42 protein-coding genes, 3 tRNA genes and 1 other RNA gene (2 of these 46 only partly in view) are annotated in these 57671 nt (G+C 34.6%); 25 read left to right on the top strand and 21 right to left on the bottom strand.

Features of this window, described 5'->3' with window-relative positions; genetic code table 11:
- From KORDIASMS9_RS20475 to KORDIASMS9_RS20490, 4 genes are all read left to right on the top strand, one after another.
- On the top strand, window positions 1-270 hold the end of the coding sequence (locus KORDIASMS9_RS20475; protein WP_114904645.1) for an amidohydrolase family protein. 1302 nt of this gene lie to the left of the window's left edge; only the last 270 of its 1572 coding nucleotides appear in the window; its start codon lies beyond the left edge, outside the window; it ends in the stop codon at window positions 268-270.
- Window position 271: 1 nt separating this feature from the next.
- Entirely contained in the window at window positions 272-772 is a 501-nt protein-coding gene (locus tag KORDIASMS9_RS20480) for a GNAT family N-acetyltransferase (RefSeq protein WP_114904646.1), read from the top strand.
- 36 nt (window positions 773-808) lie between these two features.
- The gene (locus tag KORDIASMS9_RS20485; protein ID WP_114904647.1) at window positions 809-1549 is read left to right on the top strand and encodes a cysteine dioxygenase family protein; all 741 of its coding nucleotides are present in this window, start codon (window positions 809-811) and stop codon (window positions 1547-1549) included.
- Window positions 1550-1724: 175 nt separating this feature from the next.
- Window positions 1725-2552, top strand: coding sequence for an alpha/beta hydrolase (locus KORDIASMS9_RS20490; protein ID WP_114904648.1), 828 nt, complete (start codon window positions 1725-1727; stop codon window positions 2550-2552).
- A gap of 92 nt (window positions 2553-2644) precedes the next feature.
- On the opposite strand, the gene KORDIASMS9_RS20495 is transcribed toward KORDIASMS9_RS20490, so the two are convergent.
- Genes KORDIASMS9_RS20495 through KORDIASMS9_RS20505 form a run of 3 tightly spaced genes read right to left on the bottom strand, consistent with a single transcriptional unit; the run spans window position 2645 to window position 4220 of the window.
- Window positions 2645-3607 carry a sodium-dependent bicarbonate transport family permease gene (locus KORDIASMS9_RS20495; RefSeq protein ID WP_114904649.1) on the bottom strand — a complete coding sequence of 321 codons (963 nt, stop codon included), beginning with the start codon at window positions 3605-3607 and terminating at the stop codon, window positions 2645-2647.
- A gap of 31 nt (window positions 3608-3638) precedes the next feature.
- Window positions 3639-3929, bottom strand: coding sequence for a hypothetical protein (locus KORDIASMS9_RS20500; RefSeq protein WP_114904650.1), 291 nt, complete (start codon window positions 3927-3929; stop codon window positions 3639-3641).
- Window positions 3930-3947: 18 nt separating this feature from the next.
- Window positions 3948-4220 (bottom strand): hypothetical protein, encoded by a 273-nt coding sequence (locus KORDIASMS9_RS20505; protein ID WP_114904651.1) that lies wholly within the window; start codon window positions 4218-4220, stop codon window positions 3948-3950.
- A gap of 84 nt (window positions 4221-4304) precedes the next feature.
- On the opposite strand from KORDIASMS9_RS20505, the gene KORDIASMS9_RS20510 reads away from it, so the two are divergent.
- Window positions 4305-5225: a LysR family transcriptional regulator gene (locus tag KORDIASMS9_RS20510; protein ID WP_114904652.1), complete on the top strand. Its 921-nt coding sequence runs from the start codon at window positions 4305-4307 to the stop codon at window positions 5223-5225.
- A gap of 112 nt (window positions 5226-5337) precedes the next feature.
- On the opposite strand, the gene KORDIASMS9_RS20515 is transcribed toward KORDIASMS9_RS20510, so the two are convergent.
- Window positions 5338-5904, bottom strand: a complete 567-nt coding sequence (locus KORDIASMS9_RS20515; protein WP_114904653.1) for a hypothetical protein — start codon at window positions 5902-5904, stop codon at window positions 5338-5340.
- Window positions 5904-6182: a hypothetical protein gene (locus KORDIASMS9_RS20520; protein ID WP_114904654.1), complete on the bottom strand. Its 279-nt coding sequence runs from the start codon at window positions 6180-6182 to the stop codon at window positions 5904-5906. The genes KORDIASMS9_RS20515 and KORDIASMS9_RS20520 overlap by 1 nt, the downstream gene beginning before the upstream one ends.
- Before the next feature lie 555 nt (window positions 6183-6737).
- Between KORDIASMS9_RS20520 and KORDIASMS9_RS20525 the strand changes: the two genes are divergently transcribed.
- On the top strand, window positions 6738-6938 hold the full coding sequence (locus tag KORDIASMS9_RS20525; protein ID WP_114904655.1) for a hypothetical protein: 201 nt from the start codon (window positions 6738-6740) through the stop codon (window positions 6936-6938).
- A 387-nt stretch (window positions 6939-7325) separates the two neighbouring features.
- Here the strand turns inward: KORDIASMS9_RS20525 and KORDIASMS9_RS20530 are convergent, their stop codons facing one another.
- The 5 genes from KORDIASMS9_RS20530 to KORDIASMS9_RS20550 form a co-directional block, all read right to left on the bottom strand.
- Entirely contained in the window at window positions 7326-14582 is a 7257-nt protein-coding gene (locus KORDIASMS9_RS20530) for a matrixin family metalloprotease (protein ID WP_114904656.1), read from the bottom strand.
- Window positions 14583-14820: 238 nt separating this feature from the next.
- A complete protein-coding gene (locus tag KORDIASMS9_RS20535; protein ID WP_162820084.1) occupies window positions 14821-16374 on the bottom strand; it encodes a 7TM diverse intracellular signaling domain-containing protein in 1554 nt (517 codons plus the stop codon).
- Window positions 16375-16881: 507 nt separating this feature from the next.
- Complete coding sequence (locus KORDIASMS9_RS20540) at window positions 16882-19875, bottom strand: DEAD/DEAH box helicase family protein (RefSeq protein WP_114904658.1); 2994 nt, start codon at window positions 19873-19875, stop codon at window positions 16882-16884.
- Window positions 19876-19945: 70 nt separating this feature from the next.
- A complete protein-coding gene (locus KORDIASMS9_RS20545; protein ID WP_114904659.1) occupies window positions 19946-20251 on the bottom strand; it encodes a hypothetical protein in 306 nt (101 codons plus the stop codon).
- Window positions 20252-20258: 7 nt separating this feature from the next.
- The gene (locus KORDIASMS9_RS20550) at window positions 20259-20504 is read right to left on the bottom strand and encodes a hypothetical protein (protein ID WP_114904660.1); all 246 of its coding nucleotides are present in this window, start codon (window positions 20502-20504) and stop codon (window positions 20259-20261) included.
- A 303-nt stretch (window positions 20505-20807) separates the two neighbouring features.
- Between KORDIASMS9_RS20550 and KORDIASMS9_RS20555 the strand changes: the two genes are divergently transcribed.
- Window positions 20808-21284: a DUF6155 family protein gene (locus KORDIASMS9_RS20555; RefSeq protein WP_114904661.1), complete on the top strand. Its 477-nt coding sequence runs from the start codon at window positions 20808-20810 to the stop codon at window positions 21282-21284.
- Window positions 21285-21433: 149 nt separating this feature from the next.
- On the opposite strand, the gene KORDIASMS9_RS20560 is transcribed toward KORDIASMS9_RS20555, so the two are convergent.
- The 4 genes from KORDIASMS9_RS20560 to KORDIASMS9_RS20575 all read right to left on the bottom strand — a co-directional run bounded on the left by KORDIASMS9_RS20560 (window position 21434) and on the right by KORDIASMS9_RS20575 (window position 24230).
- Window positions 21434-21507: transfer RNA gene (locus KORDIASMS9_RS20560), tRNA-Arg, on the bottom strand.
- Between the two features lie 182 nt (window positions 21508-21689).
- Window positions 21690-21764: transfer RNA gene (locus KORDIASMS9_RS20565), tRNA-Pro, on the bottom strand.
- A 140-nt stretch (window positions 21765-21904) separates the two neighbouring features.
- Window positions 21905-21986: transfer RNA gene (locus tag KORDIASMS9_RS20570), tRNA-Ser, on the bottom strand.
- Window positions 21987-22136: 150 nt separating this feature from the next.
- Window positions 22137-24230 carry an HD family phosphohydrolase gene (locus tag KORDIASMS9_RS20575; RefSeq protein ID WP_114904662.1) on the bottom strand — a complete coding sequence of 698 codons (2094 nt, stop codon included), beginning with the start codon at window positions 24228-24230 and terminating at the stop codon, window positions 22137-22139.
- A 221-nt stretch (window positions 24231-24451) separates the two neighbouring features.
- Here KORDIASMS9_RS20575 and KORDIASMS9_RS20580 point away from each other — a divergent pair, with 221 nt between their 5' ends.
- Entirely contained in the window at window positions 24452-25630 is a 1179-nt protein-coding gene (locus KORDIASMS9_RS20580) for an acetyl-CoA C-acyltransferase (protein ID WP_114904663.1), read from the top strand.
- Window positions 25631-25664: 34 nt separating this feature from the next.
- The gene (locus KORDIASMS9_RS20585) at window positions 25665-26411 is read left to right on the top strand and encodes a C40 family peptidase (RefSeq protein ID WP_114904664.1); all 747 of its coding nucleotides are present in this window, start codon (window positions 25665-25667) and stop codon (window positions 26409-26411) included.
- Between the two features lie 90 nt (window positions 26412-26501).
- Here the strand turns inward: KORDIASMS9_RS20585 and KORDIASMS9_RS20590 are convergent, their stop codons facing one another.
- Together KORDIASMS9_RS20590 and gyrA are read right to left on the bottom strand one after the other, a co-directional pair.
- Complete coding sequence (locus KORDIASMS9_RS20590; RefSeq protein WP_114904665.1) at window positions 26502-27785, bottom strand: tetratricopeptide repeat protein; 1284 nt, start codon at window positions 27783-27785, stop codon at window positions 26502-26504.
- A gap of 40 nt (window positions 27786-27825) precedes the next feature.
- Complete coding sequence (gene gyrA / locus KORDIASMS9_RS20595) at window positions 27826-30366, bottom strand: DNA gyrase subunit A (RefSeq protein WP_114904666.1); 2541 nt, start codon at window positions 30364-30366, stop codon at window positions 27826-27828.
- 258 nt (window positions 30367-30624) lie between these two features.
- Here gyrA and KORDIASMS9_RS20600 point away from each other — a divergent pair, with 258 nt between their 5' ends.
- The 3 genes from KORDIASMS9_RS20600 to KORDIASMS9_RS20610 all read left to right on the top strand — a co-directional run bounded on the left by KORDIASMS9_RS20600 (window position 30625) and on the right by KORDIASMS9_RS20610 (window position 34305).
- Complete coding sequence (locus tag KORDIASMS9_RS20600; protein WP_114904667.1) at window positions 30625-33180, top strand: ATP-dependent Clp protease ATP-binding subunit; 2556 nt, start codon at window positions 30625-30627, stop codon at window positions 33178-33180.
- Between the two features lie 186 nt (window positions 33181-33366).
- Window positions 33367-33792: an STAS/SEC14 domain-containing protein gene (locus tag KORDIASMS9_RS20605; protein WP_114904668.1), complete on the top strand. Its 426-nt coding sequence runs from the start codon at window positions 33367-33369 to the stop codon at window positions 33790-33792.
- Window positions 33793-33912: 120 nt separating this feature from the next.
- Complete coding sequence (locus tag KORDIASMS9_RS20610) at window positions 33913-34305, top strand: STAS/SEC14 domain-containing protein (RefSeq protein WP_114904669.1); 393 nt, start codon at window positions 33913-33915, stop codon at window positions 34303-34305.
- Between the two features lie 161 nt (window positions 34306-34466).
- On the opposite strand, the gene KORDIASMS9_RS20615 is transcribed toward KORDIASMS9_RS20610, so the two are convergent.
- The 3 genes from KORDIASMS9_RS20615 to hutH all read right to left on the bottom strand — a co-directional run bounded on the left by KORDIASMS9_RS20615 (window position 34467) and on the right by hutH (window position 37597).
- Window positions 34467-35675: a hypothetical protein gene (locus KORDIASMS9_RS20615; RefSeq protein WP_114904670.1), complete on the bottom strand. Its 1209-nt coding sequence runs from the start codon at window positions 35673-35675 to the stop codon at window positions 34467-34469.
- Between the two features lie 74 nt (window positions 35676-35749).
- Complete coding sequence (locus KORDIASMS9_RS23495; RefSeq protein WP_162820085.1) at window positions 35750-35902, bottom strand: hypothetical protein; 153 nt, start codon at window positions 35900-35902, stop codon at window positions 35750-35752.
- 189 nt (window positions 35903-36091) lie between these two features.
- Entirely contained in the window at window positions 36092-37597 is a 1506-nt protein-coding gene (gene hutH, locus KORDIASMS9_RS20620; protein ID WP_114904671.1) for a histidine ammonia-lyase, read from the bottom strand.
- A gap of 121 nt (window positions 37598-37718) precedes the next feature.
- Between hutH and KORDIASMS9_RS20625 the strand changes: the two genes are divergently transcribed.
- On the top strand, window positions 37719-38774 hold the full coding sequence (locus KORDIASMS9_RS20625) for a TlpA disulfide reductase family protein (protein WP_114904672.1): 1056 nt from the start codon (window positions 37719-37721) through the stop codon (window positions 38772-38774).
- Window positions 38775-38794: 20 nt separating this feature from the next.
- Entirely contained in the window at window positions 38795-40144 is a 1350-nt protein-coding gene (locus KORDIASMS9_RS20630; protein WP_114904673.1) for a TlpA disulfide reductase family protein, read from the top strand.
- A 60-nt stretch (window positions 40145-40204) separates the two neighbouring features.
- Here KORDIASMS9_RS20630 and KORDIASMS9_RS20635 read toward each other — a convergent pair whose 3' ends face one another.
- On the bottom strand, window positions 40205-41746 hold the full coding sequence (locus KORDIASMS9_RS20635) for an NAD(P)H-hydrate dehydratase (protein ID WP_114904674.1): 1542 nt from the start codon (window positions 41744-41746) through the stop codon (window positions 40205-40207).
- 356 nt (window positions 41747-42102) lie between these two features.
- Between KORDIASMS9_RS20635 and thrA the strand changes: the two genes are divergently transcribed.
- The 9 genes from thrA (at window position 42103) to KORDIASMS9_RS20680 (ending at window position 54086) form a co-directional block, all read left to right on the top strand.
- Complete coding sequence (gene thrA, locus KORDIASMS9_RS20640) at window positions 42103-44550, top strand: bifunctional aspartate kinase/homoserine dehydrogenase I (protein ID WP_114904675.1); 2448 nt, start codon at window positions 42103-42105, stop codon at window positions 44548-44550.
- 160 nt (window positions 44551-44710) lie between these two features.
- The gene (locus KORDIASMS9_RS20645; RefSeq protein ID WP_114904676.1) at window positions 44711-45631 is read left to right on the top strand and encodes a homoserine kinase; all 921 of its coding nucleotides are present in this window, start codon (window positions 44711-44713) and stop codon (window positions 45629-45631) included.
- Between the two features lie 244 nt (window positions 45632-45875).
- Complete coding sequence (gene thrC, locus KORDIASMS9_RS20650; RefSeq protein ID WP_114904677.1) at window positions 45876-47156, top strand: threonine synthase; 1281 nt, start codon at window positions 45876-45878, stop codon at window positions 47154-47156.
- Window positions 47157-47830: 674 nt separating this feature from the next.
- Complete coding sequence (gcvT, locus tag KORDIASMS9_RS20655) at window positions 47831-48913, top strand: glycine cleavage system aminomethyltransferase GcvT (RefSeq protein WP_114904678.1); 1083 nt, start codon at window positions 47831-47833, stop codon at window positions 48911-48913.
- A 12-nt stretch (window positions 48914-48925) separates the two neighbouring features.
- Window positions 48926-49747, top strand: coding sequence for a sugar nucleotide-binding protein (locus tag KORDIASMS9_RS20660; RefSeq protein WP_114904679.1), 822 nt, complete (start codon window positions 48926-48928; stop codon window positions 49745-49747).
- A gap of 142 nt (window positions 49748-49889) precedes the next feature.
- Window positions 49890-51911, top strand: coding sequence for a S41 family peptidase (locus tag KORDIASMS9_RS20665; protein ID WP_114904680.1), 2022 nt, complete (start codon window positions 49890-49892; stop codon window positions 51909-51911).
- 4 nt (window positions 51912-51915) lie between these two features.
- Window positions 51916-52959 (top strand): hypothetical protein, encoded by a 1044-nt coding sequence (locus KORDIASMS9_RS20670; RefSeq protein ID WP_162820086.1) that lies wholly within the window; start codon window positions 51916-51918, stop codon window positions 52957-52959.
- A gap of 40 nt (window positions 52960-52999) precedes the next feature.
- On the top strand, window positions 53000-53710 hold the full coding sequence (locus KORDIASMS9_RS20675; RefSeq protein ID WP_114904682.1) for a YebC/PmpR family DNA-binding transcriptional regulator: 711 nt from the start codon (window positions 53000-53002) through the stop codon (window positions 53708-53710).
- A 187-nt stretch (window positions 53711-53897) separates the two neighbouring features.
- Window positions 53898-54086: a hypothetical protein gene (locus tag KORDIASMS9_RS20680; RefSeq protein WP_114904683.1), complete on the top strand. Its 189-nt coding sequence runs from the start codon at window positions 53898-53900 to the stop codon at window positions 54084-54086.
- A gap of 933 nt (window positions 54087-55019) precedes the next feature.
- Here the strand turns inward: KORDIASMS9_RS20680 and rnpB are convergent.
- Window positions 55020-55378, bottom strand: an RNA gene (gene rnpB, locus KORDIASMS9_RS20685) — RNase P RNA component class A.
- Between the two features lie 169 nt (window positions 55379-55547).
- Between rnpB and KORDIASMS9_RS20690 the strand changes: the two genes are divergently transcribed.
- Both KORDIASMS9_RS20690 and KORDIASMS9_RS20695 read left to right on the top strand, forming a co-directional pair.
- On the top strand, window positions 55548-57299 hold the full coding sequence (locus KORDIASMS9_RS20690) for a DNA polymerase III subunit gamma/tau (protein WP_114904684.1): 1752 nt from the start codon (window positions 55548-55550) through the stop codon (window positions 57297-57299).
- Window positions 57300-57309: 10 nt separating this feature from the next.
- A protein-coding gene (locus KORDIASMS9_RS20695; protein WP_114904685.1) for a tRNA-(ms[2]io[6]A)-hydroxylase crosses the window boundary here: on the top strand, window positions 57310-57671 show its 5' portion. 220 nt of this gene lie beyond the right edge of the window; the window shows 362 of its 582 coding nt (coding positions 1-362); the start codon lies at window positions 57310-57312; its stop codon lies beyond the right edge, outside the window.

Genomic DNA, 57671 nt, shown 5'->3' on the forward strand with positions numbered 1-57671 from the left:
CAACTATTAAGCTGGGAAGAAGCCATTCACAAAGTAACCTATTTGCCTGCGGAGTTTTTTCAGTTGAAACACAGAGGTTTGATTGCTAAAAATTATTATGCAGATATTGTGTTGTTTGATCCGAACACCGTCAAAGCAAATGCCACATATTTGTCGCCTAGAGAATTATCGTCAGGAATTGAGCATTTATGGGTAAACGGTTCACATCTCATTCAACACAAAAAAATACAAAATACAACACCAGGAAAAGTATTGACATTGAAAGATTGATATGCAACAGCGAACAGAAATAAGAGATGCTAACGAAACTGATTATCAGATCGTTGCTGACATATATAACGAATACATCACGTTGGGAACTTCCAATATGGAAGAAACCCATAAAACCGCAACAGACATTGCGGGTTGGATAGCAAAATTCAACAATCGGGAGAAATTATACGTTTTTATACAAGACGAGATTGTGATTGGTTGGGGAATTATAAAACGTTACAGTGATCGAGAAGGTTACCGATTTGCATGTGAAACTGCCGTATATTTCACGCAAACGGAATTAGGAAAAGGCTACGGAACACAAATGAAAAAGTTTGTCATAGCACAATGCAAACAATTAGAATACAAACATTTGGTTGCCAAAGTTTTTGCCACAAATACGGCGAGTATTGCATATAATGAAAAATTAGGCTATACTATTGTCGGCCGTCAACACGAAATTGGTTTCCGAAATGGACACTGGGTTGATATGATTATCATGCAGTATATAATTGAATAATTGAGAAAAAAATAAACTTAAAAAACCACAAAGGACATGATGTTACAAGAAGAAGTTTTAGCTCCTGCATTGGAAAACTTAAAAACATGGATTCAAGATGCTATTGATAGTGGAGAAAAAGTCACGGCGGCGCACATTGAGAAATTTGTTCAGCGTGCACAAATCACACAAAAAGATTTGGAAGCCTATGCTGATTTTGATCATCCAATTGAAGATGGGTATGGACGCAAGATGATTTATGACGGTGGACAGTTTGAAATTATGGCAATGTCTTGGAATCCTGGCGACTACTCTTCTATTCACAATCATGGATATACACAATGGGGCGTGGTTCAAGTGTTTGGAAATACACATCATTTTATCTATCAAAATAGAAACAATCAGTTGCGATTTGCAAAGAAAGAAATCTTGACTTCTGGTTCCATTGTAAAGGTTGTCAACGCGATGATTCACCAAATGGGAAATCCTTCTACAGATTGTTATATGACCTTGCATGTGTACGGTTGTTGTGAGAAAGATGGCGATATTACTGCGGACGCGAAGAATTATGAATTGGAGCACGATCGTGTAAATCATACGACTGGTGGTGCATTTTTTAACTTGCCTGAAGAGCAGATTTATGATTTTGAACCAGGTCCAATTCCAACAGATGATGTATTTATCAACTACGCAAAGTTGATGCTAGATTATTATCACCGTCAAGAACAAACACCTGAAATCATAGAATTAAAGACACAGTTGATGCAAAAATTACAAGAGCGTATTTGCCTTTCGTAATTGTAATCAAAAAATATACACAACAAAGCCTTGCTAGCAATAGTGAGGCTTTTTCTTTATAATCTCGCTTTCGCTGGAATTTACTTTTTGTTAGAGTATCATTATGATTTCAAAACGTATCCTATCAGATTTGTCCTTTAAACTTAGTATCTTCATCACATAAATACTTACACACATGAATCAAAAGTACCTTTTACTATGTATTTGTACATTTTTAGCGTGTATGCTACTTTCTGCCCAACAAAATAGCACACAGAAAAAACCAATTACTATTGGCGAATCGGTAACGTTTCCATCTACAATTCTTGATCAAGAACGTATTCTAAATATTTATCTTCCTGAAAGTTACACCAAAGAAGCTTCTGGAAATTATCCTGTTATTTATTTGTTAGATGGTTCTATGGATGAAGATTTTATTCATATTGCGGGTTTGGTACAATTTGGTTCTTTTTCGTGGATTCAAATGGTGCCAGAGTCGATTGTAGTTGGCATTTCTAATATAGATCGGAAACACGATTTTACTTTTCCCACAAAAAATAAAAAAGATAAAGAGGAATTTCCCACCACGGGCGGATCAAAAGATTTTATTGATTTTTTGGAGAAAGAACTGCAACCGTATATTAACAAAAACTACCGAACTACAAATACAAAAACCATCATTGGACAATCACTTGGTGGTTTGTTAGCAACCGAGATTTTATTTAAAAAACCGCAACTGTTTGACAATTATATTATTGTGAGTCCTAGTTTATGGTGGGATGATGAATCGCTCTTAAAATTCGCTCCTGCAACATTTCAAAAAAAGAAATCCATTTACATCGCTGTTGGCAAAGAAGGTCCAACCATGGAACGTACTGCCAAAGAATTGTATTATAAACTGAATATTGAAGGCGAGAAAAATTACACGTTGAATTTTAAATTTTTAGAAGCACAAGAACATGGTGATGCTTTGCATTTAGCTGCTTATGGAGCATTTGAAGCTATTTTTAAGCAACAAAAATAGTTTTCATTATACATAAAAAAGCCTCACTAGTTTCCTAGCAAGGCTTCACCCTAGTCACTTATGAAAAACTTTGGTGGTGTGTGGCTTTCGACTTATGAATGTTGTATGAACCACATATATATAGGCATTCCCAACGTAATGTTGAATGGGAATGTGATGGCTAATGCCATGGGTAAATATAAACTTGGATTTGCTTTTGGTGCTGCAATTCGCATGGCTGCTGGCACGGCAATATAAGATGCACTGGCTGCCAAAATGGACAGTAATAAACGATCTCCGTCGCTGCTTAACACATGCGACGACGTGTATGCTACTGTAATTCCGTTGGCTAGCGGAATAAAGATGGCAAATATCAAAGCGAACCATCCTTTTTTGATCAGTGCGCCAATTTTCTTTCCACTAGTAATTCCCATGTCTAGTAAGAAAACTGCCAAAAATCCTTTAAATATATCCGTTGTAAAGGGTTTGATTCCTTCTGCTTGTGCATCACTGGCTAAAAAACCAATGACCAAACTTCCTAATATAAGCAGTACACTTCCGTTTGTAACTGCATGTTTTACGAGTCCTAACATTTCTTTGTAAGACTTCTTACCGTTGGAATGAATTCGCATCAATAATACACCAACAATGATGGAAGGTGCTTCCATTAATGCCATCACAGCGACCATGTGTCCGCCGAATGGAATATTTTCTAACTCCAAAAAGCTAATTGCCGTTACAAAAGTTACGGCACTTACCGAACCATACGCTGCCGCGATAGCTCCGGCATTGTCTACCGTAAATTTTAAACGCAATATATAGTACGAATACAGTGGAACAATGGTGGCGAGTGCTATTCCCATGATAAGCGACCAACCAATATCTGCTGTATAACTACTATGCGCTAACTCTTGCCCGCCTTTGAAACCAATGGCTAGTAAGAGATATAAAGACAAAAATTTTGAAGAACTTTTCGGAATTTCAAGATCACTTCGTACTTGTGCTGCAAAAATTCCTAAAACAAAAAACAATAATGCTGGATTCGATAAATTATCGAATAGTAAATGTAAATCCATTGCGGTTTTTTTAAAGGTATGCTATTACCTTTTAGTCAATGATTTCTATTTCTAGAGTTCCATGAATTCGGACTTGCTTTCCAGCTCTTTTTGCTTCTAAATAAATTTCTCTGAAATCTTCTTTTTCACGCATAAGCTGCCCTACTCTACTATCATCAAATGTTGTATCCGTGTTTACATCGCCTTCACACAATGCTAAACGGTGAATTTTGTGAAAGTTGATTTTCTCATCAATTAATGAATTGATTACTTCTTTCGCTTCCATAGCAGTAAATTTCCCATCTACCAACTTAACTTTGTGCGTTACTTCTGTTGTTGTCATAATATTTAATCTTAATATTTAGTTATTAACTTTATTCAGTGCTAAAAATAATAGCATGCCCAAAATAATTCCTACTTTTACAAGAGTCCAAAAATGTCCTAAACCCAAACTATAACTGATATACGTGATTATTATATATCCTAATAAAAAAGTCATCAATGCAAAACGCTTCATCCATATAAGCAGCCAATTTTTGTTTATTTTTATAGCAAAAATTGAGTCATTATTCATTACTTTAACTGAACGAATAGACGTTTCAATCTGATTGTTAAGTGTAATTGTTTTTGACATTACTAAATTTTATTAGTGCAAAGATTGTGCTTTATATTCATATATTTTTATTTATATTTATTATATAAAACATAAGCGATATTTATGAACTACACCTTACACCAACTTAAAGTCTTTGTTGAAATTGTAAAAAAACAAAGCATTACCAAAGCTTCCGAAGCTTTATTCTTAACTCAACCTGCTGTCTCTATTCAGCTTAAAAAATTTCAAGATCAATTTCCACTGCCATTAACCGAAGTTGTGGGTAGAAAATTATATGTAACTAATTTTGGAAAAGAGATTGCTGTCACTGCTAAAAAGATTTTAGATGAAGTGTCTACTATTGATCATAAAACCAAGGAATATCAGGGGAAATTGGCGGGAAAATTAACGCTTTCCTGTGTTTCGACGGGAAAATATGTGATGCCGTATTATCTTTCTGGGTTTGTGAATCAGCACACAGGCATTGATTTTTCTATTGATGTGACGAACAAGCAGAATGTTGTAAAAGATTTAGAACAAAACAAAGTTGATTTTGCATTGGTTTCTGTTTTGCCAACCCATTTATCATTAGAAACGCTTCCTTTGTTAAAAAACAGTTTGTATTTGGTTGGCGGAAGAGAACGCGAATCGAAACGTAACGGTAAAATAGAAAACATTTTTATAGAAGAACCTTTGCTATACCGTGAAAAGGGTTCGGCTACTCGTAATGCCATGGAAGCTTTTATTGACGGGAAAAATGTGTCCATACAGAAGAAAATTGAGTTGACCTCAAACGAAGCGTTAAAACAAGCTGTGATTGCAGGTTTGGGATATTCTATCATGCCACTTTTGGGAATTAAAAATGCGGTTGATGATGGCGCTATTAAAATTATAAAACACAAAGGACTTCCGATTCATACCCAATGGAATATTGTGTGGTTGAAAAACAAATCACTTTCGCCTGTTGCCAATGCTTTTATTGCCTATTTGGAAGCTGAGAAAGACACGATTAAATCTAAATATTTTGATTGGGCTGAGGAATGAATGTTTATAAAAAATTGTCTGAAAAGCACTTGTAATAACTATATAAGAGTGTCCCATTTCCGTATGTGTAAAAATAAAGTCTTGCCAAGTTTAGCAAGACTTTATCATGAAATTACATAAGTTTTTCTAAAATAATCATTCCGTAAATCAGTGTATCTTCTTCACGAATTTGACGCCATTTCATTACTTCTACATTGAGATTTGTATTTGATGAATCTTTTATAGTGACTTTTATTTTCATGGGAAATCCCGTAAAAGCTACTGATACATCAAAGTTATAATACAAATCAGCCACACGTTTTGGGTAATAATCATAATCTGTTTTTCCAATATATTTATATCGGTTATATTCAAAATTATGTCCCAATAAATTCACATACGCAGGATTGAAATATTGTGCTATAAATTGATTGCTGCGTTTTAATTTTTGAAAAACTGGCATTGGAAATGTTTCAAATCTTCTATTGTATAAGATCATGTTTGACACCAAAGCTTCGTTTACAGTTTCTAAACGTACCACGCGTTTTACCAAAACCTCATTTTTGTTGCGTAAACTAAAGGAAGATATGGACAAAAAAACAATGGGAATGTACGTGAATAAACGATACTTTTTACAAACATCAAGCAACAGTAAATGCCATTTTTTCTTTTGTTGAATTTCTTTTTCGATAGCTTCCATTAAGAAATAATCTTTTGAAATGCATGTTTCATAAAAAGTCCCACATTATTATTCACAATACCGATAAACTTTCCATTAGAACACATAATAAATCCTACGATTACGAATAGAGTTCTCGTTTTTGTAAATTGAACTTCCTCCATTCCAATAATCATATACGCATACATGGGCTGAATTAATGGAATGATAAACATTAAAAAGCCCAAAAAGCGCACGACAAATATCCACCACCGCTGCGCTTTGTTATTTCTGTTTTTGATAATTTTTACTGAATTCATTTTGTAAATTTTAGTTAATACTGATACACGAATTCTAGTCATATCAAGACATTCCAATCCCAAGTGATGGATTATTTTATATAGTTTTTTTGGTTGAATAGGTTGAAATAGGCAAGATCATATGCGTTGTCATTTGTTTTAAAATTTAGTTTTAAAACATCCATACATGAGGAAATTATCATTTGTAAAAGTTGCCTCGTTAACAATTACCTATAATTGATGAGAAGAAATATATTGAATATAGGGAACCTAACACGTCTTTTATTGATAATTAGCGTATGAGTACGAGCATCATTACTGACTAAAAATTCGTTGCTGTACAAAAATACGAAACGGATCATCTTTAAAAGCGTATTTGCAACTCGTTTGCCTGTAGTTTCAGTAAGAAGGAGTAGTTATCGGAGTGGTTCTTTGGAGATATTATAGTTCAGCCTTTTTGATGGAGGAATTGAAGATGATTCGTTTGTTTTTTGAGAGGTTTTATCTTTATATTATAGGCGTTAGTTGTTTTCTAAAATATATATGGTTCCTGAAGTTGGCGTTTCATTAATTTGAATGGTTACTATATTAGAAGTCGTTCCCGAAGAAGGAGCTGCCAGCGACACAGGACTGCCCAAAGTCTCTGTAATTAAATATCCGTCAATTGCTGATTGCCCAACAGCATTTCCATCGAAAAAAGTGGCACTGGCAGCATTTCCTAATCAAGATGTAATACTAGCAGTTATGCCATCAGGCAAAACAATGGTAAAACCATAACTCTGTACCGAAGTTGCAAAAGTATTTGAGCTCGTATTTGGAACTGCTCCAATCGTATAACTAACTATAGGAACCATTGTCAATTACTGTATAGGTATATCCATCTTGTACATTTGCTTGAACTATAAAAGATGTAACGAAAATTATAATTAGTGTTGTTATTTGTTGAATTTTCATGATATTTTTTTGTTTGCTTTTTCTTAATTATTTATTGGAGTTCGCTGAAAATTAGCATTAGCGTTATATTTTACTTTTGACTTACTCTTTGTCAGTTTGAGCACAGTCGAAAACTAGAAAGAAATTATTATTTCAATAGAATCTCGACTGCGCTCGATTTGACATATCGTAAACTAATAACTAAATTTAATAAGGCGTGTTAGTAACATTTTATGGTAATTGTTCTATAATTTGATACGTACTGAAACTAAGAAAATTACTAGGATGTGCTAATACATTTTGTAATACAAAAGGTGTGTCAGGATCGGTTCCTGAGTATTGAATGGTTCCGTTCATGTCAATATCATTCGTATTGTATCCTGTAATGGCGTATGTTGGAAAATTGAGGAAGTTTCCACTATCGTTTAATATTTCTGATAGAATTGCTGGCACATCAGGATCAGTTCCTGAATATTGTATGATGGAATCGCTGTTTACATCACCACACCACATTGCTACAATATCTGTGGGCATGCCATTATCGGTTTGAGCATCTGTACCATACGTAAATTGGTTTGTGGCATCTGTAAAATTTATGGTCATTAACGCATTGTTTACAAATGTAATAGACGAACTTGTCATAATACCCAAATGGTTTCTGTGTTGCAACCCAAGACAGTATTCTGCTTCACCCTCAAATGAAAACGCTATATCTGAAATACCGTCAACGTCTACTACATCACCATCACGTTGCAATAGTGCCGATTGTGAATATGTTACTATTGTATTATCGGTTGCATCTCTAAATTCAATCAAAATCCAATCGACAATGGCATCATTTCCAGTAGTATCAAATACTGTTGCTTCACAGGTTAAGGCATCAGCATACGGACTTGTGGTTGGAATGTATCCTGCCACACGCAAATCGTCTCGCATCAGACTTTCTTCTCCTGTATTCGGATTTAAAAGCGCGCCTTGTAAGTAGACATTGACTCCCAAAGTAAATTCAGTAGTACAAGCACTTTCGTTAAAGGTAGTGGCAGCGTCAACACTTGTCCAATTGGTCGTACTATACGAAGCATCATCTACCAGCATACAGCTTAAATCAGGATTGTCATTACTTGCGTAAATCAAAATATTTGTGTTATTCCCGTTTTGAAGATTCACACTTGTTAACGCATTATTATTTACTAAAAACCATGATAAAAATGAATTTCCAGAAGCATCAAGTGACGTAATTGAATTGTTGTAACATACCAATTCTTCTAGTAAAAGATTGCTACTTACATCTAGGCTCGTTAATTGGTTGTCGTTCACCCATAATCTTTCAAGTAAAGTGTTTGCAGAAACATCAATCGTTGTCAATTGATTGTTTCCTGCATATAACCATACTAAAGCTGTATGACTGGAAGTATCAATGGAAGTAATATTGTTTTCTGAAAGTATTAAATATTCTAAAGCTGTGTTGTTGCTTATATCTAAACTATTTAAATTGTTGGATTCTACTGTTAGGTAGGTAAGATTTGTATTGTTTGATAAATTTATGCTTGTGAGCGCGTTATTTCCAATGGTTAAGGTTTCTAAACTCATAGCATCAGATATATCAATGGAACTTAGGCTGTTTTCATTTAATCCTAGAGAAGTTAACACGCTTAAGCCCGTAAGATTTATACTTGTAAGTCCGTTATTAATACACTGAATGGTCTGCAAATTTGTATTTCCGCTAAAATCAACAGTTGTTAAATTTGAATTGTTATTACAGCTGAAAGTAATCAAACTACCGTTGGTTGGTAAAGTGAGTGAACTTAGATCATTGGAGTCTATATCAATAGTTTCTAGCAATGTATTGTTGCTTAAATCTAAAGATGTTAGGTTGTTCACCTCAGCATCTAAATCGACTAAGCCTATAAAGTCTTCAATTCCTGTTAAATCCGCAATGCTCAAATTGCCAACATCAAGTGTGGTAACTCCTTCAATATATGCTGTTGGTACTTGTCCATCACCAGAAATGTCATCATAACCTAAACTCTCTAATTGCGCTTCAAAGTTACTATCTGGAATTGCTGTATAGGCAACTGTACATGTAGTATCACTAAAGCTAGTTTGAGCGTCGATAGTTGTCCAATTGGCAGTACTGTAACTTGCATCATCTACCAAAATACAGTCTAAAAATTCATTATTATCTGCAGCAAAAGTTCCAATGTTGGTATTGTTACCATTTTGAAGATTTAGCGATAACAATCTATTATTTTGAACTCTGACTTCCGATAGTGACGTATTGTTTGCCAAATCTATATTCGAAATATTATTGTCATACACTCTAAATCGAGTAATTGAAGGAGAATTACTTACATCAATTGCAGTGAGTTCGTTTCTGTCTATTTGTAAAATGACTAGATTGGTTTGATTGCTTAAGTCTATCGAAGTAAGTTCATTGTTTTCTATTCTGATATCAGTTATTGCTGGGTTATTCGTAAGATCGATACTTGTTAAATTATTTGACACAGCCCATAAGGTTTGCAAATTGGTTAGATTAGATACATTTAGAGTTGTGAGACTATTATCAGAACAATACAATGCTTCCAACGCCACAAAATCTTCTATTCCTGTTAAGTCAGCTATGTTTAAATTACGTACATCTAAACTTGTTACGACTTCAATTTCGGCAGTTGGCACTTGTCCGTCACCGGAAACATCATCCGTAATTAGTGCTTCTAAAGCCGTTTCAAAATTAGCATCTGGAATGGCTGTATATCTACAATACGTATCACTAAAACTTGCTTGACTATCAATAGCAGACCAACTAGCAGTACTATACGAAGCATCATCTACCAAAATACAGGTTAAACTACTATTATTATTTCCTTGAAAAAAGAAAATATCCGTATTTGCACCATTTTTTACATTAAATTCTGATAAGATCACATTGTTTGTGACTTGAAGCGAATCTATAGTGGCATTTTGGCTTATATCTACAGATGCTATATTGTCTAGGTTATCTAGTGTTAATACTCTTAATAACGAATTCGTACTCAAATCAATTTCAGTAAGTGCATCGTTATCCGTCACAAATAGCGCATCTAATTGGGTATTTGCTGAAAGATCTAGTGTGCTAAATGCATTATCTTCAACGTTTATTCTTTCTAATAGTACACAACTAGACACATCCAAACTTGTCAAATTTGTATTATCAGATATGTTTAATTCTTCCAAATTGGTGTTGTTGGTCAGATCTACAGAAGTTAAAGTATTAGTAGAAGCATTCAATTTTTGAAGTGCGGTAAAATCTTCAATTCCTGTAAGGTCAGCAATTGATCTATTCGATAGGTTCAAATTCGTAATGACTTCAATGAGCACTGTAGGCACTTGTCCATCGCCCGAAACATCATCAGTAATAATAGATTCTAATCTTGTTTCAAAATTAGTATCTGGTATTGCGGTATAACGGCAGTAGGTTTCACTAAAACTAGTATTTAAGTCAATAGTCCAGTTCATTGTACTGTTTGCTGCATCGTCTACGCGAATACAGGATAGATTGCTATTATTTGTAGCGTCAAATGTTTGGATTAAGTTATTCGTTCCATTTTGGATATTTAGTTCCGTTAATTCATTATCACTAACTTCTACATAGGTTAAAGCTGTATTAGAAGAAAAATCTAAGCTTGTAAGTTGATTAGCGAATAATGTTACATTGGTTAGCGAAGTATTATTACTGGTATCTAATGTCGTTAAAGCGTTTGAATAGACGATTAGTTCTTCCAAATTTGTGTTTTGAGAGATATCCAGACTTGTCAATCCACAAGAAAATGCTTCAAGCCTCCTTAAATTTGTGTTGCTCGATACATCTAATATCACAATATTGTTGTCTGATATGACCAATTCAGTCAACGCTGTAAAATCTTCAATTCCCGTAAGGTCAGTAATACCTTCATTGTCTACAGATAAATTTGTAACACCTTCAATTAATGCTGTTGGCACTTGTCCATCGCCCGAAATATCATCATAGTTTAGCGCTTCTAATGCTGCTTCAAAATTGGTGTCGGGAATGGCTGTATATGCACAATAATCGGTTTCTGTAAAACTAGTAGTTGATTCTATATTCGTCCAGTTGGTGGAACTATAACTAGCATCGTCAACCAAAATACATTCAAGACTGCTATTTCCATTAGTATTAAAGGTAGTGATGTTTGTGTTATTTTCATTTTTGATATTAAATTCAACAATATCATTATTAGGAAATGCAACTATAGCCAAATCTGGGTTTCCGCTTAAATCAACAACAGAAATGGCATTGTTTTGTGCATAAATATTGATCATTTCTGGGTTATTGGTAAGATCTAATGAGGTAAGCCCATTGTCTCTACAAGCAATATGATATAAAAGTAAATTATTGCTTAAATCTATATCTGTTATTGAATTATATTGAAACCCTAAACTCAGTAGATTAGCATTATTACTTAAATCTATTGAGCTTACCGAATTGTTTCCGAAAGATAAAGTCTCTAAATAAATATTGTTGGTTACATCCAAACTCGTCAGTGAATTGTATTGTAAATACAATTGTTTTAGATTAGAAAGATTACTAACATCTACAGTAGTAAGAGAGTTACTTTCTGATCTTAAAGTTTCCAATGCCACAAAATCTTCAATACCTGTTAAATCATTAATAGATTCTCCATCTACATTTAAACTTGTAATAGATTCAATCAAACTGGTTGGCACTTGTCCATCACCAGAAATATCATCATAGCCTAAGGCTTCTAAAGCCGCTTCAAAATTGGCATCTGGAATCGTAGTATAAGAACAGTATTCTTCTTCACTAAAACTAGCTGTGGCATCTACATTTGTCCAATTTGTAGTACTATACGCCGCATCATCTACAGTTATACATTCAAGATTATCATTGTTATTAATACTAAAACCTGTTATATTGATGTTGTTCCCATTTTGAAGATTCGCATATGTTAAATCATTACCTGCCATTTGAAAAACCGTTATTAACGGATTATTAGTGATATTGATAGAAGTAATCACATTATTTCCACACCATATCTTAGCCAATACAGGATTGTTACTAACATCCAGTGATGTTAAATTATTATCTCTACCCGATAAAAAACTCAGTGCAGGATTATTACTCAAATCAATTTCTGTGAGATTGTTAAAATGAAATTGAAAGTTGGTGATTGATGTATTATTCGTAACATCTAATGCTGTCAGTGAATTGCTTATAACATGAAATTGTTGCAAAGCGGTATTGTTGGAAACGTCTATACTGGTTAGTGAGTTGTAGCTTGCGAATAAATTATAAATGGCAGTATTGTTACTCACATCCAACGAAGTGAGATTATTATTACTCACACTTAAAACTTGTAATGCAGTATTGTTTGAAAGATCTATACTCGTCAAATTACTTTCATGTACCCATAATCTTTCAAGTAATGTATTATTACTGATATTTATGCTTGTTAACTGATTATTTCCAGCATAAATTGATTCTATCGCCAAATTGTTGGATAGGTCAAGTGAGGTGATAGCATTATCTGCAATGGCTAGCTCTTGTAAAGCCGCAAAATCTTCAATCCCTGTTATGTCGGAAATATTCAAATTTTCTACATTTAAACTTGTAATAGATTCAATCAAACTGGTTGGCACTTGTCCATCGCCTGAAATATCGTCATAACCTAATGCTTCTAAAGCTGCTTCAAAATTAGCATCAGGAATGCTAGTATAGGCAGTTACTGTAAGTGTTGCCTGATCTGAATTAAGAGATTCTCCACAGACATTTTCAAGATAGGCTCTATACAATAATCCGTCATAACTCACAGGAACATTGGTTACGCTTAGTGTGGTAGTCGATGTTCCCGAATACACGCTGTCATCAGAAAGTTCAGTCCAAGAGTTACCATCTGTACTGCTAAACCACGAAACTGAATCATTCCCTGACGCACTTATGGTAAATTGTCCAGAACTATTTTCTGCAATCGTAGTGTCTTGTGGTTGTGAGCTAATAGCGATATCATCACAGCATAATGTAATTGAGCTCATTTCAGTAATACTACAGCCTGGAGATTGTGTAAAAATACCCATGGTGTAAACCGATGCATCAATATCGCTAGTCCCTAAACTATATTTGTTCTCACCAGCACCTAAACTATAATGCATGATAAGATTTGTATCGATGACATGTCCTAACTGGTGTGCATGTCCTAATTCGTGTAAGGCTACCGTTTTAAAATCGTATTGAGAAGCTGACGGGTCGCCACTCCCATAATACCAGTTGGTACTATCATTCCAAGTGATATCTATTTCATCAGCTATAGCTCTACCAGTAGTACCACAAGAGCCTACATATCTGGTTATTACTTCTCCCAAAACTCCTGAGGCAAGTTCGCTTCCATTGTCGAAACGCACAATATTTATTCCATCTTCTATGGATTCGTCAGTACTGGTAGTGTTACCAAAAATGAAGTTAATTCCAGACTCGCAATTCCATAACTCGAAAGCGTCTTCAAAATAGGTTTTGGCAGAGCTTGTATCAAAATCAGTATGATATTCAAAAGTAAAACCTCCACTACCATTGTCGTCTTGTAGCGTTGAAGGATAATCTACTGTGCCAGATGTTCCGTTTAAATGACTATATGTTATCGTAAGAGGAACTGATGTGGTATGTGTACTATTGTCTGAATTTGTTATCATAATACTTCCCGTACCTGCTAAATACGGAATCTCCACCTGAATTTCTGTATTAGACCAGCTAAGAATTTGAGAATCTAGCGCCGTGGTAAAAGAAGAACCTCCATCATTAGCATTTGAAAAACCAATAGAACCCATACTTGCTCCAAAATTATTCCCCGTAATTGTTAATGTTGTTTGAGTACCTGCTGTTGCTGTTAATGGCGAAAAACTATACACTATTGGGTTGGCACGCATTGTCATTCCTGTATTCGTGGATAAACGTTCTTGCAGTATCTGTTCTCTATTGCCTGTTGTGTTTTTAATAGTTGCGTAAACTTGATTTTCTATAGAAGTATATGTATTGAAGATATCGGATGCTTCATTTGTAAAATTATCATATTTAATAATTCCTTGAGCAGCGCCTACCAATTCGTATAAATTATTAGATACAGTTAGTTGTTTTCTAAAATCTTTTAAGAAAAATACCCCAACCATTCCAGGTCGTAAATTAGCAGCGCTTGAAGTCAGTTGAAAATGATCACCCACGCTTCCTCCTGCTGTTACTATTTTGAAGGTTGCGTTATTTTGCCCTTTAAAATTTTTATATATAGATACGTCGTGTAATGTGTAGATATTGTGTTTATTAACATCCCAATAGCTAGTACTGGCAATTATTTTTCCCTCCACAATGTTCGTAGCTTCATTGGTACGCTCTTGAATGGAAAGCGGTGTCATTAAGGCTCCACATTCTTGTGAAAATACGAAAGTGTGTACGAGAAGAAATGCTAGAAGTAAAATTTGTTTTTTCATGTAGTTAAGTAGATTCTTTTTTAGTTTGGGAATTAGTGTGTAATAATGAACTTTATTAAAGTCATTGCAAAAAAGGGAAGATTCTTAAAAGTATCTAAAAACGTAGGGGGACAATCAGGGGGACAGCTAGTAAATATGCTGTTTTTAAGATGTTTGGAAAATCATAGTAGTGTTAATGATTTTTAAGAACCCATTAAAAATCATTGAGAAAAAAGTAAATATTGACTTTACAATATGGTTATATTTCTTTTAAAAAGTCTTCCAAATCTTTGTCGGCAGAAAGTTCTAATTTTTTTCGCAATCGGTAGCGTGCTTTTTTTACGGCTTCTACGGTGATATGACGTAGTCTGGAAATTTCCTTTCTATTTAATCCTATACGAATGTAGGTACAAAGTTCTAAATCTGTTTGTGTCAATTTTGGAACACGGGTTTTTAGGCGTTGAATAAAATCATAATTTAAATGTTCAATATCGCTTTTTATGACATTTAGCTGATTATCTTCCAACAGTTCTGATCTAAGATTATTGATAATCTTCTCTACTGAAATAGTATCATCATACGTTGTCTTTTTCAAATCATTTACTAATTCTTTTTTTGATTTTAAATGATGATAAGACTCAAACAATAATTTTGAAATTTCGGCTTCTTTATCTTGTACTTGCTGTGCCATTTTTTTTAGCTCAAGTTGCGCTGCTTGTACAATTCTATAATTCAAATATACTTGCAATACTACATAAGTTAATAGTCCAATATTCACTAAAAATTTAGTCTGAATTATCAACATTGCATTCAGCATGTCATTCGTAAACACAATTGTCAAAATAATTGCATTGAGAAGCACAAATTTTGCAAACGGTTTCTTATCTATAATAGCTTTGCCTATTAACCAATACCATAAAAGGATGTCTAGAAAACCAAAAACTTGAAAAATGGGCGCACTATACGTTCCATAAAAAACAGGGAATATGATTACATATATCACTCCTAAACAGGGAATTACAGTAAAGAATAATACTACTTTTTTGGAAAAATACCCATAAAAGAGATAATGATGATATAAGAAAATCAGCGCTAAACCACCATAATAACAGACATATCTGAGTCTTTGTACCAATTCAAAAGAAATGTCTGGAAAAACCTTTAAAATAAAAGCCTCTCCAACAAATAGTTGTCTTGAACCTCCTATTAAACAAAAAAGGCCGAAGTATAAAAAATACTTTTCTTTTCGAAAATTTGTGTAAGTTATAATTTGAAAAATACCAAACAACATAATTAAGATCGTAATAATACTCTCTAGTGTTGCTCTTTGTTCCTTGATTTTATAAAAACTTTCCTTTTGAGTGATGGTATTTTTAAGAGGAAATCCACCGCCAAAACGACTGCTGAAATTTGACACCAAAATCATTACGTCCAAAGATTTTTCTTTGGGTAATTCTACTGACAGCGGTGGAATGGCATTTTCAGACTCGCTACTTATTTTAGATACGTGCCCATGAACTCCATACTTTTTGCCATTTACCCATACTTCCGCAGCACCTAAAACTCTAGACAAATTTAGTACGAGTTGTTTTTCAGAATTTTCCAATTCTATTTGAAAACGAAATGTTCCATATCCTTTGGGGTTATACTCTTTATTTTTCCAGACGGCAGTTGGCCATTGAATGGTATCAGGTTGTGTAAGTACTTCCTTTTGAAAAACACCTTTATCAGTTAAAGGCCATTGTTTCCAATAGAAAAGAGAGTTCCCTTTAATGACAAGTTCTTTCCCTTTTGAAACCTGATTCGTTTTCAAATGTATCAACCCTTTTTCTAAAACCGCAAAGTCCTGATCATCAGAAACACAGCCAGAAAGCAAAAAAAATAGGAAACTTGGCAGTAATATCTTAAAAAAGTAAAATCTCTGCGGGCACAATCTCATTGTATTCAATTAATTTATCACAAAGGTAATTTAAAAATAAAAAGTGATACACTCATTTGTTAAAGTTAAAAAGAGAATATTATTAATGAATTTAAAATTATAACAAACAAAAAATCCCTTCCAAATAAATGAAAGGGATTATGTGATCGCGACAGGATTATACTTCCTTAAAGCTCCGCTTTGAAAATGAAAAACACACCAAAATAAAAAAGCAAGCTATTTATTTTAGCTTGCTTTCCATTTATTCGTGATCGCGAGCCTTCAAAGTTTGAACTTTTTGGTGGAGGATTTGAGAGAGATTGGGGTGTTTGTGAAAGAGCATTTCTCACTGTTTAATGTTTCTCAACTTTGATTTAGGCTAGAATTGATTTTATTCAAATTTTAAATCAACCGTTCTTCCAAAGCATTTTTCCATTTATAGAATCCTTTTTTGTCTTCACTATAATCATGAATAACTTTACTGAAATTATCATTTTTAGTTTCCAAAAAAGATTGACGGCCATTATTACGAATCCAATTCAGTTTTTTATTTATTGATTCTAATTGCTTCTTAAAATGAAAGTTATTTTTGGGAAGATGCCAAACATAAGTCGCTTCTTTAGTATCTAAGGTTTCCAAAACTATATGATATTTGTGTTCACCTTCTAATAAAAAAACAAATGAAAATGGATATAGTACAAATCTGATTTTTAGTTTTTTGTATTGATGATATCTTGACAAATAAAATAACTGTTTATGATGAACAAATTTACTGTTTTTTAAAAGGCTTTTTAAGAGATTCTCTTCTGAACCAAATAAAGAGTCAATTGATTTAGAAGTTTTTTCTACTATATCATCACTTTTATACTTTTTGCTCTTACTAAATTGTTGTTCAACAAATTGAAATTTTATACTATCTATAATTTCTTTATTTATACGATTAATATCTTCTGAAGTAGCTATTTGAGAAACAATCAATCCATTTTCTAATCCAATTTGAATGTGTACTGTAATAGATTTAGAGCTTAGAATTTTGGAAAAATATGGTTTTAATACTTCAAATTCAGGCTGCATCTCTTCATTTTCGATTTCTAATTGTAGTAATGTTTCATTTGATAATTTATACGAAAAACAAACCATACCATAGTGAAAGTCTAGATCATTAATAGCAACTTTAATGAACTTATCAATATCATTGTTTAGATTCATTTTTGACTCTAAACTTTCTTTAAAGTCATCAAATAGTGTAGCTTGTCGATCAAGATTTCGATAATAGCTATTCCGTTTTAAAAATAGTTTGTTTAGATACGGAATATGTTTGTCTCGATAATCATAAATTACAGGTGTTAATTCAGACCGTTGGACTCTTCCAATATATTGAATTAACTTGCCTTTAAATGCAAAAGGATAGACTAAAAATAGACAAGATATACTTTGAATATCAACTCCTTCACCGAAAAATTGACCTGTGGTTATGATAGCTTGAAAGTCACCTTTTTCAATACTGTTCCATTTTAAAGTTCTTAAAGCAGAGCTATCTTCTCCTGAGATAGGAATAGTTTCATATTGACTTTTTAGATATTGACAAAGTACTAGGACATGCTCTTTTCGTTCTGTGATAAGTACCACCTTTCTACCATTATTTAACTCATGTCGAACATCATTTAATATGAGTTTGTTTCTTTCAGAATCATGGATGAGTATTTTTGAAAGTGTTTCAAATCGATCTGTTTTAGAATTAAAAGGAATATTCAAATGCGTATCTCGAATTACAATTCTAGCCTTTTTATAATTATCAATATCTTGAGGTTTTATCTCTGAAATGATATTACCTAAATACACAAAAAGTAGTTTTTCGTCATTGTTTTTACGAAAAGGAGTGGCTGTCAATCCGTATTGGTAATATGGTGAAAGTTTGTGAACAACTTCACGAAAAGATTTCGCAGGAATATGATGACATTCGTCTATAATGATTGTTCCAAAAGCAGATGTTAATAGATTATCTTCATCAGTCAGTTTTTTTCCTAAAGTCTGAATTAATGCAACAGTAATGTGTTTTCCGATTTTTATTTTTCCTTGACCAATTTTCCCGATCTCTCTTTTTGGAATACCAAAAAAAGTTTCAATTCTACTGATCCATTGTTCTGCTATCTGTTTCCGATGCGTAATAATTAATGCTGGTTGCTTCTTGTGTTCTATAATTTTTAAGCCAATAATTGTTTTTCCAGAACCAGGTGGGGCTACAATAATTCCAAAATCTTTTTTTAATGCTATTTCTAATGGAGGATGTTGATGTTTCAATAATTGAATTGAAGATAAGAATTCAACATTTTTTAGACGTTTTCTTTGATCTATAAATTCATATTCAACACCTTGTTGTTTACAAAAACGAATCAAATTTCCTACAAATCCTCTTGGAATTTCTATAGCATTTTCAGTTTCATCAATAAGCTTAAAATAACGATCCGTCTTCCAAGTACTTCTTCCTGTTTTCTTTTTTATTGCATAATCAGCATTGAAAAAATTTAGGTTTTCTTTGAGGAAATTGATTACTGCGGGAGCTAAACCATTTCGATTAATGACAATACTATTCTTTAGTGCGAATTCTAATTTTCCAAAATTTGTAACACTAACATTAAAATCACTTTTATTGTCTTTTTTTTTAAATGTCTTTTTAAAAATTGAATCCAGAGAAACAGTAGAAATTTTTTTAATGGTTTTCAAAAATCCCCATTGATCTTCATAAGGTGTAAATGTATTAATACTTATAAAACAAGAGTTTCCATTTTGTAAAGCCTGTCCTTGAAAGGGAAGTGCTATAAGATTTCCTAACCCTTTACCTGATAAATAATCTTGATTTGGAAATAATCGATCAAAACTTGTATTTCTATCAAATACAGAGAAAATTCCTGCTTGTTCAAAAAGTTTCAATATGATTTTTCTACTTTTAATAGCAGCATAAGGTTCTTCAAAAAATATCCACACATGCCCACCATTTCCCGAACGAGAACGTTCTAAATACGCTGGAATATTATTTTTGTTGCAGACTTCAATAGCTTTTCTAGATTGTTCTTGCCAACCACCTTTATCAAAATCAGCAACAATAAACCATGAAGTATTATTTTTCAAAAGTGGATATATTCCAATATATTTTTCTCCCTTTAGATGTTTAGAGAGATTCAAATTATCTAATCTAACATAGGTTTTATCTTTGTAGTCTTTAAAAGTTCCGCCTCTTTGCTTGTGAAGACGATACATATAAGGATCATAAGAATACGCTGGAGTATAACCACTTTTATTGCCTTTCTCCCATCGTAATGCAAATACATCTTCACGCCCTTTAAATAAAGAACGAAAGAGATTTAGCAAATCTGTATTTCCATCATTACTTTCCAATATGTTTATTGTATATGACTAAATATATGGAATTAGTTTGTATGGAAAAAGATAAATTAAAATCCTGAAATTAAATATTTAAAAATTCTTTTAACTCTTTCGGATTATCTTTATTATTCCAAAATAGCAGTAGTTCTATGGTTTGAGTATCTTCAAAAGCATCAAAATACAATGTTGTTTGTTTGGAGATTACAAATGAGCGTAAATTTGTTTTCTGTGATACTTTACCTTCAATTATTCCTGACTCCAATTTTTTAACAAAATCATCAACTAAATTCATAAAGTCCATAATTTCATTAACTGACCATTTTTTATTGATTTTGTCTAATTCTTTTGCGTATGATAATTCAGCAGTTGGTGTCCATATAACATTCATAAGCGTATTAAGCTATATCATATTTCTTTCGAAAATCATCCATTACTTCTTTATGTGAGCGTGTCTTACCTTGACGAGCTTGATCTCTACTTTCCATAAGAATTTCTTGAATTTCTTTAGGGAGTTCGTCATAGAAATCAGTAGTCTCTTGTTCAGAATACGTTTTATGCAATGCACTTACCATTCGTAAAAACCGTTCATCTGACGAGTTAATAATTTCAATTATTTTATTTCTTAATTCAATTGCTCCCATGATACATGAATTGATATACTGTCAAATATAAACAAATTATGGCATATTTAATAAAGATAAAATACATTCAAAAATTCTCATATTGAATGTTCTATATATTTTTTAAGATAGAATTCAAATATTGAATTACTCATTTAAGTGGAATTGTTTAAAACGAAATACCAATTATTTGAATAATTCATTATTAATATCGCTTTCCTCATGAAAATTTTAACGAATTTTATATTTTGTTGATATTTGATAATTTAATTATTGAAATAAAAAATACAATAAACGAGCGATATTAAAAATTTATTTACTTACATGGGATTAAGAGATTTAAAAAAAGAACTTCATAAAATGGACAAATCTGAAATGATTAAACTCATATCAGAAATGTACTCAAAGATTCCGTCTGCCAAAGAATTTCTAGATGTTTTTTCTGGAATGAAAATAGAAACTCTTATTGAAAAATATAAAAAGGAAATTGAGCGGTATGTTTTTCCAAGTGGAAGAGAAATGATCTTACGAGAAACAGAGGCTAGGAAAATAATACGAACTGTGCGCAAAATGAAAATCACGGAACTAAACGTTGAACTGGAATTGTATTATGTAGAATGTTGTTTAGAGATAATTCAAGATTTCGGGTATTCTGACGAGAATTATTACATATCTATTGAAAAAATGTTTGATAGTGCTATAAAAGGAATATCAGAAATTGGCGCAGAGAAAAAATATAAACGTAGAATCAATGACATACTTAGTGTAGCCAGTGAGTTTGGAATAGACTTTTATTATTAGAAAATTCACAGAAACCTTTAGAATACTTTAGTCACTCTAAAATTCTAACCTGTAAATTATTAGAAACCAAAAGCTTATATAAAACTATCCGTTCGGGTATAAAACAAAAAACCTGTAATTTAAAACATTACAGGTTTTTACAGTTTTAGTGATCGCGACAGGATTCGAACCTGTGACCGTCTGCTTAGAAGGCAGATGCTCTATCCAGCTGAGCTACGCGACCGGACCGAGTGCTAAGAAAATGTCTGGTAGACATTTTTAACGAGAGTGCCAGCATGCGCGTGGACTTAATTCTCTTTACTCTATTTTTTTGTAAGTGGCAGGACTATTTCATGATCCTAAATAAGTTTGTAACAAATTAAAATGAACTTTAATTTGAAATAAAACTTACTACTCTTTTATTTGTCGGGGTGGCAGGATTCGAACCTGCGACCTCCGCGTCCCAAACGCGGCGCGATAACCGGGCTACGCTACACCCCGAAAAATTTTTAATTCGTAGTGTAGTTTATCTCGAGCTATGTCGAGAGGCTACACCCCGAAAAATTTTAAATTCGTAGTGTAGTTTATTTCAAATAGAATTGAAAACTACACCTTGAAACAGTAATGTAATTCAAAAAAAGCGGAGAGACTGGGATTCGAACCCAGGCATCCCTAAGGATGACAGCTTAGCAGGCTGCTGCATTACCACTCTGCCACCTCTCCAATATTCTTGATGAATTAAGAACTTACACAATTGTGAAATTGCGGTTGCAAATGTAACTGTTCATTTTGTATGAAGCAACTATTTCTGCACTTTTTTAGTCTTTTTTGACTATTTTTTTTACAATAATTTAATTTTCAATTGACTACCTATTATTCTGGATATTCAATTCGTAAATGATAGATATTGTTAAGCTTCTTTTTTAAGACTTTTTTAATGGTTACAATTTCTTTTAAAGTGATATCCGCATTCATAAATTGCAACTCGTCCATTTGCTTGTCTATGATTCGCTCTACGAAATCGTCTATTTTTTGTGAAGTCGGTTCTTTTAAACTTTTAGAAGCCGCTTCTACCGAATCTGCCATCATTAAAATTGCCGTTTCTTTCGAGAACGGAATCGGTCCTGGATATTGAAATTTTTCTATAGAAACGTCTTCGTCAATTTCTTTGGCTTTTTGATAGAAGTAATACACTGTAGAAGTTCCGTGATGCGTTCTGATGAAATCTATAATTCTATCGGGCAATTTGTTGCTTTTTGCGATTTCAATTCCGTCCAACACATGATCAATGATGGTTTTTGCACTTTCGTCAGGCGCTAATTCGTCATGTGGATTTACGGAAGTTGCCTGATTTTCTATAAAAAACGTCGGATTGTTCATTTTTCCAATGTCATGATACAACGCTCCTACTCTCACTAACATTGTGTTGGCACCAATTTCACTTGCTGCCGCTTCCGCGAGATTTGCCACTTGTAAGGAATGATGAAAAGTTCCTGGTGCCTCATTAGCAAGTCGCTTCAAAAGTTTAGAATTGGTGTCTGAAAGCTCCAACAACGACACATCTGACACGAGTCCAAAAATCTTTTCATAAATATAAATAAGCGGTTGCACAAATAACGTTGCCAATCCGCAAAGGGCAAATTGCATAAAGTATACCCAAATTATGTGTAAATCTCCCGATTCATTCATACTGAAAACTTCTGAAAATTTGATACCACCTTCATGCGTGATGTAAAATGCAAAATACGCTACGATATAAATCAACGTGATCTGTCCGACAGAAATAAATAGATTCGCACGCTTATACAGTTCAGAAACGGTTAAAATGGTTACAATTCCAGCAATGATCTGTAAAAAGATATATTCCGAACTATTCGGCACAATAAATCCTAGTAATAACACCGTAAGCACGTGCGCAAACAAGCCCAATCTGGCATCAAAGAATGCTTTTAGAATGAGCGGCAAAATACACAACGGTACTACATATACATATTTGGTATTGTATTTTACAATCAGCGTTGTCAACACAATCATAAAGACAATATTCATAAAAATGAACGTGACTTTATTGTTGTTTTCATAGATTTCGGGACGGTATTTTCGGATGAACAACAACAACATCATCAACGCAAGCGCTACTAAAATGATGTAACCAAACACTATCCAATTGTAATTGGATTCATTCCAAACTTGCGATTCGTATTCTTTTTTGAGGGAAGCTAACTGTTCTAATTTTAACCCTTCCACAACTTCACCTTTGGCAATAATTCGAATGCCTTTTTGAACGTTACCACGTGTGGGAGAAATACTGTTCAACTCCGCTGCCAACACCGAATTAGTATAGTCTTGGTTTGCCTTAACATTTGGTTCAATAATTTCAAAAAAGAGATTGTACAACAGCGTTTCATAACTTTCCAACGCGGTTCTTTCTACAAACTCTTTGATATTGTCTTGAAGCGTATTAAGTTTGATAAAACTGTTGTAACTCACAATGCCTTTTTCTACATTGTCTTCCATCAGCACGACTAATTTGTCAAAATTGGACTCGTCAACCGTAGCAATGACGCCGTTTCTGTAAAAATTATCAAGCAACTGACCTGTTTTACGTTTCAAACTGTCAAATGCTTCTTTATCAATAACACTGTCTAATGAAAAGAGTTTATCAAATTGCTCATCAAAGTCGTTTTTTACTTTAGCAAAAACCTCACTATCATATTCATAATAGGTTTTTGCATTGTTGGTGAGTTGTATTTTTTCAGCTTCTAGTTCTTCGGATGATTTGATAATAGGAAAATCAAACTGCGCAATTAAAGTTTCATACTGCCAAGGTTTTCCTTTTTGAAACTCATACTGAAACTTTCCCCCTTTCGGGAAAAGATATACTACTAAAACTGTGGTAAGAATGTGTAATAGTAGTTTATATAGAAACGATTGATTTTTATATAATTTAGTGATGAGCTGCTTCATTAAACGAATATAGGTAATATGTAAAAGTAATCAAACTTCGTACAACTTAATATTTGGGGTTATCGTTTTTTGATGTTTGGAAAGAAGTGATTGCCGTGTGTAATTTTTTGTTCTTAAACTTGTCACAAAAATCATTAGCTTTTATTGCTTAATTGATAATTTATACGGAATTCTTCTAAAAAATAATTAAATTCGCAGCTATTAAACCATACGCAAAAATCATGAGTAAAAAAGTTGTTATTGTTGCAGCTGCTAGAACTCCTATCGGAAGTTTTTTAGGCGCATTATCCACGATACCTGCTCCAAAGTTGGGAGCTACAGCCATCAAAGGCGCTTTGGCGCAAATAAATTTGGCTCCCGAACATGTTGAAGAAGTAATTATGGGAAATGTTGTACAAGCTGGTACAGGACAAGCTCCTGCAAGACAAGCCGCTATTTTTGCTGGAATTCCCGATACAGTTCCTTGTACTACGGTAAATAAAGTATGTGCTTCTGGAATGAAAGCTGTCATGCAAGCAGCACAAGCTATTGCTTTAGGTGATGCTGCTATTGTAGTTGCTGGAGGAATGGAAAACATGAGTTTAATTCCACATTACTACCACGCAAGAAAAGCGACAAAATTTGGTCCTGCCAAGATGGAAGATGGAATGCAGCGTGATGGTTTGGTAGATGTGTATGACAATGTTGCCATGGGCGTTTGTGCAGATGCATGCGCCACAGAATACGAATTTTCAAGGGAAGACCAAGACGCGTTTGCAATTCAGTCGTACGAGCGTTCTGCAAAAGCGTGGGCAGATGGGAAGTTTGCAAACGAAGTGGTTCCTGTGGAAGTTCCACAACGAAGAGGTGAGCCGATTGTTGTCAATGAAGATGAAGAGTACAAAAACGTAAAAATGGAAAAGATTCCTAATTTACGAGCTGCCTTTACCAAAGATGGTACGGTAACTGCTGCCAATGCTTCCACGATTAATGACGGTGCTGGAGCCATGGTATTGATGAGTGCTGAAAAAGCTGCTGAACTAGGATTGACACCTTTAGCAACTGTAAAAGGATACGCAGATGCAGCACATGAGCCAAAATGGTTTACAACAGCGCCTGCAAAAGCATTACCAAAAGCGTTGGCGAAAGCAGATATAAGCATGGATGAGGTGGATTATTTTGAATTTAACGAAGCATTTTCTGTGGTTGGACTGGCGAATATGAAAATTTTAGGACTTTCTGACGATAAGGTAAATGTAAATGGTGGCGCGGTTTCTTTAGGACATCCGCTTGGTTGTTCTGGAGTGCGAATTTTGATTACATTGCTTAGTGTATTGGAACAAAATAATGCAAAAATTGGAGCGGCAGCAATCTGTAATGGTGGCGGTGGCGCTTCTGCATTTGTTATAGAAAGAGCTTAATTTTCCCATGCTAAAAAACACCGAATTTTAATCCATGCAATACGGAATTTGCAATTTGAGTATTGTTCCGCTTCGTGCAGAACCAACCGATACGAGTGAACTTGTATCGCAAGTACTATATGGAGAACATTTTAAAGTATTGGAGCAACGCAAAAAATGGAGTCGCATTCGCATTGCGTTTGACACTTATGAAGGTTGGATTGACAATAAACAGTACCTAGAAATTACCGAAGACATCTATAAAGAAAAAGACAAAGAGGAGCTAATTTTATCTTCCGATTTGGTAGAATTTGTTACGGATGAATCGCTCTTAATGCCCATTCCGATTGGTTCTGTTTTAAATTCACTGGAATTTCTTTCGCACCAACATGATGGAAATACCGTAAGCGGAATTATTTCCAAAGAGAATATTATTAAAACTTCGTATATGTATTTGGGCGCTCCGTATTTGTGGGGTGGAAAAACACCTTTCGGAATCGATTGTTCAGGATTTACCCAAATGGTGTATAAGCTGAATGGTTATCAACTTTTGCGTGATGCTTCTCAGCAAGCTACACAAGGAGAAGCGTTAAGTTTTATAGAAGAAAGTGAACCTGGTGATTTGGCATTTTTTGACAATGAAGAAGGCACTATTATTCATGTGGGAATCATTATGGAGGATAATTATATCATTCACGCACACGGAAAAGTTCGGATAGATCGTATTGATCATTCAGGAATTTTTAATGTAGAGACACATCGACACACGCACAGACTTCGTGTGATTAAAAAGATTATTTAGTTCTTCTAAAAAAGTTCTAAATACATATAAAAATTACAACATAAAAAAACCTCGCAAATTGCGAGGTTTTTAGTTTTTACACGTTAAGAATTACTGTCCTAACTCTGCTAATTTAGCTTTTACTTGTTTGAATTTTTCATCTTCACCTAAGAAAGAATACAATCCTTTTAATTGCTTTAAGATGCCAACATCGTCTGGTACACTTACAATGATTCCTTCTAATATTGATAGTGATTCTTTGTATAATGAAATTTGTTGTTTTTGGAACTCTTCAAACTTCTTATTATCCGCAGAAGAATTTCCTAATTCATTCATCTTATCAACTACTTCAGAAGCTTCATCTAAATATGTTTTGGATAAGTTTACTGCTGCATTTACATAGCCTGGATCTAGCTCCAATACTTTTCTGTACGCTGCTCTCGCTTCTTCTACATCGCCATTTTCACCACTGATTACTCCAATATTGTAATACGAATCTACATCGTTTGGATTTTTGGTAATAATCTCTTTCATGATTTCTTTAAACTTAGCTGTATCGCCCATTTTGTAGTAGATATTTCCTTTGGTCAATAACAAAGAAGGATCGTCTGGACTCACTTTGATTGCGTCTTCTACTGCCGCTAAGGCTTTTTCATTATCACCAACATGATTGGTATAAATCCAAGAAATATTTTTTACGATTTCTGGTAATCTTGATTTCGTTTTTTCTTGTGTAGGACTTGCATGTGATTTAGATCTAACAGATAAATCTCTAATGTTTTTGTCTTGGAAAGGTTCTTTTTTTCCTGTGGCTACATTGATGGCAAAATACTTTGTTTTTACTCCCGTATATTCCATGTCTTTTAAGTCTTCATAATACTTTAACGCAGTATTATAATCCTTTCCTGAGATTGAATTGGAAGCAGCAAAGTAAAGTAAGTCTTTATTTTCTGGCTGTAAGGTGTACGCCGTATGTAAAAGACTTGATGCATTCGCATTATCTTTAGCATTTTGAGCCGCAATTGCTTTGTCTACCAATTTACCAACCATGGTTTGTAAATTTGGTTTCGCTTCTTTCGTATACTCAAATTTCTTTTGCTCTTTTTCAAATGCTAGTAACTTGTTATAAGCTTCACCTGCAGTTTTTAAAGAAGCGTCCGCGTCCATTCCTTTATCAGCTAAATTCTGGTACGTTTTACCTTTTAAAAAGTAATATTTTGCTTTGTATTTAGCTTCAGCGCTTTCAATTGTTCCAGAAAGTCCTTCCAAAATGCTTTTTGCTTCAGTAGGATTCTCTTTTTTCAATGCTTTCTCAGCGGCTTTTAATTCTTTCTTTTGTGCAAAAGAAAAGGCTGTCATCAACAGTGCTGAAAAAATTAAAATGGTTTTCTTCATTTTGTAAATGTTTAAAATAATTGAGGTTTTTTATTTGTTATTATTCTTGTGATTCTTGCTCACTACTGTTATCCATATCAACTGCCGTGCCATTTTCTGGAGTGTCAATATTTTCAGCATCTTCTATTACATCTTCATCTTCTTGCTCGTTGCGAACTTTGGCAACTGCAGCAATAGAATCTTTTCCTTTAATATTGATCAATCGAACACCTTGAGTCGCTCTTCCCATAACTCTTAAATCAGCAACTGCCATACGAATTGCAATTCCTGATTTGTTGATAATCATCAAACCGTCTTCATCCGTTACGTTTTTAATCGCTACTAATTGTCCCGTTTTTTCAGTCACAGAAATGGTCTTCACTCCTTTTCCGCCACGATTGGTAATTCGGTAATCTTCTAAGCTAGATCGTTTTCCATATCCGTTTTCAGAAACTACTAAGATATTGCTTTCCATATCGTTTACAGCAACCATACCTACAACTTCATCGTTGTCATCTGCAAGCCTGATTCCACGAACTCCAGAAGCATTTCTTCCCATTGGGCGCGTTTTTTCTTCTTCAAAACGAATGGCTTTCCCCGATTTTACAGCCAACATTACTTGACTGTTTCCAGTGGTTAACTTCGCTTCTAGCAATTCGTCACCATCTTTAATGGTAATTGCATTGATACCATTGGTACGCGGACGTGAATACTGTTCTAAAGGCGTTTTCTTCACTTGCCCTTTTTTCGTAGCCATAATCACATAATGATTATTGATGTATTCTTCGTCTTTTAGGTTTTGCGTACAGATAAATGCTTTTACCTTATCATCTTTTTCAATATTGATTAAGTTCTGAATCGCTCTACCTTTCGATGTTTTGCTTCCTTCTGGAATTTCATATACACGCATCCAGAAACATTTTCCTCTTTGCGTAAAGAATAACATATATTGGTGATTGGTTCCAACAAATAAATGCTCTAAGAAATCCTCATTTCGTGTCGCACTTCCTTTTTGTCCAACACCACCACGGTTTTGTTTTTTGTATTCTGTTAACGAAGTACGTTTAATGTATCCTGCATGTGAAATGGTAATCACTACTTTTTCATCCGGAATTAAATCTTCAATACTTACATCGCCACCTGCATATTCGATCATTGAACGACGTTCGTCTCCGTATTTATCTTTGATGACTGCCAATTCTTCTTTAATGATGTCCATTCTTCTTGACTTGTTTGCCAAAATATCACGGTAATCTTCAATACTTTTCATGATGTCATCATACTCTGCACGCAACTTGTCTTGTTCCAGGCCTGTTAACTGGCGTAATCGCATTTCCACAATCGCCTTCGCTTGAATTTCTGTCAATTCAAAACGTTTGATCAAGTTGTTACGCGCATCTTCCGCATTTTGCGAACCACGAATAATGGCAATTACCTCATCAATATTATCAGAAGCAATAATTAATCCTTCTAAAATATGGGCGCGTTCTTCAGCTTTTTTAAGCTCATATTGCGTTCTACGTGTTACGACTTCATGTCTGTGTTCCACAAAGTGATGAATCATTTCTTTCAGATTCAACAATTGTGGACGTCCATGAACTAATGCAATATTATTTACACTAAAAGACGACTGTAATGCAGTGTACTTATATAATTTATTTAAAACGATGTTTGGAATTGCGTCACGTTTCAAAATGTACACAATGCGCATTCCTTTTCTATCTGATTCATCACGAATCGAAGAAATACCATCAATCTTTTTATCATTAATCAAATCGGCAGTTTTCTTAATCATGTCTGCCTTGTTGACTTGATATGGAATTTCAGTAACAATGATACATTCTCTTCCTTGCACTTCTTCCATAACGGCTTTTCCACGCATGACAACTCGTCCGCGTCCTGTTTTAAACGCTTCACGTACGCCATCATATCCATAAATGATTCCACCTGTTGGGAAATCGGGTGCTTTTACGTGCTGAATTAATTCATCAATTTCAATGTCATTATTATCAATATACGCGTGAATTCCGTCTATGACTTCCGACAAATTGTGTGGTGGCATATTCGTTGCCATACCTACTGCAATCCCTGAAGCTCCATTAATTAGTAAGCCAGGAACACGAGTTGGTAATACTGTTGGTTCCTTTAACGTATCGTCAAAATTTAGGGAATGGTCTACGGTGTCTTTATCAATATCTGCCAACATATCATCGGATATCTTGCGCATTCTTGCTTCCGTATAACGCATTGCTGCAGGACTATCACCATCAATAGATCCGAAGTTTCCTTGTCCGTCTACCAACATATAACGCAGACTCCATTCTTGCGCCATACGCACCATAGCGTCGTATACAGAGGTGTCACCATGCGGGTGATACTTTCCTAATACTTCACCTACGATTCTTGCAGATTTTTTATGAGCGGAACTGGATCTCACTCCAAGTTCGTGCATTCCGAACAATACTCTTCGGTGAACGGGTTTCATACCATCTCTTACATCTGGAAGTGCACGTGACACAATGACTGACATCGAGTAATCGATGTAAGCAGACTTCATCTCATCTTCAATATTAATGGGGATTAACTTTTCTCCTTCTGCCATGTATTTTTAGTTTTAATATTTCGAGTTTTACAAATCGAGCCAATATACAACATTTACTAGTATTCAGCGAGGGTTTTAGAGGGCATTTTAACGTTTTTTTATTAACAATTTTTGATAAGTTTTTTACATTATTACGTCTTATTCTTTGAAATGAATAATTTTTTTCATGAATTGCGTTAAATATGCTGACATAGCGGAACAATTTTTGTATTATTCAGTTTGAAGTAGTAATTTTAATGTCGAAAGGAAATAATATATATGGATGATAATTTCTCCCCAAGGGTAAAGGATGTAATAGCCTACAGCAAGGAAGAAGCATTGCGTCTCGGCCATGATTTCATTGGCACAGAACATTTAATGCTCGGACTTCTTCGTGACGGAAGCGGCAAAGCCATCAACATTTTAAACGCATTAGATGTCGATTTGACACATTTGCGTCGAAAAGTTGAGATTTTGAGTCCTGCCAACCCCAATGTGGCAGTCGCACCAAACGAAAAGCGCAATTTACACCTAACCAGACAAGCAGAGAGGGCACTCAAAACTACATTTTTAGAAGCCAAACTTTTTCAAAGTTCTTCTATCAATACCGCACATTTATTATTGTGCATTTTACGAAACGAAAACGATCCTACAACGAAACTATTGAATAAGTTGAAAGTGGATTATGATAATGTTAAAGAGCAATTTAAGTATATGATAACAAATGACGATGATTATATAGACACGCCGCGTTCAGAATCATTCTCGGACGATAATGGCGGTTCGCAAGAATCTTCTAAAGAAAATCCGTTTGGATCTTCTAATTCAGGAGGAAAAGTAAACAAAAAGTCCAAAACACCAGTACTCGACAATTTCGGAAGAGATTTGACAGCGCTGGCAGAAGAAGGAAAATTAGATCCTGTGGTTGGACGTGAAAAGGAAATAGAACGTGTTTCTCAAATTTTGAGTAGACGTAAAAAGAATAATCCAATTTTAATTGGAGAACCGGGTGTTGGTAAATCTGCCATTGCCGAAGGTTTGGCTAATAGAATTATAAAACGTAAAGTGTCTCGTATTCTTTTTAATAAAAGAGTCGTAACGTTAGATTTGGCAAGCTTAGTCGCTGGTACAAAATACAGAGGTCAGTTTGAAGAGCGCATGAAAGCCGTGATGAACGAACTAGAAAAGAATGATGATATTATTCTCTTCATTGATGAAATTCACACCATCGTGGGCGCAGGTGGCGCAACAGGAAGCTTAGACGCCTCTAACATGTTTAAACCAGCGTTGGCAAGAGGTGAGCTGCAATGTATTGGAGCCACTACGCTAGATGAATACAGACAACATATTGAAAAAGATGGCGCTTTAGAACGACGTTTCCAAAAAGTAGTGGTACAACCGACTACGGTAGAGGAAACCATCGAAATTCTAGAGAACATCAAAGATAAATATGAAGAACATCACAATGTAAGCTATACACCTGAAGCCATTAAAGCATGTGTTTCGTTGACCAATAGATACATGACAGATCGTTTTCTTCCAGACAAGGCCATTGATGCTTTAGATGAAGCAGGATCAAGAGTGCATATTACAAATATTGACGTGCCAAAGCAGATTTTAGACCTAGAACGCCAATTAGAAGAAGTGCGTGAATTGAAAAATTCTGTCGTGAAAAAGCAGAAATATGAAGAAGCTGCCAAATTGAGAGACGACGAAAAACGTTTGGAAAAAGAATTGGCAATTTCGCAAGAAAAATGGGAAGAAGAATCCAAACAACATAAAGAAACCGTAAGCGAAGACAATGTCGCGGATGTCGTTTCCATGATGACTGGAATTCCTGTAAATAGAATTGCACAAACAGAAAGTAACAAATTAGCACAACTTCCTGAGTTAATCAAAGGAAAAGTAATTGGACAAGATGAAGCGGTTGGAAAAGTTGTAAAAGCGATTCAGCGTAACCGTGCTGGACTAAAAGATCCAAATAAGCCAATTGGTTCATTTATTTTCTTAGGACAAACTGGAGTTGGTAAAACACAGTTGGCAAAGGTATTAGCTCGTGAGTTATTTGATTCTGAAGATACTTTGATCAGGATTGACATGAGTGAATACATGGAAAAATTTGCTATTTCTCGTTTGGTTGGTGCACCTCCAGGATACGTTGGTTATGAAGAAGGCGGACAATTAACGGAGAAAGTTCGTAGAAAACCGTATGCAGTTGTATTGCTTGATGAAGTTGAAAAAGCGCATCCAGATGTATTTAACATGATGCTACAAGTATTGGACGACGGTTATTTAACGGATAGTTTAGGAAGAAAGATTGACTTTAGAAATACGATCATCATTATGACATCGAATATCGGTGCACGTAAGTTGAAAGATTTTGGAGCTGGAGTTGGCTTTGGAACGAGTGCTCAAAAATCGCAAGCAGACGATCATGCCAGAGGTGTTATTGAAAATGCGTTAAAGAAAGCATTTGCGCCTGAATTCTTAAATAGAATTGACGATGTTGTCATCTTTAATACGCTTGAGCGCGAACATATTCACAAAATCATTGATATTGAAATCGCAAAGTTGTATTCAAGAATCCAAGGTTTAGGATACGATTTACGATTAAGTGACAAAGCAAAAGACTACATCGCTGATAAAGGTTTTGACAAGCAATATGGTGCAAGACCGTTAAAAAGAGCCATTCAAAAATATATTGAAGACGCTTTAGCCGAAGAGATTATTACGGCAAAAATTCATGAAGGAGATAAAATCTTTATGGATTTAGACGAAGACAATGATGAGTTAACTATTAAGATTGAAAAAGCAGAAAAGCCTACTGAATCTTAATAAATTGATCCTCAAATGCATAAAAAATCCTGCTTTTTCGAAAGCAGGATTTTCTTTTTTTACCTGTTTTCGTGTCATTTACAGATAAAAAATGGTAGTTTATCCAAAAAAAATAGTAACTATGTAGTATAAAATACTTTTGCCACTACGCTTTATATTTTAGCCCTAAAATAAACTACCACCACCATGAATATCATTGGAAAAAAATTAAGAAATGTATATAATTTCAAAAAAGGAAATTTATACTTGTATGACGACCTTGTTATAGGAGAGGTTGACGAGGGCGTTCATGTATCGAGCGAAACATTAATCTCTTTTTTCGAGTTTTTTCATGAAAATTATTCAAAACCTTTTGGGTATATTTCATTCCGAAAAAACTCCTACTCTATTGATCCGCAAATTTATTCTATGCTTCCTGAAAATAATTTATTGAAAGGAATTGCCATTGTCTCTAATCAAAAATTCTCATCATTAAATGCGAAAGTAGAAAAAGGACTCTACAAAGGACGTTGTGAATTATTTACCACAATTGATGCCGCAGTGAATTGGTTGGATACTATAATGCCGCTTCAGAATGAAAATGCTGACATTTCAGATAATTCAACTATATAAGCCAAATAATTACAATTTCATTAACAAGAAAAAACACTGACACTTGTTATTTTTGCGCAGTTCATCTATTTTTTTGGTAGGTAGAAGATAAAAACACTATATTGAATAAAAGCAATAAAAGTGCGCGTAGCCAACGAAAATAATAATTCATACATTAAAAAATATACTTTGCAAATTGGTAAAGTAGAAATTTATGAAAACTACATGGTTGCACAACTAAATGAAGGCATTACTCTTAATCTTGAAACAGTTGCCGAAATCATTCTAATTGCCAACAAACACTTTCCTACGGAACCTTTTGCCTACATTACCATTCGAAAAAACTCCTATGCCGTTGATCCGATGTTGTATTTAAAAGTCTTTGAAATAGAAAACCTAAAAGCCATCGCGATTGTTTCTAGTAAATTTATCGACAATCATAATGTAAAGATTGAAAAGCACTTTTTTAATAAACCTATGCGTGTATTTAAAACTTTAGAAGAAGCGATTACTTGGTCAAAAACGTATCTTTAATATTTTAAGGTTGAATTGCTTCGCCATGTAAACTCTTTGATGCAGTCATTTACAAATCTAAAATCGTACATCTGAAATCAAAGTTTTACTTCGGTAAGCTCAATAGAACTATCAAGAAATACTAGAAAACTGTAAGTTATTATTTAAAATTTTCATTCTCTTTAAACAAAAAGAGGTTTAAATACGATGGAGTCTCTCAAGCTACTTACCGTGTTCATAAATTGATTTTTTTCTTCAGAATTCAGATCATCACTACTTAGAATATTTTGGGTAATATTGTCATGCTTTTCTGTAGATAAAATCCTTTCAAAATATTTTTGAATAGCCTTCTTAAAAGACGCGCTCGAAGCTTCTACTTCTGGTGTCAATATAGCTTTATACAGTAATTTTACAGACTTTTCAATTCCATCTTCGTTTGGAAAAATAGTTTGAATCAGTGTGCAAAATTCATGGATTGATTCTGTTGTATATAATACTCCAAATAAAACTCTCAGTTCAAAATCTTCAATATTTAACCGAATATCTTTAAACAACTCATCTCTAGCAACACCTTCAGAAAACAATATATACTTTTCTAAAATTCGTTTGTCAATACTATATTTTTCATTTTTGATATGTTCGATGATATCAAAATTATTATGAATTCTAATTAATTTTTGGATTAAAGATAGTACGGTACTTGGATCTTCATTTTCAATAAAGTCATTGATAATACTAAAATACTTTTTTTCATTTTTTAACGTACGTTGCAATCCTAACCATTTCACCAATTGAGGAGTATCTTTTCTCGTAGAGAAATTAGAATATGCTATACCAGACATTTTATTATAATCTGTAGTAATTTCATCATAAGGAAATTTTTCCTTGTTATTGGTGCGGACACTTAAGCTTACACAAGGATGATCAATATGCCACAAACCATGTATATAGGCTTTTCCTGGAAATACTGGAACAGCATCTCCCTGTAAAAGGATTTCTCGCTTTTTAGTTGAGAGCGTTCCAAACTTTAAATTGGCTCCAAATGATTCTTCTTCTTCAAAATTATAAATTGAATGAATGATGGTACCTTTTAGATTCATAAAAAAACCACTCCATACATGATGATGAGGTGTTCCTATGTCACGATCCCAAATATGCAAGTACATTGCCAATAGCGGAGTTTGCGCTATTTTTATAACTCCTAACGCTGGATGCGTATCATATTTCGTAAGCTGATGGTGAAAATTAGATATTAATAATTCATCAATCTTTTGATGGATCTTAAATTGATTGATAGTATGAATTCCTATAGATGGTAATACATCTAATTTATAGTGATTTCTTTTCCATTCATGTTCAATTTTGTTGAGAATACTAGTAAACTCTTTCATTGTGCAAAGAATAAAAATACGAGGTGTTAAAGCATTACAACACTTCTACACCTCGCATCATAAATAGATTACGATTAATCCATGTCTTCATCCCAAGGTCCTGTAGGATCATGATAGCATCCACCTTTGATGTTTTTTTCTTTGATAGCATTTGATTTGAAAGCTATCACATTTGCGTTTTTTTTAAAGTAATCACTTTTGTTACTTTCGTTACTTTTTTTTAACATAATAATTTGTTTTATGATTAATGAAGCTTTAATATACGTATTTTTTTACATATTTAAGATTCTTCTGTAGTTAAATTGAACAAAATTTATCGAATCCTAAAAGTCAAAACTCGTTGCTAAACTGTCTAAATAAATTTCAAATAAGACTCTTAAACCTATAAACTTTTAACCTCATAAACCTAGAAGTTATCACCCAAACAACACCTCATTCTCCACGAAAGTAAGCTGTAAAAAAGACAAGGTGTCACGAATAGCAATGTGCAATTCTCTGTCTTCATCCACAAAAGGAACGGTCATGCGATAGGTTTGTAAAAACGCTTCAATAAATTCAGAACTTTTCAAAGGCGCTCTAAATACCAATGCCTGAGAAGCATTCAGCAATTCAATTGCCAAAACACGTTCAATATTATCTACAACTTTCAACGCTTTGGTTGCTGCATTTGCGCCCATACTCACATGATCTTCCTGTCCGTTGGAAGACACAATCGAATCCACACTCGCAGGTGTTGCATATTGTTTGTTTTGACTTACGATACTAGCGGCAGTGTATTGCGGAATCATAAAACCAGAATTCAACCCTGGATTGTTCACTAGAAAATCAGGCAAATCGCGCAAGCCAGAAACCAACTGAAACGTTCTTCGCTCTGAGATGTTTCCTAATTCCGCCATAGCAATTGCTAAATAATCGAGTGCCAATGCCAATGGTTGTCCATGAAAATTTCCGCCAGAAATAATTTCGTCTTCCGCAATAAAAATATTCGGATTATCCGTCACCGAATTGATTTCTGTTTCAAAAGTTTTGCGAATAAACGCCAACGTATCTTTTGTGGCACCATGTACTTGTGGTACGCATCGAAACGAATATGGATCTTGTACATGTTTCTTTTCTTGCGAAATCAACTCACTGCCTTCTACAAATTCTTGAATACGTTTGGCAGTTTTTAATTGCCCATTGTGCGGACGAATAATGTGAATTAAATCATTAAAAGGTTCTATTCTTCCATCGAAAGCTTCCAATGAAATCGCTGCAAAGAAATCCGCGAAATACGATAATTTATACGATTTTAATAAAGAATATACACCGTACGCACTCATAAATTGCGTTCCATTCAACAATGCCAATCCTTCTTTTGCTTTGAGCTGAATCGGTTGCCAATCAAACGCTTTTAATACTTCCGTAGAAGGAATTTCTTCTCCTTTATAATACACGGTTCCTTTTCCCAAAAGCGGCAATGCCAAATGTGCCAAAGGTGCCAAATCGCCCGAAGCACCCAACGAACCTTGTTCAAAAATTACAGGTAAAATATCATGATTGTAAAAATCAATCAAGCGCTGTACGGTTTGTAATTGCACGCCCGAATGTCCATAACTCAACGATTGTACCTTCAACAACAACATCAACTTGATAATAGCTTTCGGCACACGATCGCCAGTACCACATGCGTGAGAAGTCACCAAATTCTCTTGCAATTTTGACAAATGTTCATCAGATATTTTCACATTACACAAAGATCCAAATCCAGTATTAATACCGTAAATAGGCGCTTTTTGATCTTGTAAACGTTTTTCTAAATAATTGCGACACGCGCGAATCTTTTCGGTGGCTTCTGTAGATAAATCCAACGTTGCATCAGCATGCAATATATCTTGGATTGTGGAAATATCAAGAAATTTTGAACTTATAAGGTGTATCATGTTGGTGTAATCAAATTATCTATCAAAAGTCAAAATTCAATCTGTATAAACCAAATAATTGTTAATAATTTATTGATTAAATCAAGAATCTAGTACATTTGAGAAAACAAACTTTCAAAAAATGAAAAAACTATTGCTATTGATTGCAGTATTGGCAATCCTCTCGTGTAAAAATGAACCGGAAGCACCTAAAGATTATGTGACAATTTCTGGAAAAATAGAAAATCAAAATAGTGATTCCTTATTTATTTCACAAGGAAGAAACTATTCCAAAACCATAAAAGTAAATAAAGACGGAACTTTTAAAGATACCTTAAAAGTAAAAGCAGGTATGCACCGTTTGTATGATGGTGGCGAATCAAGCAATATATATCTTAAAAACGGATATGACCTCACGATGTCACTAGACACCAAACAATTTGACGAAACCCTTTCTTTCAAAGGAGAAGGCGCAGCATCAAGCAATTATATTATAAAAAGAGCTCTGATGCAAGAAAGTCTATTTCCTCCTAGCCTTTTTGACATGGAAGAAGAAGATTTTAAAGCTGAAACTGCCAAGATTCACAAAAAACTCCTTACTCATTTGGATAACCATAAAAATATTGATTCTGCATTCTTTTCAACGGAAAAACTCGCTTTAAATTCATTTCAAAAAAGCATTCTTACATCTTATAAATCCTTTAAAAAACAAAATGAAGCACGTTTGGCTCAATTTGCAAAATTTACAGGCAAACCAGCGCCAAAATTTGATTTTGAAAACCATAAAGGGGGAAAAACTTCGCTAAGAGATTTACAAGGAAAGTATGTATACATTGACGTTTGGGCTACTTGGTGCGGACCGTGTATTCGTGAAATTCCTTCATTACAAAAAGTTGAAAAACAATACCATAATAAAAATATTGAGTTTGTAAGTATTTCTGTTGACAATGGCAGAGGTTATAGAAATGACATGAATGCCGCAAAAGCAGGTTGGAGAAAAATGGTTACAGATAAAAGCTTAGGCGGAATTCAATTACTTTCTGACAAAGGCTGGAAAGCTAATTTTATACAAGGTTTAGAAATTAATTCTATTCCAAGATTTATTCTCATTGATCCAAGTGGAAACATTGTAAATGCAGATGCGCCAAGACCTTCAAGCCCAAAATTGATTACATTGTTTAACAAATTAAAAATATAATCCTTACCAAAATTGCTGTCATGAAAAAAATATTCATCCTAATAGCTGTTCTTACCGTAATTTCGTGTGCTAACAAACAAAAAACTGAAAACAGAGAGTATATTGTGCTATCTGGAAAAATAGAAAATCAAAAAGCAGCTAAAATTTCTATCATTAATAATGACTTTACAAAAGAAATTTCGCTAAATGCTGAGGGTATTTTTACAGATACGCTGCGTGTAGACACAGGGTATTATTCTTTATACCACGATAGAACCAATGCAACACTATTTTTGACGAAAGGAGAAGAGTTAAAAATAACAACTGATGCTACAAAATTTATAGATAGCATGCGTTTTGAAGGTAAAGACGCAACTTCCAATAAATTTTTAGTAGACAAAGTTCTTAGAAACAGAGGAAAAGATCCAGTGGCTATATTTTCACAAGAAGAAGGAGAATTCATAAAAACAATGAGTGATATAAGAGATGTAACTTCTCAAAAACTAAAAGAAGCAACTGATTTAGATGAAGCATTTATTGCTTTTGAAAAAAAGAACATCAAATATGCACATCTTATCAACCTATCAAGATATCCGCAATACTATCCTTATTATTCTAAAAATGAAAATTACAAGCCATCTGAAACGTTTATGGCGTACTTTAAAAATATTGAGTATGATAACGAAGAAGACTTCAAAATTTATGAGAATTTCAGACAATTGGCGCGTCAACACTATTCAAAAAAGTTAAATCCATTTGAAGATGTAAAAGGGAGTGTCGCTACTATAAAAAACTTAAAATCGCAAGTGTTAAAAAATACCCTTGCACAAGAATTAGCGTTCTTTATTTCTCCTTCTGGGAAAGATGCTGACTATTTATATACAGCACTTTCTGAAATTTCTACGAATGAAAAATTCAAAAAAGAATTAACCAAAAAATATACAGACATTCAAAAACTAAAAGCAGGAAAAGATTCGCCAACGTTTGATTATGAAAACCATAAAGGTGGCACGACGAGTTTGGCAGATTTGCAAGGAAAATATGTATATATTGATGTTTGGGCTACTTGGTGCGGACCGTGTATTGCGGAAATTCCATCACTAAAAAAAGTTGAAAAAGACTATCATAACAAAAATATCAACTTTGTATCCATTTCTATTGATGCGTTGAAAGATCACGACAAATGGAAAAAAATGGTGACAGACAAAGAACTTGGCGGCGTTCAGCTTATGGCAGATAAAGCTTGGCAATCTCAGTTTGTAACGGACTATGTCATTGATGGTATTCCACGATTTATCTTAATTGATCCAAACGGAAAAATTGTAAATGCAGATGCACCAAGACCTTCAGATAAAAAACTCATTGAATTATTTGATGAATTGAAAATATAGTTTCTTTAAAAATTCAAAAAACAAAAGCGCTTTGAAACCTCAAGGCGTTTTGTTTTTTTATCATGCGTCTTCCGCTTCCGCAGACGGCGCTTCGGGTTCTCTAAACAAATCCAAATACGCATCACCAATATGATCCACAATATCGCTCGCTGTCAACGCTTGGTATCCCAAACCTGACAACGCAATATCACCTGCTTTTCCATGTAAATACACTCCAAACAAAGCGGCTTGTAAAGAATCGTACCCTTGAGAAAGCAATCCTGTTAACATTCCTGTCAACACATCGCCGCTTCCCGCAGTTGCCATGCCTGGGTTTCCTGTATTGTTAATATACACAGAACCATCATAAATGGTAACAGTATGCGCTCCTTTAATGATTAAAATAATATCGTATTTCTTTGAAAATGATTTTGCTTTTTCCAACTTGTCAAAATCATCAGTCCACGTGCCTATCAAACGCTCCAACTCCTTTGGATGTGGCGTTAAAACAGAATGTTTGGGTACAGATTTTAGTAATTTTTTATTTGCTGACAACAGGTTCAATGCATCTGCATCAATCACCAAAGAATCTTTGCTTTTCTGTAAAAATACTTCCAATGCCTTTGCTGTTGCAGCATCAGTTCCCATACCAACGCCAATTCCGATCGTTTTCGGTTCAATATCAAACTGAATATCTGTAACATGCTTTTCGTTTTCATCACAAATCACCATCGCTTCTGGTAAAGAAGTCTGCAAAATATTGTAGCCGCATTCAGGAATAAACGCCGTTACCAATCCTGCACCAACGCGCAAACAAGCTGAACTCGCCAACGTTACTGCGCCTATTTTCCCGTAACTTCCACCAATAATCAGACTATGTCCGTACGTTCCTTTATGTGCATATTTTTCACGTGGAATGTACAATGGCAACACTTCAAAGGTATCAATCAATTGCACTTCGGTGTCTGTTGTTTGTAAATATTCTTGATCAAGTCCAATATCTATCGCTTCCCATTGTTGCATATAAATCCCTGTTTCAGGCAAAAAGAAACTTAATTTTGGTGCTTGACTCGTCAATGTATAATTACTCGCAATCACCGCTTCTTTATCTTCTGGTCCGTGATCAGGATACAATCCAGAAGGAACATCCAACGAAACCGTATATGCTTTAGAAGCATTGATATATTTGATCAACTCTTTCACCCAATCAGAAGTTTTCCGGTTCAAACCAATTCCAAAAATAGCATCGACAATAATATCTTCTTGCTGCATTTCTGGAAATTCTTCGCCTGAACTCAATAATTTAGGCCAAACCTTAAACTCTTTAATGCGATCGTAATTCACCAAAAAGCCTTTGGTTCGCTTTGCGCTAAAATTTACCACATACAGATGCACATTATAACCATGATGCAATAACTGGCGTCCTAACACCAATCCTAAACCGCCGTTATTTCCAATTCCACAATAAATATGAATGGGAACTTGTGCACCATGCATGCGTTTGTGAAACCAATTAAACAATTGCGTTCCTGCAAATTCCAATAAGTCATTAGAGGTAATTTGATTTTTTTCGATCGTACGATTGATGGCTTCATAGATCTGAGCCGCTGAATATATCTTCATGTATCGTTGTATTAGCGCAAAATATTACACATTTGATGAAATTTTCTACAATTCACTATACTTTTTTAGTGCATTTATAAAGAAAACCGAATTTTATTAGTAATCCGTTAAAAAATAAACATATAGTTTGTTTATGGTTATAAAAGTAATACATTTGAATAACATCATACGACAAAACATGTGTTTAGTAGCAACATTTTTTTCTTCGACAACAATCAGTACAGGCACATGCTTCACTGAAACAATTGCTACCACAACCCCTTTTGGGGTTTAAATCATATAGTACCGATACGGTGTTTCTCTCTCAAAAAATTAGTTAAAAACTAAAATACCAATAACCATACAAAACAATACTCATGAACCTACTCAAATTTGGCGGTACTTCTGTCGCCAATGCGCAAAATATAAACCTAGTAATCGATATCATTACAAAGGCTTCTCAAGATGAAAAAATAGCAGTTGTCGTTTCCGCTTTTGGAAACACTACAAACATGCTCTTAAAAACAGCAGAACTAGCGGCTGTAAAAGACGAATATTATAAAGACTTGCTTCAAGAAATTGAAAACAGGCACATTCAAGTTGTAAAAGATTTAATTCCCGTTACGGAACAAAGCGCCATTATCAGTCACACGAAACGCTTATTAAACTATTTAGAAACCTTGTATGAAGGTTGTTATTTGCTTCGCGAATTGACGCCGAAAACCTTAGCAACGATTGCTAGTTTTGGAGAACTTTTATCTTCATTCATCATCTCAAAAGTGATGGAAACACGCGGATTAGATAGCATACTTAAAGACAGTCGTGAATTAATCATTACATCAGAAAGCTACGAAAATGCACAAGTACTGATGAAATTGACACAAGAAAACTGTCAATCTTATTTTAAAACGAACGAAAAGCAAATTACGATCTTACCCGGATTTATTGCTGCTACAGAAAAAGGAGAAACCACTACGCTTGGTCGTGGAGGTTCAGATTACACTGCCGCCATTATTGCCGCCGCAGTAGACGCAAATGAATTACAAATTTGGACCGATGTCAGCGGAATGTATACCGCCAATCCACGAATTGTAAAACAGGCAACGCCAATTCCACATATTTCGTATCAAGAAGCAATGGAATTGTCACACTTTGGTGCGAAAGTAATCTATCCACCGACCATTCAACCTGTGCTCGACAAAGAAATCCCAATTTTAGTCAAAAACACCTTTGCGCCAACGCAAGAAGGAACACGTATTTCCAAAAAACCAAATGGAAAACAACGCGCTGTCAAAGGAATTAGTTACATAGAAAACATTTCACTATTAACGCTTGAAGGAAGCGGAATGATTGGAATTCCAGGATTCTCCAAACGTTTATTTGAAACCTTATTGGCAGAACAAATCAACATCATTCTCATCACACAAGCATCTTCAGAACATTCAATTTGTATTGGAATTAACGATAAAGAAGCGTCCAGAGCTAAGATTGCCATTGATGAAACTTTTGCCTACGAAATCGCTTCTGGAAAAGTAGATCCGATCTTAGTAGAGCAACAACTTGCTATCATTGCTTTGGTGGGAGAAAACATGAAAAATCACCAAGGATTGAGCGGGAAAATGTTCAGCATGCTTGGAAAAAACAACGTAAACATTCGCGCAATTGCACAAGGTGCTTCTGAGAAAAACATCTCCGCAGTCATCAAAAGTGACGATGCCAAAAAAGCACTGAACGCGTTGCATGAAGAATTCTTTGAAGCAAAAATAAAGCAACTCAATCTATTTGTAACAGGTGTTGGAAATGTGGGCGAACGCTTCATCGCACAACTGCACCAACAGCAAGAGTACTTGCGTGAACAACTAAAACTCAACGTACGAGTGGTAGGAATTTCCAATTCCAGAACCATGCATTTTGATGCAGAAGGAATCGATTTACAGAAGTGGAAAAAGCATTTAGCAAAAGGAGAAACGGCAAGTTTAGATGAATTTCACCAACACGTAAAATCGCTCAACTTGCGGAACAGTATTTTTATAGACATTACCGCGAGCCATGAGGTTTCTAAAGTATATGGAAACTATTTACGAAACAACATTTCCGTGGTAACTTGCAATAAAATTGCCTGTGCTTCTGAATATAAAAACTATCAAAACTTAAAACGTATTTCTCAAAAATACAACGCTCCGTTTTTATTTGAAACGAATGTTGGCGCAGGATTACCAATCATTGACACATTGAAAAATGTAGTTGCTTCAGGAGATCGTATTCATAAAATTCAAGCCGTACTTTCGGGAAGTTTAAACTTTGTGTTCAATAATTTAAGCGATCAAAATACGTTTCACGATGTAGTAACACAAGCACAAGAAGAAGGGTATACCGAACCCGATCCAAAAATTGATTTAAGTGGTGTAGATGTTGCACGTAAAATTCTCATCTTAGCACGTGAAAGTGGGTATATATTGGAGTTGGAAGACATTCTAAACGATTCCTTTTTACCAGAAGAAACACTCAACACAGATAACAATGAGGACTTTTACGCATCTTTAACCAAACATGAAGCGCATTTTCAACAAATTTTTAAAGAAGCCAACGAAAAAAAGTGCCGTTTAAAATATGTAGCTACTTTTGAAAATGGAAAAGCCAACGTTGGTTTGCAACACATTCCGTCCGATCATCCTTTTTATAATTTAGAAGGAAGCGATAATATTGTATTATTCTTTACCGATCGTTATGTAGCGCAACCTTTGCAAATAAAAGGCGCTGGTGCAGGAGCTGAAGTAACTGCATCTGGAATTTTTGCCGATGTCATTCGAATTGGAAAGTTTTAAAAATTATAAATATTGAATGCTAAATTTTAAATGATAAACTGAACGTCACTTCGAGTGATTTTCGACAGAAAATTGTATCGAGAAGTACTCGAAAAAAATAGAGGTGAATATTGAAATTTTCTCAATTCTCAATACTAACAACTCAATACGAAATCAAAAAATGAACGAACTCAAAATATTCGCGCCTGCAACCATTGCAAATGTCTCCTGTGGCTTTGATGTCCTCGGACTTTGCTTGGATACCGTTGGTGACGAAATGATCATTCGGAAAACTGCTAAAAAAGGAATTACAATTTCGAAACTTGTCGGACAAGATTTACCTTTAGAAACGGATAAAAATGTAGCTGGAGTTGCTGGATTGGCAATGCTTGAAAAGCTAAATTTAGATCACGGTTTTGAAATTGAAATCTATAAAAATATCAAAGCGGGTAGCGGAATTGGAAGCAGTGCTGCAAGTTCTGCAGGAACGGTTTGGGCAATGAACGAATTGTTAGGAAAACCATTTTCTTTAAAAGAATTGGTACCGTTTGCCATGCAAGGAGAAAAACTAGCCAGTGGAACGGCGCATGCTGATAATGTGGCTCCTGCCCTTTTGGGCGGATTTACCTTAGTGCGAAGTTATCATCCACTGGATATCATTAAAATTCCAACACCTAGTGAATTGTTCGCTTCGGTCATTCATCCACAAATAGAAGTAAAAACATCGGATTCGCGTTCGGTATTAAAGCAAAAAATCACCTTAAAAGATTCCATCATACAAATTGGAAATCTTGGCGGTTTAATTAGCGGATTGTACACGGCTGATTACGATTTGATTAGCAGATCCTTACACGACGAAATTGTAGAACCTTTGCGTTCCATCTTAATTCCTGGCTTCAATGATGTCAAACAAAGCGCAATCAATTGTGGTGCGTTAGGCGCAGGAATTTCAGGTTCTGGACCTTCTATATTTGCATTGAGTAAAGGCGAAGAAATGGCAGAAGCTGTTGCCAGAAGCATGTCCGAAACCTATGAGAATCTAAATATTGATTATGACATTCATGTCTCAAAAATTAATACCGAAGGTTGTCGAATTCTATAATTGTGAATGCTGAATTATGAATTCTTCAATCTTAAAATCATCAAAACGTCACTTCGAGTAAAATTCTGAAAGAATTTTGTATCGAGAAGTACTTGAAAACTCTAAATGTAAAATGATAATGTTTACATATAAAACAAAATATCAAAGCTGTTCTCGATACACCAAATCACAGATTTAACACTTGAGCTGACGGTTAGAACAAAGACCTAAAAGTTAAAATAAGCAACTCGCAAAACAACAACTAATGAACTACTACAGTCTACATCATAAAGCTCCCAAGGTTTCATTTAAAGAAGCAGTAATTCGTGGATTAGCGCCTGATAGAGGTATTTATTTTCCTGAAAATATTACACCATTGTCGGAAGAATTTATCAAAAATATTGACAACTATTCGCATGAAGAAATTGCTTTTGAAGCGATTCAACAATTTGTGGGAGATGACATTCCAAAAGAAATTTTAAAAGAAATCATTGCCGAAACACTAAGTTTCGATTTTCCTGTAATTCCGATTGAAGAAAACATTGGAACGCTAGAATTATTTCACGGACCAACGATGGCATTTAAAGATGTTGGCGCACGTTTTATGGCGCGCTGTTTGGGATATTTTAACCGTGATAAAGACGAAAAAGTCACAGTTTTAGTCGCGACTTCTGGAGATACTGGCGGCGCAGTTGCCAATGGGTTTTTAGGTGTGAAAGGTGTAGATGTTGTGATTTTATATCCAAGCGGAAAAGTCAGCGAAATTCAAGAAAAACAGTTAACTACTTTGGGACAAAATATTACCGCATTGGAAGTAGATGGTGTGTTTGACGATTGTCAAGAAATGGTAAAAACTGCTTTCTTAGATGAAGAAATTGAACGTACACTAACGTCTGCAAATTCCATCAATATTGCACGTTGGTTGCCGCAAATGTTCTACTTTTTCTTTGCATACAAAGCAATGCACAAACAACATAAAAACCTAGTATTTTCAGTGCCAAGCGGAAATTTTGGAAACATTTGTGCAGGGATTATGGCACAAAAACTCGGTTTGCCGATTCAGCATTTTATTGCAGCGACGAATGTAAACGATACCGTTTCTAACTATTTAGAAAGTGGCGAATACGTTCCACAACAATCAATTGCTACGATTTCAAACGCCATGGATGTTGGGAATCCGAGCAATTTCATTCGTATTCAAGAATTGTATGGAAATGATTTGGAAACGATCAAGCAACATTTTTCATCGTACAGTTTCACAGATGACGAAACAAAAACTGCCATGAAATCTATCTACAATCAACATAATTATATTGCCGATCCGCACGGCGCCGTTGGGTATTTAGGTTTGCAACATCACGATTTAAAAGATGCATACGGAATTTTTCTAGAAACCGCACATCCTGTCAAATTCTTACCGACAGTCGAATCGACCTTGCCTGTACAACTAGACATTCCACCACAAATTCAAGAAATCATGCATAAAGAAAAACATGCGCTAAAAGCAGCAAATTATGATGATTTGAAACGATTTTTGAATGCATAATTAGGTTTGTCTTTTCGAGTGGCAAATCTCCGATTCGTTGTATCGAGAAAAGCTGTGAAACGAAATAGGTATTAGTGTAACTTCAAAGGAAAAACAGTTTCCAAAAGAAACAGATTGCCACTCTCCAAACAAGTTGGAGATCGCAATGACGTTTCTCAGAAGTATTGAGATATTAGTATTTAGAAGTTTCCAATGTAATTCGTGCGGAGGCAGGAATCCAAATACGTCAAAGTAGTTTCTGAAATAGAAACAGAATTATAAACAAAAGAAACAAAACCGTCTTTTCGAGTGGCGAATCTCTGATTCGTTGTATCGGGAAAAGCTGTGAAACGAAAAGTTGTTCGAAGTGCTTCTCGATACAATTTTTTTCCGCTTCACTCCAAAAAATCACTCGAAGTGACGTTTGGATTTACGATTTCAGATTGATGATTTTTTTGATACATCGTTATAAATATTCGTGCATTCGTGACAAAAAATAATACGCATTTTCAACGTCGTTTGTATTTGTCATAAAAATTGAAGTGGCGCTTGTAAAAACTAAAAAAAGTACATGCTTTTATCTTTAAACCGTTCAATTATTAAAATTCTGATGTTAAATTACGAATCAAGTATAAATTCATCATTTTTTTAGGTCGATTTTTCATAAATTCGCAATCAATTTAAGAAAAACTAAAATGAAGGATACAGCTCTTACTAAAATTCACGAAGCATTGGGTGCTAAAATGGTTCCTTTTGCAGGATATAACATGCCTGTACAGTACGAAGGCGTTAATGTTGAACACGAAACAGTTCGTAACGGCGTGGGTGTTTTTGATGTAAGTCACATGGGCGAATTTGTGATTTCTGGACCGAATGCGTTGGCATTAATACAAAAAATCGCAACCAATGACGCTTCTAAATTGGTGGACGGAAAAGCGCAATACAGTTGCATGCCTAACAATGATGGTGGAATTGTGGACGATTTAATCATCTACAGAGTGAATGAAGAGAAGTATATTTTAGTCGTAAATGCTTCCAATATTGAAAAAGACTGGAACTGGATTTCAAGTCATAACGATGTAGGAGCTGAAATGCGCGATGTGTCTGACAACTATTCTTTATTGGCAATTCAAGGACCAAAAGCCGTGGAAGCGATGCAGTCTTTAACGGAAGTTGACTTAACAAATATTAAATATTACACATTCCAAATTGCAACCTTTGCAGGTGTTGAAAACGTCATTGTTTCTGCAACTGGATATACAGGTTCGGGTGGATTTGAAATTTACTGTAAAAACGAAGATGTTGCCAAAGTTTGGGAAAAAGTTTTTGAAGCTGGTGCTGATTTTGGCATCAAGCCGATTGGTTTGGCAGCGCGTGATACCTTGCGCTTGGAAATGGGGTATTGCTTGTATGGAAATGATATTGACGATACCACATCTCCAATTGAAGCAGGTTTGGGTTGGATTACGAAATTTACGAAAGATTTTGTAAATCGTGAAGCAATTGAAAGTCAGAAAAAACTAGGGACAGCACGCAGATTGGTCGCTTTTGAAATGCAAGATCGCGGTATTCCGAGACAAGGATATGATATTGTAGACGGAAACGGTAATATTATTGGAAATGTAACATCCGGAACCATGTCACCTTCTATGAAAGTGGGTATTGGCTTAGGATATGTACCAACCGTTTTTAAAGATGTAGGTAGCATTGTTTACATTCAAATTCGTAAAAAAAGAGTACCTGCAAAAGTGGTGAAACTTCCTTTTTATAAAAAATAGCAATTTTTACTTTTGAATAGAATTTTAATATTAGGAGCGAGCGGATATATTGGTCAGGCGATTTACAAAGAGCTCTGCTCCTATTTTGATGTATACGGTACGTTTTACAGCAACAAATCGTTTGCGAAAAATCAGCATTTTATTCGGTATGATTTGGATTATGATGGTATTGACGAAATTGTGACACAAGTGCAACCCACCATCATTATTTCTACCTTGCGTGGCGATTTTGCCGCACAGATTGAAGCACATATTTTTTTAACAGAATATGTAAAAACAAAACCCTGCAAACTCTTCTTTTTATCGTCTGCCAATGTGTTTGATGCATACAGCAGTTATCCATCGTATGAATACGATAAAACCCTTTCAGAAAGCATCTACGGAAAACTTAAAATTCGTATTGAAAATATGTTGATGCGTTTGCCGCAGAAAAAATATGCGATCATTCGTTTGCCGATGGTTTTTGGGCACAATTCGCCGCGAATCCTAGAAATAAAGCAATGCTTGGAAGAAAACGTTCCTATTGAAGTGTTTCCGAATTTGGTAATGAATACCATTTCTGATAAAAAACTCACACAGCAAATTCACTACATGATCAATCGACGTAAAAGTGGAATTTTTCACTTAGGTGCCGAAGATTTAATTCATCATGAAGAATTTTACGAAGAAATTTTAAAAAGCCTGAACGTAGAAAAACCGTTATTTAAAAACGTGTATACATCCAATTTTGATCGTTTTTTAGCCGTTTTGCCAAAAGATAATAAATTACCGAAGCATTTGGCAACAACGAATCAAGAGACTTTAGAGTATATTTCTGGAAAAATTAAAGAGTGATTGTAAAGATCAAATCAAAGTCAATTACATTATATCCTAAAAACAAGACCATTTTCAAGCATTTTCACCTAATTTCCTACGTAAAAAGCAAAAGATTCGTTAAATTCGTACACTAACGGTTCTACAAATTCTATTTGCATCCATGCACACTTTTTTACGTTTTATACTGCTCTTTGTCGCAACAACTTCGTTTGCACAAGTAGATTCTTCTTTCTGCAACAAATCTCGTTTGATTTTGACGATGTTAGATAAGAATCACTACAAACCCAAAACGATAAATAACGACTTTTCAAGCTATGTTTTTGATAAACTTTTGGAACGTTTGGACGATCGCCGTTTGTTGTATTCGCAAGCAGATATAGAAGTATTAGCGCCATTAAAAGATCAATTGGACGATTATTTGCGAAATGGGGAATGTGACTTTATCAGTGAGTTTACTGTTTTTTATGAGAAACATCTCAAAGAAGCAAAACAAACAATTGAAACTTTAGAAAAAACAAAGCTAGATTTTTCTGGAAAAGACACGGTAACCTATGGAAGTTTTAAAGAAAAATCGCGCTTCTCTATATCACCCAAAACACTTCAAAAACGCTGGTCTAAAAAGATTAGAGTCGATATGATTCGCGATTATTTATCGTTGAGCAATCCATCAAACTTCAATAAAATAAAAGCACAGCTCAAACAAAAAGTTATTGCGGAAAACAAATGCTTTATTGTAGATAAATTGCAAGCGGTGAACGGATTGCAATCATATGTAGAAACTACATTTTTAGATGTTGTGTGCACCTATTTTGATCCACACAGTAGCTTTTTTGATCCAACAGACAATGCAACATTCATGAATTCTATCAGCACAGAAACCAGTTCTATTGGTGTATGGTTTTCCAAAAATAACGATGGAAAAATTGTCGTTTCTGGCTTGCAAACTGGAAGTACCGCTTGGAAAGAAAAAGAAATCAGCGCAGGCGATTTAGTGCTATCACTAGAAGCAAATGATACCAAACTCAGCACAACCTGTCTGTCATTGATAAGTCTGTACGACTTCATAAATGATGAAAATAATAAAACAATCACGATCAACTTTTTGACTGATAAAAACTTGAATAAAACGGTCGTTTTACGCAAAGAAAATTTAAAAATTGAAGAAAATGCAGTCAATAGTTTTATCCTTAAAGGGAAAAAAGATATTGGCTATATTTCCTTGCCCAGTTTTTATACGAATGCAGATTATGGTTTTGGAAGTGCCAATGATATCGCGAAAGAATTGTTCAAACTTAATGCGGTTGATATTGACGGATTGATTTTGGATTTGCGTGGCAACGGCGGCGGTTCTATGAAGCAAGCCATTGATTTATCGGGCATGTTTATTGACAAAGGTCCTTTGGGGATTTACCGCGATCAACAAAACGAAAAACGCATTGTCAAAGATTTGAATCGGGGAACATTGTTTACCAAACCGTTGGTGATTTTGATTAACAACGAAAGTGCTTCTGCCTCCGAATTTATCGCAGCTGCTTTGCGCGATCACAACAGAGCTATTTTGGTGGGAAGTCGCACGTATGGCAAAGGAACCATTCAACAGATTATGCCGTTGCAAAGTGAAGAAGGTTTTTTACGAATTACCATTGAAAAAATGTATGGTTTTAAAGGCAATTCGCATCAAGCAGTTGGCATTCGACCTGATATTGAATTCCCAAATTTATTGACAGGAATTGAAGATGGCGAAAACGGAAATGCAAATGTGATTGTGAGCGATACCATTCAAAAAAATGTCTATTTTAAAATTCCAGAAGCAGCAACATACGACAATTTACGTACCAAAAGTATGGCGCGCATAAAACAAAACAAAGCTGCTGCTACCATCAAAGAAATCAACACCAATCTGAAAAATTATTTACATAGCGAACGTGTATTACTGTTATCTGTGGAAGGAATTCAAGAAGACATGGACAGATTTAACGCTATTTTTGAAAAATCGGACGATATTGAAATGACTCACGAGACTTTTGAAGTTGTAAATTTAGAAGATTACAAAGAAATTTTAGCCTACAATAAAAACAAAGCCAAAGAGAATTCGTATGCGATTAAGAGCATTCAAACTGATCATGAAATTGAAGAAACCTATCGTATTCTTTCAGATTATATTCAACAACTCACCAATTAAATTTATGAAATTACAATACTTAAAAACACTTCTTATAATGTTATGTGTATGTGCGTTTCAAACTTCGACCGCACAAAGTTTTAAAAACCCGAACGAATATTTATCTTTTGTTGGAAAAGAGAATAAAAAAATCAGCAAAAGCATGTGGAAATATACCAAATCGGTTGCCCACAGTAAAAGCGCACGCAGAATTGAAGGCGATCGCAAACGCTTGATCAAATCGTTGGAACGCGCGATAATTACTATTAAAAAAGCCAAACCTTTTGAAGGTGAAGACGATTACAAAAACCAGGTGTTAGCATACATGGATTTGCGCACGAAAATTCTACAAAATGATTACGCAAAAATTGTAGACATGAAAGAAGTTGCCGAACAATCTTACGATTTTATGGAAGCGTATATTTTGGCGCAAAAAAAGGTAGACGAACGCATGCAAGAAGCCCAAGAATCGTATGAAAAAGCCTTGGAGGCTTATGCGGCAAGAAACAATATTGAACTGATTGAATCAGAAACAGAACTTGGAAAAAAGATGCAAATTTCCAATGAGGTTTTTGAACATAGAAATTCGGTGTATTTGGTATTTTTCAAAAGTAACATTCAAGAGAGCTTCTTAATGGACGCTTTGTCTAAAAGTGATATTAGCGCCATCCAACAAAACATGAACGCTTTGCAAAGTTTTGCCAAAGAAGGCTTGCAAGATCTCGATACGGTTTCGACGTATAAAGAAGATCTTTCGCTTGTAAAAGCTACTAAAAAAGCCTTGGAATTTTACTTGGAAGAAACACAAAATGAAATGCCAAAAATGCTTGAATTTTTCTTACTGAATGAAAAGTTTAACGCGATCAAAGAAGCAATTGATAAGAAAAAAGCGAAAGATCGAACCAAAAAAGAAATCGATCAATACAATAACATGGTCAAGAAAATTAACAAAGCCATCAACGATTTCAACAAAACCAACGAGCAATTAAATAAAAAAAGAACTAAAATTATTCAGCAATGGAATGACGCTTCGGCAAAATTTTTAAGCCGACATATTCCAAAAGAATAATACAACATATATATTTGTAAAAATAAAAAGCACACGCATAATGGGAAGAGCATTTGAATTTAGAAAAGCACGAAAAATGAAACGTTGGTCAGCAATGGCAAAAACTTTTACCCGAATTGGGAAAGATATTGTCATGGCGGTAAAAGAAGGTGGACCGAATCCTGAAACAAATTCGAGATTGCGTGCGGTAATTCAGAATGCAAAAGCTGCCAACATGCCAAAAGACAATGTGGAGCGTGCAATAAAGAAAGCATCTGACAAAAATACGGATAACTACAAAGAAGTATTGTTTGAAGGCTACGGACCTCACGGAATTGCAGTATTGGTAGAAACTGCTACGGACAATAATAACAGAACAGTTGCCAATGTGCGTAGTTATTTTAACAAATGTGATGGGAATTTAGGGACGCAAGGTTCAGTAGAATTCATGTTTGATCATACGTGTAACTTCCGAATTCCCGCAGAAGGACAAGATCCTGAAGAGTTGGAATTAGAATTTATTGATTTTGGTGTAGAAGAAGTCTTTGCTGATGAAGATGGTATTTTATTATACGGCCCTTTTGAAAGTTTCGGTGCTATTCAGAAAGAATTGGAAAACAGAGAAATTGAAATATTATCCTCTGGTTTTGAGCGCATTCCACAAGTCACGAAAACGTTAGACGAAGAGCAAACCGCAGACATTGAAAAGTTGTTGGAAAAGCTGGAAGACGATGACGATGTTCAAAATGTGTATCACACGATGGCGGAATAACTTCAGATTTAAAAACATATAAAAAACCACGCTCTTTTCTAATAAAGCGTGGTTTTTTGGTTTTATAAATGTGTAATCAACATTTTATCTAAAAAAATCTATTTACAATAGTACAACTACGGAATCACCGTAAGCAAATTATTTTTAGAATAGATACTTTTATATCATAACCAAAAACCCTGTAATCATGTTAAAAAATATTCGTAAACTCCAAGGAACTAAAGAATTGGAAAAATCTACACAGAGAAACATCTTAGGTGGATTAAGAGCAGCTGCTAGATGTAAATCTCAATCAGATTGTTCAATTGATCAAATTTGTCAAAACGGAAGATGTTTCAATTGTTTTGATCCTAGAACTGGATATTGGTTTTGTTAAATATCAATAATACGGTTTTACCTTACAAAATGTATCAGTTTTTAAATCTTTAAATCAAAAAACTAAAGTACATTTACATCATAATTAGTTTATTAAAATTTTAATCGGACTTAAAATTTGAGTGTTAGCGCATAAAAAATACTAAAGAGAGAAATTGTCGAAAATTTGTATCATTTTTTCATATGTGAATTATTAAGTTAATACTAAGTTTTCTTCAAATTTAATCGAGACATTTCTCTCTTTTTTTATGCAATCCTTTATCTTTTTTTTCTTCTCTATAGACTTATACCAATTTACACATAAGACATCTAAGATTTTTAAATTGTTTCAAAAAAGTATGATTGTTTAGATATTTTTTAATCGTTTGGGAAGATTCCGTCCTACGACGGAATAATTCAACTAACAACTTTAAATTCGCGCTATGCGCTTTTGAAAAATATTCATTCAAAGAAAAAAGCGAATCCTTAAAAATAATCGATTTATCATGGGGAAAGATACCGTCCTGCGACGGCATTAATTCAACTAACAACTTTCAATTCGCGCTATGCGCTTTTGAAAATAGTTCTTCAAACAAAAAATAGAATCCTCAATAAAAAATGATTTATCATGGGGAAGATTCCGTCCTGCGACGGAATAATTCAACTAACAATTTTCAATTCGCGCTATGCGCTTTTGAAAAATATTCATTCAAAGAAAAAAGCGAATCCTTAAAAATAATCGATTTATCATGGGGAAAGATACCGTCCTGCGACGGCATTAATTCAACTAACAATTTTCAATTCGCGCATTGCGCTTTTGAAAAATAGTTCTTCAAACAAAAAATAGAATCCTCAATAAAAAATGATTTATCATGGGGAAGATTCCGTCCTGCGACGGAATAATTCAACTAACAACTTTAAATGCACTTTTCAAGTTTTTTAAAGTTGAGTTTCATTAAAAAGCAGGCTGTAAGCCGAATCCTGTCGAGCCTTATCATTTATCTAAAATTACTGTTACCAATAACTTTTATCTGCCTACCCTTGAGCATCGAACGTGCCGTTCTCATCGCTCATTTACATGGCATTGCACCTCGTAGAGTTTACCTGATTTCACTACAGCATTACCTGTACATTCTTTCTGCTGCACTTGTCCTCGCCTTACGACGGACGGATGTTATCCGCTACAATTGCACTATGGTGTTCGGACTTTCCTCCTTGTCCCAAACTTGATTTGGGATCTTTTCATTTTATCTCTCGATATTTTGAGAAGATGCCGAAACAAGTTCGGCACACGGCGATAAGGTAGCCTGCTTGCCGACAAAAGTACTGCTTTGTTTGAAAATAAGACGTATGTTGCTAAAAATATCTTTTCTATGAAATTTGATCAAAAACTGTTGATAAAAAGAAACAACTAACTCCTCATTTGCTAGGTTTGATTAGATATGTATTAGTATATTTGTCCCTATAAGATTACCCTATTTTTATGGAACATTTCATTGTATCAGCTCGTAAATACAGACCGCAAACATTTAAAGATGTTGTTGGTCAACAAGCGATTACAAATACGTTGGAAAATGCCATACAACGGAATCATTTAGCACAAGCCTTACTATTTTGTGGACCGCGAGGAGTTGGAAAAACAACCTGTGCGCGAATCTTAGCGAAAAAGATCAATCAAGATGGTACAGAAAATCCTGATGAAGACTTTGCCTTTAATATTTTTGAACTCGATGCTGCTTCTAATAATTCGGTAGACGATATTCGAAGTTTGATTGAACAAGTGCGCATTCCACCGCAAGTGGGAAGCTATAAAGTGTATATTATTGATGAGGTACACATGTTGTCGCAAGCAGCTTTTAATGCGTTTTTGAAAACCTTAGAAGAACCGCCAAAACACGCCATTTTTATTCTGGCTACGACCGAAAAACACAAAATTATTCCAACGATTTTATCACGATGTCAAATTTTTGATTTTAAACGAATTGGTGTCAAAGATGCAAAAGAATATTTAAAATATATTGCTAAAAGTCAAGGAGTTGAAGCAGATGATGACGCTTTACATATTATTGCCCAAAAGGCAGATGGTGCCATGCGTGATGCGTTGTCTATTTTTGACAGAGTGGTAAGTTTTTCAGGAAAACAGTTAACGCGACAAGCGGTCACGGAAAACTTGAACGTTCTCGATTACGAAATTTACTTTACTGCAACTGACCTGATGTTAGAAAATAACATTCCACAGTTATTGATAGATTTTAACGAAACCTTATCCAAAGGCTTTGACGGACATCATTTTATTGCTGGAATTGCTTCACATTTTAGAGATTTATTAGTCTGCAAAAATCAAGCTACAATTGCTTTGCTGGAAGTTGGCGATCAGACGAAACAGAAATATTTGGAACAATCGCAAAAAACGTCACAACAATTTCTCATGAAAGGAATTGAATTGGCAAATGATTCTGATTTAAAATATAAAACGAGTCGAAACCAGCGACTGTTGGTCGAATTGTGTCTCATGCAACTTGCCTCTATCAATTATGATGGAGAAAAAAAAAATAGCAAGCACTTCATAATTCCGGCTACTTTTTTCTTGGCACATGGCAAAAAAGTAAACCCAATTGCCAACGTTACCGAAGCCAATACCTCGCCACAAACGAAATCTACAGAGGAAATACATTCCAATTCCGCAGCAAACGAAGCAGAGAAGCCATCTACGGAAGTGAAAAAAGCAGCAACACCGCCGCCTAAACCCAAGATTGACATTTCCATGATGCGCAACAAGGTTTCTGGTTTGTCGCTATCAAGTATCAAAGCAAAGCAAGAACACCTAAAAAAACAACAAAGTAAAGTTGTAGATCAGAAGGAATTGCCAAAAGATGCATTTACAGAAGAAAAAATGGTGGAAGTTTGGAATGCGTATGTGAATAAGATTGATCGGAAAGGAGAAAAAATTATGGCTTCTTCTCTGTCAACCGATGTTCCAAAATTGAAAGATGCCACGACCATTTCTATTGAATTGCCTAATGAAACCATGAAAATTGAAATTGAACGCGCACAATATCCATTGCTGGAATTTGTACGTGCACAATTGAATAATTATGACGTATCACTAGAGATTCTCGTAAATGAAAAGGCGGAGAAAAAATATGCGTTTACCGCGCGTGATAAGTATGAGAAATTGAAAGAAATCAATCCGCTCGTAGAAAAGCTGCGAAAGGATTTTGACTTAGAAATTTAATAAATAAATGATGTTAGGACTCAAATTGCCAACTGATCCACGTTGGGTGAACATTGCAGAAAAGAATATTGAAGAAATTTTGACAGATCATGCGTTTTGTGAACAGAAGGCGGCAAGTACCGCGATTTCTTTGATTGTAAGTTTTCCAGAGTATCCTGAATTGATTAACGCAATGATTGCCTTGGTGAAAGAAGAAATGAGTCATTTTAAAATGGTGCATGATCGCATTTTAGCTAGAGGTTGGACATTGGGACGTGATCGAAAGGACGAATATGTAAATAGATTGGTGCAATTTTTCCCAAAAGGTGGCAGCAGAACCACGCAACTCGTACACCGATTGTTGTATGCTGCGTTGATTGAAGCCAGAAGTTG

Origin of the sequence: Kordia sp. SMS9, assembly GCF_003352465.1 — a bacterium.
Taxonomy (GTDB): Bacteria; Bacteroidota; Bacteroidia; order Flavobacteriales; family Flavobacteriaceae; genus Kordia.

What these genes read in the sequence shown, in the direction of transcription:
- KORDIASMS9_RS20585 (WP_114904664.1), top strand. Translation starts at nt 25,665, where the DNA reads ATGCAATACGGAATTTGCAATTTGAGTATTGTTCCGCTTCGTGCAGAA.
- KORDIASMS9_RS20515 (WP_114904653.1), bottom strand. Translation starts at nt 5,904, where the DNA reads ATGGAAGCTATCGAAAAAGAAATTCAACAAAAGAAAAAATGGCATTTA.
- KORDIASMS9_RS20575 (WP_114904662.1), bottom strand. Translation starts at nt 24,230, where the DNA reads ATGAAGCAGCTCATCACTAAATTATATAAAAATCAATCGTTTCTATAT.
- KORDIASMS9_RS20580 (WP_114904663.1), top strand. Translation starts at nt 24,452, where the DNA reads ATGAGTAAAAAAGTTGTTATTGTTGCAGCTGCTAGAACTCCTATCGGA.
- KORDIASMS9_RS20645 (WP_114904676.1), top strand. Translation starts at nt 44,711, where the DNA reads ATGAACGAACTCAAAATATTCGCGCCTGCAACCATTGCAAATGTCTCC.
- KORDIASMS9_RS23495 (WP_162820085.1), bottom strand. Translation starts at nt 35,902, where the DNA reads ATGTTAAAAAAAAGTAACGAAAGTAACAAAAGTGATTACTTTAAAAAA.
- gcvT (WP_114904678.1), top strand. Translation starts at nt 47,831, where the DNA reads ATGAAGGATACAGCTCTTACTAAAATTCACGAAGCATTGGGTGCTAAA.
- KORDIASMS9_RS20500 (WP_114904650.1), bottom strand. Translation starts at nt 3,929, where the DNA reads ATGACAACAACAGAAGTAACGCACAAAGTTAAGTTGGTAGATGGGAAA.
- KORDIASMS9_RS20520 (WP_114904654.1), bottom strand. Translation starts at nt 6,182, where the DNA reads ATGAATTCAGTAAAAATTATCAAAAACAGAAATAACAAAGCGCAGCGG.
- KORDIASMS9_RS20670 (WP_162820086.1), top strand. Translation starts at nt 51,916, where the DNA reads ATGAAATTACAATACTTAAAAACACTTCTTATAATGTTATGTGTATGT.
- KORDIASMS9_RS20615 (WP_114904670.1), bottom strand. Translation starts at nt 35,675, where the DNA reads ATGAAAGAGTTTACTAGTATTCTCAACAAAATTGAACATGAATGGAAA.
- KORDIASMS9_RS20635 (WP_114904674.1), bottom strand. Translation starts at nt 41,746, where the DNA reads ATGAAGATATATTCAGCGGCTCAGATCTATGAAGCCATCAATCGTACG.
- KORDIASMS9_RS20490 (WP_114904648.1), top strand. Translation starts at nt 1,725, where the DNA reads ATGAATCAAAAGTACCTTTTACTATGTATTTGTACATTTTTAGCGTGT.
- KORDIASMS9_RS20605 (WP_114904668.1), top strand. Translation starts at nt 33,367, where the DNA reads ATGAATATCATTGGAAAAAAATTAAGAAATGTATATAATTTCAAAAAA.
- KORDIASMS9_RS20675 (WP_114904682.1), top strand. Translation starts at nt 53,000, where the DNA reads ATGGGAAGAGCATTTGAATTTAGAAAAGCACGAAAAATGAAACGTTGG.
- gyrA (WP_114904666.1), bottom strand. Translation starts at nt 30,366, where the DNA reads ATGGCAGAAGGAGAAAAGTTAATCCCCATTAATATTGAAGATGAGATG.
- KORDIASMS9_RS20485 (WP_114904647.1), top strand. Translation starts at nt 809, where the DNA reads ATGATGTTACAAGAAGAAGTTTTAGCTCCTGCATTGGAAAACTTAAAA.
- KORDIASMS9_RS20630 (WP_114904673.1), top strand. Translation starts at nt 38,795, where the DNA reads ATGAAAAAAATATTCATCCTAATAGCTGTTCTTACCGTAATTTCGTGT.
- KORDIASMS9_RS20600 (WP_114904667.1), top strand. Translation starts at nt 30,625, where the DNA reads ATGGATGATAATTTCTCCCCAAGGGTAAAGGATGTAATAGCCTACAGC.
- thrA (WP_114904675.1), top strand. Translation starts at nt 42,103, where the DNA reads ATGAACCTACTCAAATTTGGCGGTACTTCTGTCGCCAATGCGCAAAAT.
- KORDIASMS9_RS20590 (WP_114904665.1), bottom strand. Translation starts at nt 27,785, where the DNA reads ATGAAGAAAACCATTTTAATTTTTTCAGCACTGTTGATGACAGCCTTT.
- thrC (WP_114904677.1), top strand. Translation starts at nt 45,876, where the DNA reads ATGAACTACTACAGTCTACATCATAAAGCTCCCAAGGTTTCATTTAAA.
- KORDIASMS9_RS20480 (WP_114904646.1), top strand. Translation starts at nt 272, where the DNA reads ATGCAACAGCGAACAGAAATAAGAGATGCTAACGAAACTGATTATCAG.
- KORDIASMS9_RS20680 (WP_114904683.1), top strand. Translation starts at nt 53,898, where the DNA reads ATGTTAAAAAATATTCGTAAACTCCAAGGAACTAAAGAATTGGAAAAA.
- KORDIASMS9_RS20665 (WP_114904680.1), top strand. Translation starts at nt 49,890, where the DNA reads ATGCACACTTTTTTACGTTTTATACTGCTCTTTGTCGCAACAACTTCG.
- KORDIASMS9_RS20690 (WP_114904684.1), top strand. Translation starts at nt 55,548, where the DNA reads ATGGAACATTTCATTGTATCAGCTCGTAAATACAGACCGCAAACATTT.
- KORDIASMS9_RS20530 (WP_114904656.1), bottom strand. Translation starts at nt 14,582, where the DNA reads ATGAAAAAACAAATTTTACTTCTAGCATTTCTTCTCGTACACACTTTC.
- KORDIASMS9_RS20550 (WP_114904660.1), bottom strand. Translation starts at nt 20,504, where the DNA reads ATGGGAGCAATTGAATTAAGAAATAAAATAATTGAAATTATTAACTCG.
- KORDIASMS9_RS20625 (WP_114904672.1), top strand. Translation starts at nt 37,719, where the DNA reads ATGAAAAAACTATTGCTATTGATTGCAGTATTGGCAATCCTCTCGTGT.
- hutH (WP_114904671.1), bottom strand. Translation starts at nt 37,597, where the DNA reads ATGATACACCTTATAAGTTCAAAATTTCTTGATATTTCCACAATCCAA.
- KORDIASMS9_RS20525 (WP_114904655.1), top strand. Translation starts at nt 6,738, where the DNA reads ATGGTTACTATATTAGAAGTCGTTCCCGAAGAAGGAGCTGCCAGCGAC.
- KORDIASMS9_RS20555 (WP_114904661.1), top strand. Translation starts at nt 20,808, where the DNA reads ATGGGATTAAGAGATTTAAAAAAAGAACTTCATAAAATGGACAAATCT.
- KORDIASMS9_RS20510 (WP_114904652.1), top strand. Translation starts at nt 4,305, where the DNA reads ATGAACTACACCTTACACCAACTTAAAGTCTTTGTTGAAATTGTAAAA.
- KORDIASMS9_RS20545 (WP_114904659.1), bottom strand. Translation starts at nt 20,251, where the DNA reads ATGAATGTTATATGGACACCAACTGCTGAATTATCATACGCAAAAGAA.
- KORDIASMS9_RS20505 (WP_114904651.1), bottom strand. Translation starts at nt 4,220, where the DNA reads ATGTCAAAAACAATTACACTTAACAATCAGATTGAAACGTCTATTCGT.
- KORDIASMS9_RS20495 (WP_114904649.1), bottom strand. Translation starts at nt 3,607, where the DNA reads ATGGATTTACATTTACTATTCGATAATTTATCGAATCCAGCATTATTG.